The organism is Pseudonocardia oceanicola (assembly GCF_047200735.1).
In the GTDB taxonomy this organism is placed as follows: Bacteria; Actinomycetota; Actinomycetes; order Mycobacteriales; family Pseudonocardiaceae; genus Pseudonocardia.
This window is the reverse complement of the sequence record NZ_JBJZON010000027.1, coordinates 1-57003: the sequence shown is the minus strand read 5'-3', so window position 1 is coordinate 57003 and position 57003 is coordinate 1. Positions and strand designations below refer to the sequence as shown.

General features: G+C 73.7%; 51 protein-coding genes and 1 pseudogene (1 of these 52 only partly in view). 36 read left to right on the top strand and 16 right to left on the bottom strand.

From position 1 onward, the window contains the following. The 4 genes from ACL02T_RS28720 to ACL02T_RS28705 form a co-directional block, all read right to left on the bottom strand. A protein-coding gene (locus ACL02T_RS28720) for a PTS fructose transporter subunit IIC (protein WP_412833915.1) crosses the window boundary here: on the bottom strand, window positions 1-1189 show its 5' portion. Its footprint begins 278 nt before the window's first position; the window shows 1189 of its 1467 coding nt (coding positions 1-1189); its start codon is at window positions 1187-1189; its stop codon lies beyond the left edge, outside the window. Further along, complete coding sequence (locus ACL02T_RS28715; RefSeq protein ID WP_412833914.1) at window positions 1186-1638, bottom strand: PTS sugar transporter subunit IIA; 453 nt, start codon at window positions 1636-1638, stop codon at window positions 1186-1188. The genes ACL02T_RS28720 and ACL02T_RS28715 overlap by 4 nt, the downstream gene beginning before the upstream one ends. Next, entirely contained in the window at window positions 1635-2570 is a 936-nt protein-coding gene (gene pfkB / locus ACL02T_RS28710) for a 1-phosphofructokinase (protein ID WP_412833954.1), read from the bottom strand. Before pfkB ends, ACL02T_RS28715 begins: the two co-directional genes overlap by 4 nt. A gap of 79 nt (window positions 2571-2649) precedes the next feature. Next, a complete protein-coding gene (locus tag ACL02T_RS28705; protein ID WP_412833913.1) occupies window positions 2650-3411 on the bottom strand; it encodes a DeoR/GlpR family DNA-binding transcription regulator in 762 nt (253 codons plus the stop codon). 119 nt (window positions 3412-3530) lie between these two features. On the opposite strand from ACL02T_RS28705, the gene ACL02T_RS28700 reads away from it, so the two are divergent. Then, on the top strand, window positions 3531-5186 hold the full coding sequence (locus ACL02T_RS28700) for a phosphoenolpyruvate--protein phosphotransferase (protein WP_412833912.1): 1656 nt from the start codon (window positions 3531-3533) through the stop codon (window positions 5184-5186). A gap of 72 nt (window positions 5187-5258) precedes the next feature. On the opposite strand, the gene ACL02T_RS28695 is transcribed toward ACL02T_RS28700, so the two are convergent. After that, window positions 5259-5576 (bottom strand): ArsR/SmtB family transcription factor, encoded by a 318-nt coding sequence (locus ACL02T_RS28695; protein WP_412833911.1) that lies wholly within the window; start codon window positions 5574-5576, stop codon window positions 5259-5261. Window positions 5577-5674: 98 nt separating this feature from the next. Between ACL02T_RS28695 and ACL02T_RS28690 the strand changes: the two genes are divergently transcribed. Next, entirely contained in the window at window positions 5675-7663 is a 1989-nt protein-coding gene (locus ACL02T_RS28690) for a heavy metal translocating P-type ATPase (RefSeq protein WP_412833910.1), read from the top strand. Here the strand turns inward: ACL02T_RS28690 and ACL02T_RS28685 are convergent. Beyond that, a complete protein-coding gene (locus ACL02T_RS28685) occupies window positions 7592-8164 on the bottom strand; it encodes an SACE_7040 family transcriptional regulator (RefSeq protein ID WP_412833909.1) in 573 nt (190 codons plus the stop codon). The two genes, ACL02T_RS28690 and ACL02T_RS28685, sit on opposite strands and share 72 nt — an antisense overlap. A 99-nt stretch (window positions 8165-8263) precedes the next feature. On the opposite strand from ACL02T_RS28685, the gene ACL02T_RS28680 reads away from it, so the two are divergent. After that, a complete protein-coding gene (locus ACL02T_RS28680) occupies window positions 8264-10141 on the top strand; it encodes a sensor histidine kinase (protein ID WP_412833908.1) in 1878 nt (625 codons plus the stop codon). A 32-nt stretch (window positions 10142-10173) separates the two neighbouring features. Here the strand turns inward: ACL02T_RS28680 and ACL02T_RS28675 are convergent, their stop codons facing one another. Further along, window positions 10174-10848 (bottom strand): response regulator transcription factor, encoded by a 675-nt coding sequence (locus ACL02T_RS28675; protein ID WP_412833907.1) that lies wholly within the window; start codon window positions 10846-10848, stop codon window positions 10174-10176. Window positions 10849-10982: 134 nt separating this feature from the next. Between ACL02T_RS28675 and ACL02T_RS28670 the strand changes: the two genes are divergently transcribed. From ACL02T_RS28670 to ACL02T_RS28655, 4 genes are all read left to right on the top strand, one after another. Beyond that, complete coding sequence (locus tag ACL02T_RS28670; protein ID WP_412833906.1) at window positions 10983-12608, top strand: carboxyl transferase domain-containing protein; 1626 nt, start codon at window positions 10983-10985, stop codon at window positions 12606-12608. Window positions 12609-12795: 187 nt separating this feature from the next. Continuing rightward, window positions 12796-14832, top strand: coding sequence for an acetyl/propionyl/methylcrotonyl-CoA carboxylase subunit alpha (locus ACL02T_RS28665; protein WP_412833905.1), 2037 nt, complete (start codon window positions 12796-12798; stop codon window positions 14830-14832). Beyond that, complete coding sequence (locus tag ACL02T_RS28660) at window positions 14819-15979, top strand: acyl-CoA dehydrogenase family protein (RefSeq protein ID WP_412833904.1); 1161 nt, start codon at window positions 14819-14821, stop codon at window positions 15977-15979. Before ACL02T_RS28665 ends, ACL02T_RS28660 begins: the two co-directional genes overlap by 14 nt. 93 nt (window positions 15980-16072) lie before the next feature. After that, a complete protein-coding gene (locus ACL02T_RS28655) occupies window positions 16073-16462 on the top strand; it encodes a hypothetical protein (protein ID WP_412833903.1) in 390 nt (129 codons plus the stop codon). A gap of 42 nt (window positions 16463-16504) precedes the next feature. Here ACL02T_RS28655 and ACL02T_RS28650 read toward each other — a convergent pair whose 3' ends face one another. The 4 genes from ACL02T_RS28650 to ACL02T_RS28635 form a co-directional block, all read right to left on the bottom strand. Further along, entirely contained in the window at window positions 16505-16693 is a 189-nt protein-coding gene (locus ACL02T_RS28650) for a hypothetical protein (RefSeq protein ID WP_412833902.1), read from the bottom strand. A gap of 149 nt (window positions 16694-16842) precedes the next feature. Next, on the bottom strand, window positions 16843-17610 hold the full coding sequence (surE, locus tag ACL02T_RS28645) for a 5'/3'-nucleotidase SurE (protein ID WP_412833901.1): 768 nt from the start codon (window positions 17608-17610) through the stop codon (window positions 16843-16845). Window positions 17611-17768: 158 nt separating this feature from the next. Further along, window positions 17769-18533, bottom strand: coding sequence for a transglutaminase family protein (locus tag ACL02T_RS28640; RefSeq protein ID WP_412833900.1), 765 nt, complete (start codon window positions 18531-18533; stop codon window positions 17769-17771). A 21-nt stretch (window positions 18534-18554) separates the two neighbouring features. Next, a complete protein-coding gene (locus ACL02T_RS28635) occupies window positions 18555-19511 on the bottom strand; it encodes an ATP-binding protein (protein WP_412833899.1) in 957 nt (318 codons plus the stop codon). A gap of 410 nt (window positions 19512-19921) precedes the next feature. Here ACL02T_RS28635 and ACL02T_RS28630 point away from each other — a divergent pair, with 410 nt between their 5' ends. The 4 genes from ACL02T_RS28630 (at window position 19922) to ACL02T_RS28615 (ending at window position 23103) form a co-directional block, all read left to right on the top strand. Next, window positions 19922-20509, top strand: a complete 588-nt coding sequence (locus ACL02T_RS28630) for a hypothetical protein (protein WP_412833898.1) — start codon at window positions 19922-19924, stop codon at window positions 20507-20509. Window positions 20510-20668: 159 nt separating this feature from the next. Then, window positions 20669-21124 (top strand): MaoC family dehydratase, encoded by a 456-nt coding sequence (locus ACL02T_RS28625; RefSeq protein ID WP_412833897.1) that lies wholly within the window; start codon window positions 20669-20671, stop codon window positions 21122-21124. A 304-nt stretch (window positions 21125-21428) separates the two neighbouring features. Continuing rightward, a complete protein-coding gene (locus tag ACL02T_RS28620) occupies window positions 21429-22640 on the top strand; it encodes an acetyl-CoA C-acetyltransferase (RefSeq protein ID WP_412833896.1) in 1212 nt (403 codons plus the stop codon). 7 nt (window positions 22641-22647) lie between these two features. Further along, window positions 22648-23103 carry a MarR family winged helix-turn-helix transcriptional regulator gene (locus ACL02T_RS28615; RefSeq protein ID WP_412833895.1) on the top strand — a complete coding sequence of 152 codons (456 nt, stop codon included), beginning with the start codon at window positions 22648-22650 and terminating at the stop codon, window positions 23101-23103. Between the two features lie 60 nt (window positions 23104-23163). On the opposite strand, the gene ACL02T_RS28610 is transcribed toward ACL02T_RS28615, so the two are convergent. Beyond that, window positions 23164-23688 (bottom strand): inorganic diphosphatase, encoded by a 525-nt coding sequence (locus tag ACL02T_RS28610; RefSeq protein ID WP_412833894.1) that lies wholly within the window; start codon window positions 23686-23688, stop codon window positions 23164-23166. Window positions 23689-23865: 177 nt separating this feature from the next. Here ACL02T_RS28610 and dacB point away from each other — a divergent pair, with 177 nt between their 5' ends. From dacB to hpt, 4 genes are all read left to right on the top strand, one after another. Beyond that, window positions 23866-25317, top strand: coding sequence for a D-alanyl-D-alanine carboxypeptidase/D-alanyl-D-alanine endopeptidase (gene dacB / locus ACL02T_RS28605; RefSeq protein WP_412833893.1), 1452 nt, complete (start codon window positions 23866-23868; stop codon window positions 25315-25317). Window positions 25318-25384: 67 nt separating this feature from the next. Continuing rightward, window positions 25385-26410 (top strand): Rv3626c family coenzyme F420 biosynthesis-associated protein, encoded by a 1026-nt coding sequence (locus tag ACL02T_RS28600; protein WP_412833953.1) that lies wholly within the window; start codon window positions 25385-25387, stop codon window positions 26408-26410. Between the two features lie 99 nt (window positions 26411-26509). Further along, window positions 26510-27457, top strand: coding sequence for a tRNA lysidine(34) synthetase TilS (gene tilS / locus ACL02T_RS28595; protein WP_412833892.1), 948 nt, complete (start codon window positions 26510-26512; stop codon window positions 27455-27457). Between the two features lie 44 nt (window positions 27458-27501). Continuing rightward, entirely contained in the window at window positions 27502-28065 is a 564-nt protein-coding gene (hpt, locus tag ACL02T_RS28590) for a hypoxanthine phosphoribosyltransferase (protein WP_412833891.1), read from the top strand. Window positions 28066-28078: 13 nt separating this feature from the next. Here the strand turns inward: hpt and ACL02T_RS28585 are convergent, their stop codons facing one another. Continuing rightward, entirely contained in the window at window positions 28079-29047 is a 969-nt protein-coding gene (locus tag ACL02T_RS28585) for a serine protease (protein WP_412833890.1), read from the bottom strand. A gap of 393 nt (window positions 29048-29440) precedes the next feature. Here ACL02T_RS28585 and ftsH point away from each other — a divergent pair, with 393 nt between their 5' ends. The 16 genes from ftsH to ACL02T_RS28505 all read left to right on the top strand — a co-directional run bounded on the left by ftsH (window position 29441) and on the right by ACL02T_RS28505 (window position 46826). Next, window positions 29441-31912, top strand: a complete 2472-nt coding sequence (ftsH, locus tag ACL02T_RS28580) for an ATP-dependent zinc metalloprotease FtsH (RefSeq protein WP_412833889.1) — start codon at window positions 29441-29443, stop codon at window positions 31910-31912. A gap of 29 nt (window positions 31913-31941) precedes the next feature. Further along, complete coding sequence (gene folE / locus ACL02T_RS28575) at window positions 31942-32541, top strand: GTP cyclohydrolase I FolE (RefSeq protein WP_412833952.1); 600 nt, start codon at window positions 31942-31944, stop codon at window positions 32539-32541. Then, window positions 32541-33431, top strand: a complete 891-nt coding sequence (folP, locus tag ACL02T_RS28570; protein ID WP_412833951.1) for a dihydropteroate synthase — start codon at window positions 32541-32543, stop codon at window positions 33429-33431. The genes folE and folP overlap by 1 nt, the downstream gene beginning before the upstream one ends. After that, complete coding sequence (folB, locus tag ACL02T_RS28565; RefSeq protein ID WP_412833888.1) at window positions 33428-33844, top strand: dihydroneopterin aldolase; 417 nt, start codon at window positions 33428-33430, stop codon at window positions 33842-33844. The genes folP and folB overlap by 4 nt, the downstream gene beginning before the upstream one ends. A gap of 82 nt (window positions 33845-33926) precedes the next feature. Continuing rightward, the gene (gene folK, locus ACL02T_RS28560) at window positions 33927-34421 is read left to right on the top strand and encodes a 2-amino-4-hydroxy-6-hydroxymethyldihydropteridine diphosphokinase (RefSeq protein WP_412833887.1); all 495 of its coding nucleotides are present in this window, start codon (window positions 33927-33929) and stop codon (window positions 34419-34421) included. Beyond that, window positions 34418-34906, top strand: a complete 489-nt coding sequence (locus ACL02T_RS28555) for a DUF3180 domain-containing protein (protein WP_412833886.1) — start codon at window positions 34418-34420, stop codon at window positions 34904-34906. The genes folK and ACL02T_RS28555 overlap by 4 nt, the downstream gene beginning before the upstream one ends. Before the next feature lie 51 nt (window positions 34907-34957). After that, window positions 34958-36424: a PrsW family intramembrane metalloprotease gene (locus ACL02T_RS28550; protein WP_412833885.1), complete on the top strand. Its 1467-nt coding sequence runs from the start codon at window positions 34958-34960 to the stop codon at window positions 36422-36424. A gap of 203 nt (window positions 36425-36627) precedes the next feature. Then, window positions 36628-37554, top strand: a complete 927-nt coding sequence (locus ACL02T_RS28545) for a Rossmann-like and DUF2520 domain-containing protein (protein WP_412833884.1) — start codon at window positions 36628-36630, stop codon at window positions 37552-37554. After that, a complete protein-coding gene (panC, locus tag ACL02T_RS28540; protein ID WP_412833883.1) occupies window positions 37551-38435 on the top strand; it encodes a pantoate--beta-alanine ligase in 885 nt (294 codons plus the stop codon). The genes ACL02T_RS28545 and panC overlap by 4 nt, the downstream gene beginning before the upstream one ends. An 8-nt stretch (window positions 38436-38443) precedes the next feature. Beyond that, complete coding sequence (gene panD / locus ACL02T_RS28535; RefSeq protein ID WP_412833882.1) at window positions 38444-38851, top strand: aspartate 1-decarboxylase; 408 nt, start codon at window positions 38444-38446, stop codon at window positions 38849-38851. A gap of 17 nt (window positions 38852-38868) precedes the next feature. Next, complete coding sequence (locus tag ACL02T_RS28530) at window positions 38869-39714, top strand: type III pantothenate kinase (RefSeq protein ID WP_412833950.1); 846 nt, start codon at window positions 38869-38871, stop codon at window positions 39712-39714. A gap of 56 nt (window positions 39715-39770) precedes the next feature. Beyond that, the gene (lysS, locus tag ACL02T_RS28525) at window positions 39771-41228 is read left to right on the top strand and encodes a lysine--tRNA ligase (RefSeq protein ID WP_412833949.1); all 1458 of its coding nucleotides are present in this window, start codon (window positions 39771-39773) and stop codon (window positions 41226-41228) included. A 146-nt stretch (window positions 41229-41374) separates the two neighbouring features. Then, complete coding sequence (locus ACL02T_RS28520) at window positions 41375-41722, top strand: histone-like nucleoid-structuring protein Lsr2 (protein ID WP_412833948.1); 348 nt, start codon at window positions 41375-41377, stop codon at window positions 41720-41722. A 128-nt stretch (window positions 41723-41850) separates the two neighbouring features. Beyond that, window positions 41851-42714, top strand: a complete 864-nt coding sequence (locus tag ACL02T_RS28515; protein WP_412833881.1) for a siderophore-interacting protein — start codon at window positions 41851-41853, stop codon at window positions 42712-42714. Window positions 42715-42928: 214 nt separating this feature from the next. Further along, entirely contained in the window at window positions 42929-45478 is a 2550-nt protein-coding gene (locus tag ACL02T_RS28510) for an ATP-dependent Clp protease ATP-binding subunit (RefSeq protein ID WP_412833880.1), read from the top strand. A 355-nt stretch (window positions 45479-45833) separates the two neighbouring features. Further along, window positions 45834-46826, top strand: a complete 993-nt coding sequence (locus tag ACL02T_RS28505; RefSeq protein WP_412833879.1) for a YihY/virulence factor BrkB family protein — start codon at window positions 45834-45836, stop codon at window positions 46824-46826. 237 nt (window positions 46827-47063) lie between these two features. Here ACL02T_RS28505 and ACL02T_RS28500 read toward each other — a convergent pair whose 3' ends face one another. After that, window positions 47064-50735: a glycosyltransferase gene (locus ACL02T_RS28500; protein WP_412833878.1), complete on the bottom strand. Its 3672-nt coding sequence runs from the start codon at window positions 50733-50735 to the stop codon at window positions 47064-47066. A gap of 450 nt (window positions 50736-51185) precedes the next feature. Here ACL02T_RS28500 and exaC point away from each other — a divergent pair, with 450 nt between their 5' ends. Beyond that, window positions 51186-52709, top strand: a complete 1524-nt coding sequence (gene exaC / locus ACL02T_RS28495; RefSeq protein WP_412833877.1) for an acetaldehyde dehydrogenase ExaC — start codon at window positions 51186-51188, stop codon at window positions 52707-52709. Then, the gene (locus tag ACL02T_RS28490; protein WP_412833876.1) at window positions 52709-53146 is read left to right on the top strand and encodes a DUF779 domain-containing protein; all 438 of its coding nucleotides are present in this window, start codon (window positions 52709-52711) and stop codon (window positions 53144-53146) included. Before exaC ends, ACL02T_RS28490 begins: the two co-directional genes overlap by 1 nt. Window positions 53147-53237: 91 nt before the next feature. Here ACL02T_RS28490 and ACL02T_RS28485 read toward each other — a convergent pair whose 3' ends face one another. Both ACL02T_RS28485 and ACL02T_RS28480 read right to left on the bottom strand, forming a co-directional pair. Then, window positions 53238-53978 (bottom strand): SIR2 family NAD-dependent protein deacylase, encoded by a 741-nt coding sequence (locus tag ACL02T_RS28485; RefSeq protein WP_412833947.1) that lies wholly within the window; start codon window positions 53976-53978, stop codon window positions 53238-53240. Window positions 53979-54069: 91 nt separating this feature from the next. Then, entirely contained in the window at window positions 54070-54378 is a 309-nt protein-coding gene (locus tag ACL02T_RS28480) for an antibiotic biosynthesis monooxygenase family protein (protein WP_412833875.1), read from the bottom strand. Window positions 54379-54543: 165 nt separating this feature from the next. On the opposite strand from ACL02T_RS28480, the gene ACL02T_RS28475 reads away from it, so the two are divergent. The 3 genes and pseudogenes from ACL02T_RS28475 to ACL02T_RS28465 all read left to right on the top strand — a co-directional run. Then, window positions 54544-54948 (top strand): alpha/beta fold hydrolase, encoded by a 405-nt coding sequence (locus tag ACL02T_RS28475; protein ID WP_412833874.1) that lies wholly within the window; start codon window positions 54544-54546, stop codon window positions 54946-54948. Between the two features lie 398 nt (window positions 54949-55346). Next, window positions 55347-56003 carry a sigma-70 family RNA polymerase sigma factor gene (locus tag ACL02T_RS28470; protein ID WP_412833873.1) on the top strand — a complete coding sequence of 219 codons (657 nt, stop codon included), beginning with the start codon at window positions 55347-55349 and terminating at the stop codon, window positions 56001-56003. Between the two features lie 8 nt (window positions 56004-56011). After that, window positions 56012-57003: pseudogene (locus tag ACL02T_RS28465) on the top strand (hypothetical protein); the annotation flags it as partial.

Below are 57003 nucleotides of genomic sequence, written 5' to 3'. Positions count from 1 at the left end.
AGGGGATGGCACCCTCGGTGATGAAGGACGCCCCGAGCAGCCAGGCGGCCCGGCCGTTCTCGCGCTCGGCCTCGGTGAACAGCTTCTTGCGGACGGTGGTGGCCAGCGCCATGGCCAACGGCGGGGTCATCCCGGCGGCCATCACCGACGCCATGATCAGCAGCGCGGTCTGCGAGTTGGTGGACAGCCCGGCGACGGCGAAGGCGTACGCGGCCTTGTTCACCGGGCCGCCCATGTCGAAGGCCATCATCAGGCCGAGCAGGGCGCCGAGCAGGATCGCGTTGCTGCCGGACAGGCCGTTGAGCCAGTCGGTGAGGCCGGTCGTGACGGCGGCGAGCGGCTGCCCGATCACCACGAACATGATCCCGCCGATGATCGCCGTGCCGACCAGCGGCAGCACCAGCACCGGCATGATCCCGGCGATCGCCCTGGGGGCCTTCCACTTCTTCATCCAGAAGACGAGGCCACCGGCGAGCAGGCCGGAGGCGAGGCCGCCGATGAAGCCGGCCCCGACCTCGACGGCGACCAGGCCGCCGACGAAGCCGGGCACGAGCGCCGGCCGGTCGGCGATCGCGTAGGCGATGAACCCGGACAGCACCGGTACGAGCAGCCCGAAGGCCAGCGAGCCGAGCTGGAACAGCAGGGCCGCCCAGCTGGTGTGCGAGGTCCAGGAGAAGCTCTCGGTGACGGACGGGGCGTCGGTGATCTGGTAACCGCCGAGCGCGAAGCCCAGGGCGATCAGCAGGCCACCGGCTGCGACGAACGGGATGACGTACGAGACGCCGGTCATCAGCCAGCCGCGGACCTTCGACGCGGTCCCGGGGCCGGTCTGCTTGACTGCGGGCTGCGGCTCGGCGGCGGCCGGTGCGGAGCCCTTCGGCGCCGCCTCGGCCGCGGCCACGGCCTGCTCGATCAGGCCCGGCGCCCCGCCGATCGCCTTCTTCACTCCGGCGGTCACCGTGGGCAGGTGGGCGAACCGGTCCTTGTCCCGGACCTCGACGTCGGCGGCGAGGATGATCGCGTCGGCCTCGGCGAGCTGCTCCGGGGTGAACGGGGTGGAGCCGGCCGAACCCTGCGTCTCGACGACGATCTCGTGCCCGGCCTCCTCCGCCGCGACCTCGAGGGCCTCGGCGGCCATGTAGGTGTGCGCGATGCCCGTCGGGCACGCGGTGACGGCCAGGATCTTCACGCCCCGACCTCCTTCGCGATGTAGTCGGCGACGTGCCCGGCGTCGGTCGCGCCGAGGAGCTCGTCCTTGAACGCCTTGCGGACCAGGCGGCGGGCCAGCGCGGCCAGCACCGTCATGTGGTCGGTGTTCCCGCCCTCCGGGGCGGCGATCATGAAGACGAGCCGGGCGGGCCCGTCCTCGGCGCCGAAGTCGACGCCGTCGGTGCTGCGGCCGAACGCGAGGCTCGGCACGGTGACGGCCGCGGACCGGCAGTGCGGGATGCCGATGCCGCCCTCGAGGCCGGTGGGCATCTGCTGCTCGCGGGCTTCGATGTCGGCGAGGAACTGCGCCAGGTCGGTCACCCGGCCGGCCTTCTGCAACCGCTCGGCGAGCGCCTGGACCGCCGCCCGGCGGTCGGTCGAGGGCAGGTCGAGGTCGACGAGATCGGCGGTGATCAGCTGGTCGGTCATGCTGCGTCTCCAGTGAGGACGAGGTCGGCGTGCGGGATCCCGACGCGGACGTCGGCGAGCGGGAGTTCGTGGGGCCCGGGCATCTCGCTGCCCGGCAGGCGACAGGCGGCGGCGCCGTACGCGACGGCGCGCGCCAGGGCGTCCGGCCCGGCACCCCCGGCGGCCAGGAACCCGGCCAGGGTGGCGTCGCCGGCGCCGACCGTGCTGCGCACGGTGACGGGCGGGGTGGCGGCGTGGTACTCGCCGGACTCCTCGACCAGCAGGGCGCCGCCGGCGCCGAGGCTGACCAGGACCGCGCCGACCCCGGCGGCGCGGAGCTCGCGGGCCGCGGCGAGGACGTCGCCGAGGCTGTCGAGAGGTCTGCCGACCAGTTCGGCCAGCTCCTCGTGGTTGGGTTTGACCAGGTCCGGCCGCGCCGCGACGGCGGCGGCGAGCGGGGCCCCGCTGGTGTCCACGGCCGTGCGCGCGCCCGCCCGCCGGACGAGGGTGGCGTGGAAGTCCACCGGCATCCCCTCGGGCAGGGAACCGCAGGTCACCAGCCACTCGGCGCCGTGGGAGCGGGCCACGGCCTGCTCGGTGACCTCCGCGACCTCGTCCGCGGTGAGCACCGGACCGCTCTCGTTGATCTTCGTCGTGGTGCCGTCCGGCTCCACGAGGGTGATGTTGGAGCGGGTGGCGCCGTGGATCGGCACGGTGACGGCGGGGACGCCCAGGGCGTCGAGCAGGCCGTTGAGCCGCCCGCCCGGGGCGCGGCCCGAGGGCAGCACCGCGAGGGCGTCGACGCCGGCGCGGGTGAGGGCACGGGCGACGTTCACGCCCTTGCCGCCCGGGTCCAGCCGTACGGACAGGGCGCGATGCACCTCGCCGCGGACCAGCCCGGCCAGCTCGACGGTCCGGTCGAGGCTGGGGTTGGGGGTGACGGTGACGATCATCATTGCGCCTCCGCGGGACGGAGTACGTCGGCGCGCAAGGCTTCACCTCCTCGTGAAGTCGTGGGATCGAGAGGTCGGGTCAGGCTCGGACGACCCGGGGACCCGCGGCCTCGATGGCGGCGGTGGCGGCGTCGTCGAGCCCGGTGTCGGTGACCAGGGCGTCGACCTGGTCCAGCGGCGCGAAGCGGACGAACTGGTCGGTGCCGTACTTGGCGGCGTCGGCCAGCACCACGGCGCGACGGCCGGCGACGATCATGGCCCGCTTGGCGGCGGCCTCGGCCGGGTCGGGCGTGGTGAGCCCGCGCTCCGGGGAGAAACCGTTGGTGCCGAGGAACGCGACGTCGACGGTGAGGGTGGCCAGCGTGTCCGTCGCCCAGTCGTCGACCGCGGCCATGGTGGTGCCACGGACGCGCCCGCCGAGCAGCCGCAGCACGATGTTCGGCCGCGTGGCGAGCATCGAGGCGATCGGCAGCGAGTTGGTGACGACGGTCAGCTCCCGGTCGGTCGGCAGGACCGAGGCGAGGCGGGCGGTGGTGGTGCCGGCGTCGAGCAGGACGGTCAGGCAGCCCTCGAGCTCGGCGAGGGCGGCCTTGGCGATGCGCTCCTTCTCCGGGCCGGCCACGGCGTCGCGCTGGCCGATGGCGGGCTCGAAGTCGAGGCGGTCGGCGGGGATGGCACCGCCGTGCACCCGGCGGACGAGGCCCTGGCGCTCCAGGGTGCCGAGGTCGCGCCGGATGGTCTCCGGGGTGACCTGCAGCTCCTCGGCCACGGCACCGACGTCGACCCGGCCCGCTTCGCGGGTACGGGTGAGGAGCCACTGCTGACGCTCCGCTGCGTACATCTTCGTTCGCCTCCGGATCGGTGCCCGAATGTGCTTGCTTGTTTCCGAGTATGTGGGTTTTACTGGGGTTCGTCAACGGGTCACGCCGAAGTCATCCGAACGGATCGAGGGAGTTCGCAATGCAGCTGAACGGCATCCCTGCCAGTCCCGGACGTGCGGGAGGGCGCGTCGTGCGGGTCGCCGACGCCCCCGGTGAGCCGCCGGTCGGGCCCGTTCCCACCGATCCGGACACGGAAGCGGGCAGGATCGGACCCGCGATGGGGCTCGTCTCGGCCCGCCTGCAGGCCCGCGCCGACGCCGCGTCGGGCGACGCCAGGGACGTCCTCGAGGCGACGATCACCATGGTCGGCGACCCGGCCCTGCTCGAGAACGCCGAGAACCTCGTGCGCGAGGGCGGCCGTCCCGCGTCCCGCGCGGTGTGGGAGGCCGCCAACACCTTCGCCGACATGCTCGCCGCCATGGGCGGCTACATGGGCGAGCGCGCGACGGACGTCCGCGACGTCCGCGACCGGATCGTCGCCGAGCTGCAGGGTTTGCCCGCGCCGGGCGTGGCCGATCTCGCCACGCCCGCGGTCCTCGTGGCCGCCGACCTCGCACCGGCCGACACCGCCGGCCTGCGCCCCGGGATCGCGCTCGCGCTGGTGACCGAGCAGGGTGGGCCCACCAGCCACACCGCGATCCTGGCCCGGTCACTCGGCATCCCGGCCGTCGTCGGGTGCGCGGGGGCGCGGGAACTGGTCGAGGACGGCTTCGTCGTGGTCGACGGGACCACCGGCACCGTCGAGGAGGTCGGCTCGGCCGAGGAGGCGGCCGTGATCGCCGAGGCGGTCGAGGCCGCGGAGTGGGACGGCGTCGGCCGGACCGCCGACGGGCACCTCGTCCCGCTGCTCGCCAACGTCGGCGACGCCGACGGTGCCGCCGCGGCGGCCGAGCGGCGGGCCCAGGGCGTGGGCCTGTTCCGCACCGAGCTCGCCTTCCTCTCCGCGGCCGAGGAGCCCTCGGAGAAGCGCCAGCGCGAGGTCTACGACGGCGTGCTCGGTGCCTTCGCCGGCAAGCCGGTGACCGCCCGCACGCTCGACGCCGGCGCCGACAAGCCGTTGCCCTTCCTGACCCTGGAGGGCGAGCCCAACCCGGCGCTGGGCGTGCGGGGCCTGCGGATCGCGCGGGTGCCCGGGATCGGCGCCGACGTCCTGGAGCGCCAGCTGGCCGGGCTGGCCGCGGCGGCGAAGGAGACCGGGGCCGAGCTGAAGGTGATGGCGCCGATGGTCGCCACCGCCGAGGAGGCGCGGTTCTTCGTGCAGCGCTGCCGGGCGCACGGGATCACCAGTGCGGGCGTGATGATCGAGATCCCGGCGGCCGTGCTGGTGGCGCCGGAGATCATGACGGAGGTCGACTTCGTGTCCGTCGGCACGAACGACCTGGCCCAGTACCTGTTCGCCGCGGACCGCCAGTCCGGGCCGGTCGCCGCGCTCAACGACCCCTGGCAGCCCGCCCTGCTCCGGCTGATCCGGATGCTCGGCGAGGCGTCCGCGGTGACGGGCGTCCCGGTGGGGGTGTGTGGTGAGGCTGCGGCCGACCCGGCGCTCGCCCCGGTGCTGGTGGGACTGGGCGTCGCGACGCTGTCGATGGGGTCCGGTTCGCTCGCCGCGGTCGGTGCCGCGCTCGCCGGCCTCACCCTCGAGCAGTGCCGGGCCATGGCTGCGGTGGCCTGCGCCGCTCCGGACCCGATCGCTGCGCGTCGCGCGGTGCAGGGAGTCGTCGGGCATGATCGCTAATCTCGTGCGCCGGCGGTGCCACGGAGAGCCGTGAGCGCAGCGCGGCGGTGATCACGGTCTGTGCAGGCGGAGTCAGGTGCTGACCGCCGCCTGCCCCAGGGCCTCCGTGAGCAGCGCGCGGACGTGCGCGCTCTCCGCGGTGTAGTAGATGAACGTCCCCTCGCGTCGCCCCTCGACCAGCCCGGCGAGCCGCAGCTTGGCGAGGTGCTGGCTCACCGCCGTGGGGGCGGCGCCGACCAGCTCGGCGAGGCAGGCGACCGAGGTCTCGCCCTGCAGGAGCGCCCAGAGGATCTTGATGCGGGTGGGGTCGGCGAGCAGGCGCAGGGAATCGGCCGCCCGGCGGACATCCTGCTCGGACGGCATCGCGAAGTCCGGGATGCCCTGGTGCACGCCCGCAGTCTAGCCAACACCTGAGCGCCCGTGCAGGTGTCCGGCTCACTCGTCGGCTGACTGCGTACCTTCGTGCCTACGCAGGTATGTTGACGTGCATGCTGTCCCTGCCCGAGGTGCGGAGCGCCGCGCTGGCCCTGCTCTGCTTCGCCGTCGCGGTCCCCGCCGACCTGCTCGGGGCGCCGTGGCCGCTCGTCGCCCTGCTCTACGCCGCCTGCTACGTCACGGGCGGCCGGGAGCCGGCGTGGTCCGGGCTGCAGGCACTGCGCGAGCGGACCCTCGACGTCGACCTGTTGATGATCGTCGCCGCGCTCGGCGCCGCCGCGATCGGCCAGCACCTGGACGGCGCGCTGCTGATCGTGATCTTCGCGAGCTCGGGTGCGCTGGAGGCGGTGATGACGGCGCGGACCCGCGCGAGCATCACCGGGTTGCTCGACCTGGCCCCGGAGACCGCCCAGCGGGTCGTCGACGAGCGCGAGGAGCGGGTCCGGGCCGCGGATCTGGTGGTCGGGGACGAGGTCGTCGTACGGCCGGGGGAGAAGATCCCCGCCGACGGTACGGTCCGCGACGGCGCCACCGACGTCGACGCCTCCACCCTCACCGGCGAGCCGCTGCCGGTCCGGCGCGGGCCCGGCGACCAGGTCTTCGCAGGCACGCTCAACGGCACCGGGACGGTGCGCGTCCGGGTCGACCGGGACCCGGGGGACACGGTGGTGGCCGGGATCGCCGCGCAGGTGGAGCGGGCGGCCGAGACCAAGTCGAAGCGACAGCTCTTCGTCGAGAAGGTGGAGCAGCGCTACTCGGTGGTGGTCGTGGTGGCCGCGCTGGCGCTGCTGGTGGTGCCGCTGCTCGCCGGCGCCGACTTCCGCGAGACCCTGCTCCGCGCGATGACCTTCATGATCGTCGCGTCGCCCTGCGCCGTGGTGCTCGCCACCATGCCCCCGTTGCTCGCCGCGGTCGCCGTCGCGGGCCGGCGCGGCGTGCTGCTGAAGGACGCCGGTGTGGTCGAGGCGCTGGCCGAGGTCGACGCGGTCGCCCTGGACAAGACCGGCACCGTCACCCGGGGCCGTCCCGAGGTCCGGGCCGTCGAGCCCGTCGACGGTCGCCCGGCCGACGAGCTGCTCGCCCTCGCCGCCGCGGTGGAGGAGGGCTCGGAGCACGTCCTGGGCCGGGCCGTCGTCGGCGAGGCCCGCCGCCGCGGCCTGCTGGTCCCCGAGGTCCGTGACTTCGCTGCGCTGCCCGGCGAGGGTGTGCGGGCGGTGCTGCCCGATGCCGCTGCGCCCGACGGCGACACGGCCACGTCCCGATCGGCCCTCGCACACCGGAACGGCGGGAGGGTCGTCGTCTCGGTCGGACGGCCCGTCGGGGACGAGGCGCCGGAGCAGCTCGCCGTGGTGGCGCGGGAGGGGCACACCGCGGTCGTGGTGCGGGTGGACGAGGCGCCGGTCGGCCTGCTGGTACTGGCCGACGAGCTGCGCCCCGGTGCTGCGGAGGCCGTCGCGGCGGTCCGCGAGGCCGTCGCCCCGCCCGTCCTGCTGACCGGCGACGCCGAGGGCCCGGCCCGGCGGGTGGCCGACCGGATCGGGATCGGCGAGGTGCGCGCCGGGCTGCTGCCCGCCGACAAGGCCGCGACCGTCGAGGAGCTCGAGCGCGGCGGCCGTCGCGTGCTCGCCGCCGGGGACGGCCTCAACGACGCCCCGCTGCTCGCGACCGCGCACGTCGGGCTGGCCGTCGGCGAGGGCGCCGGCACGCTGTCGGTCGAGGCGGCCGACGGCGTGCTCCTGCGGGACCCGCTCGGTGCGCTCGCCCCGCTGGCCGGGCTCGCCCGCCGGGCCCGCCGGGTCGCGCGGGCGAACCTGGCGTTCGCCGCGGCCGTCATCGCAGGCCTGGTGACCTGGGACCTGGTGGGGACGCTGCCCCTGGCCCTGGGGGTGGCCGGGCACGAGCTGTCGACGGTGCTCGTGTGCCTCAACGGGTTGCGGCTGCTGATCCGGCCGGGCTGGCCCGCGGGTGGGTCAGAGCGCCTCGAGCGCCGCGAGCGCCATGCGGCGGAGCAGCCCGGCGACCTCGTCGGGAGCCGCCCGTGAGCCGCTGTGCGGGGTGGAGTTGAGCAGCCCGAAGGTGCCGTGCGCGGCGACCCGGGCGGTGTCGGGGTCGAGCCCCGGGTGCAGCCGGCGCAGGGTGTCGACCCAGATCTCGACGTAGGTGCGCTGCAGCCGGCGGACCCGGCGCCGGTCCGCCTCGGGCAGGTTGTCGAGATCGCGGTCCTGCACGACGATCAGCTCCGGCTCGCGCAGGGCGAACTCGAGCTGGAAGTCCACCAGCGCGGCCAGCACCTCGTCCGGCTCGCCCGTCGCCCGCTCGCGCCCGCCGGCGAGCAGCCGATCGCTGATGTCCACGAGCAGCTCGGCGAGCAGCGCCTCCTTGCCCGGGAAGTGCCGGTAGAGGGCCGGTCCGCTGATGCCGACGGCGGCGCCCAGCTCGGCGATGCTCACCCCGTGGAAGCCGTGCCGGGCGAACAGGACGGCGGCCGTGCGGAGGATCTGCTCCCGCCGGGAGGGTGCGTTGTCGACCCGCGGCGCCGCCATCGGGCCAGCGTAGCGCCTTCGGGTTAACGTCCGCTAACGCGCCCGCGCCGGATGCCCCGGCTCAGCCGCGGCACAGGACGGGGCACCTACCCTGGTCCCATGGCCCGCGACCCGGACCCGGACCCCGCCGCGGGGTCCGTCGCTGTCCCGGACCGCTCGTCGGGTCCGTTCGGTGCCCTGCGGGACCGGCTCCGCGCCCGGCTCGGGGTCCGGACGACGACGGCGCTGGCCGCCGCGCTCACCGTCGGCGTCGTACTCCTCGTGGCCGGGGCCATCCTGGTCCTCGGCCTCGACTGGCTGCTCCGGATGCAGCTGGCCAACGCCGCCACCCAGCAGGCGACCCAGCTCGGCGACCGGGTCGCGGCGAACTTCGCCGACAGCGAGGACGTCAAGCGCAACGCCATCCAGGCCACCGGCAAGCGCTCCGACCTCGTCGAGGTCGTCACCGACTACAACAACGACCCCGACCGCCCGTCGGACGTCCAGAACATCGGCTCCTCCGACCCGCTGCCGAAGTATCCCCTCATGACGGACGTGCGGGCCGAGCCGGACGAGGTCGAGGTCGTCGACTCCACCTGGATCACGCTGAACGACGGCAAGCACGAGGAGGTGCTGGTCGTCGTCAAGGGCTACGAGTTCCCGCCGACCGGCCAGCCCTTCTGGGTCCTCGCCGCCCAGCCGCTGGACTTCCTGCACCGGGCCGTGGAGACGGTGCTGGCGATGGTGCTCGTCGGCATCCCGGTGCTGGTGGTGCTGGTCGGCGGGTTCACCTACTTCTTCGCCGGCCGCGCGCTGCGCCCGGTCGAGGCCATCCGCACCCGGGTGGCGCGCATGTCCGACCGCGATCTCGGCACGCGCGTGCCCGTGCCACCCGCGCGCGACGAGGTGGGCCGGCTCGCCGCGACCATGAACCAGATGCTCGGCCGGCTGGAGAGCGCGCAGTCGAACCAGCGCCGGTTCGTCGCCGACGCCAGCCACGAGCTGCGCAGCCCGCTCGCCACGATCGCGTCGGGGCTGGAGCTGCTGGCCGGGTCGGTCGACCCGGCCGACGCGTCGACGGTCCGGACCCTGCGTGGCGAGACGAGCCGCCTCGACCGGCTCGTCGACGGCCTGCTGCTGCTCGCCCGCTCGGACGAGCGCGGGCTGCAGCCCCGTCGCGAGGACGTCGACCTCGACGAGATCGTGGAGGCCGAGCGCGGCCGCCCCTCCGACGTCGGCGGGGTGGCACCCGAGGTGCGCGCCGAGCCGGTCCGGGTCTCCGGTGACCGTGCGCAGTTGGTCCGCGCGGTCCGGAACCTCGTCGACAACGCGCGCCGGCACGCCACCTCCCGGGTCCTGGTCACGGTGCGGGCCGAGGGCCCCGACGCGGTGGTCGACGTGGCCGACGACGGGCCCGGCGTCCCACCCGAGGCCCGGGACCGCGTCTTCGAGCGGTTCGTCCGACTGGACGAGGCCCGCGCCCGGTCGGACGGCGGCTCCGGGCTCGGGCTCGCGATCGTGCGCGAGATCCTCGCGGTGCACGACGGCGGCGTCGAGGTGCTCGACTCGCCGCTCGGCGGGGCACTGTTCCGGTTGCGGCTGCCCCGTGTCGTGTCCGAGCCGGGGGAACCGGGCCTGCCGGAGGGCACGGAGGCCGCCGAGGGGCCGCCGGGGGACGGCGACCTGCGGGACGATCGCCCGACGGGTCCGCTGCCCCTCCTCACCTCACCCCCGCCGAAGCGGGCGACGGCGCCGATGCCGCGTGAGCAGGACGGGCCGCGCGAGCAGCCGACCGCGCCGGTGGCGCGTGAGCAGGAGACGGCGCCGGTGGCCCAGCCCTCACCGGTGGCCCAGCCCTCACCGGTGCCGCGCGGGACCGGGCGGGACGAGCGGGTGCGGCGGGCCACCTCGGTCCCGATCCGGCTCGGCGACGCCCGCTCGCCGGCGGACGTCAACCCGACGGCGCCGATCCGCGTCGTCCGGCCGCCCTCCCGTTGACCCGGGCCGGGCCGCCGGGCGGCCGGACGCGGTCAGGCCGGGGCGACCATCCGGTACCCGACGCCGCGCAGCGTCTCGATGGACCGGGTTCCGAACGGAGCGTCGATCTTCTTCCGGAGGTAGCCGACGTAGACCTCGACGACGTTGACCTCGCCCTCGTAGTGGGCGTCCCAGACCGCGCGCAGGATGTCCGTCTTGGTCACGACCTCGCCCGCGTGCCGCATGAGGTGCTCGAGCACGCCGAACTCGCGCGGCGTCAGGGTGATCTCGGCGTCGCCGCGGTGCACCCGGTGCCGGGCGGGGTCGAGCCGCAGGTCGCCCACGGAGAGCACGGTCGGCCGGGCGTCGCCTGCGCGCCGCTGCAGGGCGCGGAGCCGGGCCAGCAGCACGACGAACGAGAACGGCTTGGTGAGGTAGTCGTCGGCGCCGAGGTCGAAGGCGTCGGCCTCGTCGTACTCGCCGTCCTTCGCGGTCAGCATGAGCACCGGGGTCCACACCCCGGCGCCCCGGATCTGCTGCAGGATCCGGTAGCCGGACAGGCCGGGGAGCATGATGTCGAGGATGACCACGTCGTAGCCGCCGTGAACGGCGGCGTCGAGACCCGAGGGGCCGTCGTGCCGGACGTCGACCGCGTGGCCCTCGCGGGCCAGCCCGCGGCGGACCATCTCGGCCAGCGGACGCTCGTCCTCCACCAGCAGCAGGCGCACGGGGAGCACCGTAGGCGGCGCGGCTGTGACGTTCCTGAGGGACGGCTCGGCACATCGGCGGCGGGGCTGGCGCTTGTGGTTAACGAGCGCTAACGTTGTTAACGATCGCTAACCGATCCGACGAGGGACGGCAGATGCAGGGAGTGGCGAGGCGGTCCGGAGCGGCGGCTCCGGTGCTGGGCACGAAGGTCGACCCCGGGGACGGGCAGTTCGCGCGGAACGCGGAGTCGCACCGGTCGTTGGTGGCCGACCTGAACGCGCAGCTGGCGGCGGCGCGGCTGGGCGGTCCGGAGCGGTCGCGGGCGCGGCACCTGGAGCGCGGCAAGATGCTGCCGCGGGACCGGGTGGACTCGCTGGTGGATCCGGGGTCGCCCTTCCTGGAGCTCTCGCCGCTGGCGGCGCACGGGCTCTACGGCGGGGACGCGCCGGCCGCGGGGATGATCACCGGGGTCGGGCGGATCGCGGGCCGGGAGTGCGTGATCGTGGCCAACGACGCCACGGTCAAGGGCGGCACCTACTACCCGATGACGGTGAAGAAGCACCTGCGGGCGCAGGAGGTGGCGCTGCACAACCGGCTGCCGTGCGTGTACCTGGTGGACTCGGGCGGTGCGTACCTGCCGGCGCAGGACGAGGTGTTCCCGGACCGGGAGCACTTCGGGCGGATCTTCTACAACCAGGCGCAGATGTCGGGGCGGGGGATCCCGCAGATCGCGGCGGTGCTGGGCTCGTGCACCGCGGGTGGCGCGTACGTGCCGGCGATGAGCGACGAGGCGGTGATCGTCCGCAACCAGGGGACGATCTTCCTGGGTGGGCCGCCGCTGGTGAAGGCGGCGACCGGTGAGGTCGTCACGGCCGAGGAGCTGGGCGGCGGCGACCTGCACTCGAAGATCTCCGGCGTCACGGATCACCTCGCGAACGACGACGCGCACGCGCTGCGGATCGTCCGGTCGATCGTGGGGACGCTCGGGCCGCGCGTGCCGGCTCCGTGGGAGCGGATCGCGACCGAGGAGCCGGTGGTCGACCCGGCCGAGCTGTACGGGGCGGTGCCGACGGACTCCCGGATCCCCTACGACGTGCGCGAGGTGATCGCACGGGTCGTGGACGGGTCGCGCTTCGGAGAGTTCAAGGCCGAGTACGGCACCACGCTGGTCACGGGCTTCGCGCACATCCACGGGCACCCGGTGGGGATCATCGCGAACAACGGGATCCTGTTCTCGGAGTCGGCGATGAAGGGCGCGCACTTCATCGAGCTGTGCGACCAGCGCGGGATCCCGCTGGTGTTCCTGCAGAACATCACCGGGTTCATGGTCGGCCGCGAGTACGAGGCCGGCGGGATCGCCCGCAACGGCGCGAAGCTGGTCACGGCGGTGGCCTCGACCCGGGTGCCGAAGCTGACCGTGGTGATCGGCGGGTCGTTCGGCGCGGGGAACTACGCGATGTGCGGGCGGGCCTACTCGCCGCGGTTGTTGTTCATGTGGCCCAACGCCCGGATCTCGGTCATGGGCGGCGAGCAGGCCGCGACGGTGCTCGGCACCGTCGGCTCCGGCGCCGGCAACGGGGACGCGGCGGCGCAGGAGGATCTCAAGGAGCGGATCCGCGCGCAGTACGAGACCCAGGGGCACCCCTACTACTCCACCGCCCGGATCTGGGACGACGGCGTGATCGACCCCGCCGACACCCGCACGGTCCTGGGCCTGAGCCTGTCGATCGCCGCGAACGCCCCGCTGGGCGACCCGGCCTTCGGCGTCTTCCGGATGTGAGGGACATGCACCGACACCGTCCGCCGCACAACAGTGCCGTTCGTGCGGAGCTAGTGCACGAGAGTGCCGTTCGTGCGGACCTACTGCACAAGAGTGCCGTTCGTGCGGACCTACTGCACAAGAGTGCCGTTCGTGCGGACCTACTGCACGAGAGTGCCGTTCGTGCAATGACCGGGGAGGGGTGTTGATGTTCTCGACCGTGCTCGTGGCGAACCGCGGGGAGATCGCGGTCCGCGTCATCCGCACCCTGCGCGCGCTCGGCGTCCGGTCCGTGGCCGTGTACTCCGACGCCGATGCGGGCGCCCCGCACGTGGCCGCCGCGGACGTCGCCGTGCGGCTCGGGCCCGCGGCCGCGTCGGAGTCCTACCTGGCGATCGACACCGTGATCGAGGCGGCGAAGGCCACCGGGGCGGAGGCGATCCACCCCGGCTACGGCTTCCTTTCCGAGAACACCGCCTTCGCCGCGGCGTGCGAGGCGGCGGGGATCGTGTTCGTCGGCCCGCCGTCCAGCGCGATCGAGGCGATGGGCGACAAGATCCGCGCCAAGCAGACCGTGGCCAAGGCGGGCGTCCCGGTGGTGCCGGGTTCGGACGGGGTCGGGCTCTCCGACGCCGATCTGGCCCTGGCCGTCGAGCAGGTCGAGTTCCCGGTGCTGCTCAAGCCCTCCGCGGGCGGCGGCGGCAAGGGCATGCGCGAGGTCCACCGGGCCGAGGACCTGGCCGATGCCATCGCGTCCGCGCGCCGGGAGGCCCGCAGCTCGTTCGGCGACGACACCCTGCTGGTCGAACGGCTGATCACCACGCCGCGCCACATCGAGATCCAGGTGCTGGCCGACACGCACGGCAACGTGGTGCACCTGGGCGAGCGGGAGTGCTCGCTGCAGCGCCGCCACCAGAAGATCGTCGAGGAGGCCCCGTCCCCGCTGCTGTCCCCCGAGCAGCGGGAGGCGATGGGCCGCGCGGCCTGCGAGGCCGCCCGGGCCTGCGGGTACGTCGGCGCGGGCACCGTGGAGTTCATCGTCGGCGGCGACTCCGGGACGGGCGGGGAGGAACTCGAGTTCTTCTTCATGGAGATGAACACGCGGCTGCAGGTGGAGCACCCGGTGACCGAGGAGGTCTACGGCATCGACCTGGTCGAGGCGCAGCTGCGGGTCGCGGCCGGGGAGCGGGCGCCGTGGCCGGCCGAGCGGGTGCCGCGCGGGCACGCGATCGAGGTCCGGGTCTACGCCGAGGACCCGGCCGCGGGCTTCCTGCCCACCGGCGGGCGGATCCTGGCCCTGCGCGAGCCGGCCGACCTGCCCGGGGTCCGGGTGGACTCCGGGATCGCCGAGGGCGGGGTCGTCGGCTCGGACTACGACCCGATGCTCTCGAAGATCATCGCGCACGGTGCGGACCGGGCCGAGGCGCTGGGCCGGCTCGACGCCGCTCTGGCCGACACCGTGCTGCTCGGGCTCGGCACCAACATCGGATTCCTCCGCGCGCTGCTCGCCGACCCCGACGTCCGGGCCGGGAACCTCGACACCGGGCTGGTCGGGCGCCGGCTCGAGGCGTTGACGGGGCAGGACCTGCCGGCCGACGTCGTCGGGGTGGCCACCGGGCTCGCCCTGCTCGACCTCGAGCCGCCCGACACCGGTACGGGCGAGGTCGTCGACCCGTTCGACATCCCCGGCGGCTGGCGCGTCGGCGAGGCCGCCTGGACCACCCGGCGCCTGGTCGTCGCCGGGCACGAGCCGGTCGAGGTCCGCTCCCGCGGCCGCGTCGCCGACGCGCAGCTGTCCGTCGACGGCGGCGAGCCCTTCGGCACGTCGACCCGGCCCGTGGCGGGTGGCGTCACGCACGTACAGGCTGGGGTGACCAGGGAGTACGCGGTCGCTCGGGACGAGTCCGGGGTGCACTGGATCGGACGCGACGGCCTGGCCTGGGCCGTGCGCGAACAGGAGGCCCTCGAGGCCGCGGCCGAGGAGGCCGCCGCCGGGGCGGGCGGGCCCGTGCTCTCCCCGATGCCCGGCACCGTGACCGTCGTGGAGGTCACCGAGGGTCAGCCGGTCACGGCGGGGCAGACGCTGGTCGTGGTCGAGGCCATGAAGATGGAGCACGTGCTCACCGCGCCCGTCGACGGCACGGTCCGCGAACTGCGGGCCCGCCCCGGCGGGACGGTCGCGAAGGACGCCGTCCTCCTCGTCGTCGAGGGGGACACCGAAGGAGAAACCGATGGCAGCGTTTGATTCTCATGGTGAGCTGTCCGAGGAGCACGCGGCACTGCGGGCGACGGTCGAGGACTTCGCGCAGAAGGAGGTCGCCCCGGTCATCGGGGAGTTCTACGAGCGCGGCGACTTCCCGTACGACCTGGTGCGCAAGATGGGGGCGATGGGCCTGTTCGGCCTGCCGATCGCCGAGGAGTACGGCGGAATGGGCGGCGACTACTTCGCCCTCTGCCTCGCGCTGGAGGAGCTGGCCCGGGTCGACTCCTCCGTCGCGATCACCCTGGAGGCGGGCGTCTCGCTCGGCGCCATGCCGATCAGCCGGTTCGGCACCGATGAGCAGAAGGCGAAGTGGCTGCCGCAGCTCGCCGCGGGCGAGAAGCTCGGCGCCTTCGGGCTCACCGAGCCCGGCGGCGGGTCGGACGCGGGCGCCACCCGCACCACCGCGAAGCTCGACGGCGACGAGTGGGTGATCAACGGTTCGAAGTGCTTCATCACCAACTCCGGCACCGACATCACCGAGCTCGTCACGGTCACCGCGGTCACCGGCGAGCGGGACGGCAAGAAGGAGATCTCCGCGATCGTCGTGCCGTCCGGGACGCCCGGGTTTACGGTGAGCGAGAAGTACTCGAAGGTCGGCTGGTCGGCGTCGGACACCCGCGAGCTGTTCTTCGACGACGTCCGGGTGCCGGCCGGGAACCTGCTCGGCGAGCGCGGCCGGGGCTACGCCCAGTTCCTGTCCATCCTGGACGAGGGGCGCATCGCGATCGCCGCGCTCTCGGTCGGGCTGGCGCAGGGCTGCGTCGACGAGTCGCTGCGCTACGCCCACGAGCGCGAGGCCTTCGGTCACCCGATCGGCCACTACCAGGCGATCCAGTTCAAGATCGCCGACATGGAGGTCCGGGCGCACACCGCGCGGCTGGCCTACTACGCGGCCGCGGCGAAGATGCTCCAGGGCCAGCCGTTCAAGAAGGAGGCGGCCATCGCGAAGCTGGTGTCCTCCAACGCGGCGATGGACAACGCCCGGGACGCCACGCAGATCTTCGGCGGCTACGGCTTCATGAACGAGTACCCCGTCGGCCGCTTCTACCGGGACGCCAAGATCCTGGAGATCGGCGAGGGCACCTCGGAGGTCCAGCGCATGCTCATCGCCCGGCACCTCGGCCTGTAGCGGCGTGGCCTGCAGGCGGTGCTCCGGCACGCGGTAGGTTGCCCTCGCGCCGGGCCCGCAGCAGGCCCGCGCGGGAGCGGGGGAGGAAGCGACGTGGCCAGCTGGAACGACCTGGTGTCCTACGTGCGGGTGCGGTACGAGGTGATGCGCTCGACCGACACCGAGCTGTGGTTCAACCTGCCGACCACGGGGGAGCGCACCCAGCTGGTGGTCGTCCGGAGCGTGACGGGCGAGGACGACCTCCCGTGGGCGCAGATCGCCTCGCCCGTCGGCAAGCTCGGCGATCTCGACCTGTGCACCCTGCTGGCGAAGGCCGGTGAGTCCGTGGTGGGCGGGGTGGCGGCGCAGGACGGCGTGGTCGTGTTCCGGCACTCGATCCCGCTGCACGAGGGGGAGGTCACGGCCTTCGACCGGCCCTTCCGGCTCGTCGTGCAGGTGGCGGACCAGCTCGAGGAGATGCTCACCGGCCGCGACGAGCACTGACCGGGCGAACGCTCGGGCGGGCCCGCGGCCGGAGTCAGACGCTCAGCCGACGGGCAGGGGTTCCAGCGCCTGCTCGACGACCGTGCGCAGCCGGGCCAGGAGCTGATCGGCCTCGGCCCAGGTCAGGACCCCGCTGGCCACGCCGCCCCGGATCTCTTCCGCCACGGCCCGTGAGAAGCGGGTGGACCACTCGTGCCGCTGCCCACCGTCCGGCCTCGCCCCCTGTGTCATCGGGACAGTGTGCTGCGTGTCACTGGTCACCCCTGATTCGGGGGTCACTCGTGCCACAGCGGTGACCACGCTGCTCGCGAGGGATGTCGAGGTGAACGTCCGGCGTCACCGAGGAGTCGTGCGTCGGGCGGGATGGTGACGGAGGGTGGTCACCGACCGTCGAGCAGGCCGGGGACCGAGGACACCGAGCGCAGCTCGCTGAGCGTGGGGTGGCCCTGGGCGAGGAGGGCGACGTCCGTGTCCTCCGGAGCCGGCTCGTCGGGCTCGGAGATCGTGGTGCGCAGCGTGCCCGGCGCGCCCTCGACGCCCGACTCGTGCTCGACCCGCACCTGCACCGCGCCGAAGTCGGCCAGTTCCGCCTCACGCAGGGGCCCGAGCTCGGCGCTCGGCCTGTCCGGGACGTTGAGCGAGAGCACGGTCCCGCGCGGGCGGGCGAGCAGCACCTCGAGCACCTCCGGCAGCAGTGCGACCACGGACTCCCAGTGCGCGCCGTCGCGGCCGTGCAGGCCGCAGTCCAGGGAGGTCGCGAGCCCGGACCAGCCCTTGAGGGCCCCGGTGAGCACCGCCCCGACCGTCCCGGAGTGGATCACCGCGTGCCCGACGTTGGCGCCGACGTTGATCCCCGACAACACGATGTCGGGCCGCGGGTCGAACCAGCCGTCGCCGGCGGCGTGCACGATGAACGCCGGGTGGGCCTCCACCGAGAAGGCCGGCACCCGCTCGAGCCCGGGCAGCACCTGGGGGTGTACCTTCACGCGCCGGTCCTCGGCCACCGCGAAGACCGACGCACCCACACCGGTCGAGTCCACGTGCGGCGCGGCGACCGTGACGTCGAACCCCGCCTCGAGCGCGCCGAGCGCGAGGGCGTGGAGCCCGGGGGACGCGATGCCGTCGTCGTTCGTGATCAGGGCGCGCACCCCGCCGACGATAATTCAGCCGTCCGCGACTCGCGCCGCCGGAACTCGCGACTCGCGGGAAGGCCGGATGATGTTCCGCGGGTCGGGAGATCCGGGTGCGCGAGTCGGGACTTCGTGCAGCGCGGTCCCCCGCGTCCAGGACGCTGCCGCGCAGGGTGTCAGTTGAGGTGGGCCAGCAGGGAGCGTGCGGCGCGCCGCAACCGCTCCTCCTGCTCCGGCGGGCGGGCACCGCCGGCCAGGTAGGCGGTGATGAGCCGGGCGCCCTCGTCCCAGCGGGCCTGTGCGCCCAGCACCTCGCCCAGCTCGACGAGCCGCTCCTCGTCCGCCCGCACCGCCAGGCGCATTCGCAGCACCCATTCGCGGTCCGCGGGCCTGCCGCGCGTCCGATACACCGCCCGCAGGTTCTCCAGCATCCGGACCAGGATGTCCCGGGTCGACGTGCGGGGCAGCAGCTCCGGGCCGAAGGGTGCGGCCGATCCGGTCACGGCCCGGAAGCGCTCCTCGCAGCCCGCCCGGTCCAGCCGGCGACCGCCGTCGAACACGTCCAGGTACTGCTCGGTGTCGGCCACCCGGACGAGGAAGTGACCCGGCATGCCGACGCCCTCCAGCCGGAGCCCGGCCCGCCGTGCCACCTCGATCGCCACCACGGCGAGTGTGATCGGGATGCCGGTGCGGCGGGTCAGCACATGCGGTAGCAGCGAGTTGCGGGGATCGGTGTAGTCGGTGCTGTTGCCGGTGAAGCCCTCGTCCACGAACAGCCGTCGCACGAGGCCGGGGACCGAGTCGACGCCCTCTGCCAGCCGGTCCAGTTCGGCGAGCCAGGGGGCCGGGTCGAGATCCGGATCGGCGCCCGCGGCGAGCGCGAGGGCCGCCTCGTCGAGCGGGGGCTCGGGCCGGGCGACGAGTGCGACGAAGCGGGCCACCGGCCCCTCCGGCTCCACGGCTCAGCCCGCCCCCGTCGGCTCCGCGAGCAGGCGGACGGTGGTGCCGGAGTCGTCGCTCCAGACCTGCAGGACGTCGGTCAGCTCGGAGGCGAGCCACAGGCCGCGCCCGCGTACGCCCGACGTGGGTGGGGCCACCATCCCCGGGAACGGGACGGCCATCCGGCCGACGTCGTACACCTCGGCCACGAGCCCGTCCCGGGCCCACAGCCGCAGCCGCGCGCTGCCCGGGCCGTGCTCGAGGCTGTTCGTGGCGATCTCGTTGACCGCGAGCACGAGGTCGGCGGTGCGCTCGGGGTCCAGCCCGGCCGTCGGAGCGGTCTCGGCGACCAGGTGCCGCACGGCCGGGAGCGCGGCGAGCGTGACCGTCAGCTCGGCGGTCGGGGGGCCGAGGTCCGGCGGGGGCGGCGGCGGGTACTCGGCGACGACCTGCACCGGATTGCGCGGACCACCCGTCGGCCGGCTCTCCCCGTCGACCCGCAGCGAGGGGTGGGTCGCGCGGACCAGTTCCAGGTCACCGTCGGCCGGGCACGGGCACAGCATGGTGACGGGCAGGCCGTCGAGGGCGACGGTCAGGGCCGCGTCCAGCCGGATCCAGTGTGCGCGGTCGAGGCCGGGCAGGTCCAGGTGCTGGGCGATCACGGTCGTGCGCGCCTCGGGACGGGGGTTGCGGCGGGCCAACCGCGCCCAACGGCTGGCCACGGTGAAGGCCGGGACCCGGTGCACCTCGACGGGATCCCGCCAGTCGACGGCCGAGGCGGCCGATCCGAGGACGGTCTCGAGCGCGGCCCGGTTCGGGTCGTCGAGCACGGCGACGACCTGCCCGCCGCCGCGGAGTGCGTCGTCCACCGGGCCGTGCAGCTCGCGGGCGAGGAGGGCGGGCTCGCGGTAGGGCACGCCCTCGTGGACCATCCCGTCGGTCTCCCGCCCGGGTGCGTCCCGAACCGCGCGCTGGTCCATGCCCTTTCCACCCCCGAACGCCGGTCCGCAGCGCAGAGTAGTGCGCGGGCAGCGGGCACGCCGAATGGAGCAGTACCCGTCGCGGAGCGTGTCCGACGGTCGCGGTGCCCGCACGGAGCAGGGCTCGGAGGTGAACTCGAAAGCGGGCGGACACGGCTCGGACGGGTGGACGGTGTGACACGACCGATCGATACGCAGGTGGTGAGCGTGGCGGCCGGCCGCGGCCGCGCTGCACGATCGAGTGCGATCGCGTGGTCGAGCGGTCACGGAATGCAGTTGCCGAGGCTTTTCCGTCGATCCCGGAGAAAATCCCCGCGACGGTGGCGTCGTTGTCCGGCCGGAACGCGATCGACCCGTCGCCCGACGGGTAGGACGATCCGCGCGAGTGACGAGGAGGAGGTGGGCGCCACGTGACGGCCGAGCTCACCGACCCCGCGCGCTCGCCGGATCCCGGCGCCTCCGCGGTGCACCTGCTCGACGTCGCGTCCGCCTCCGCGGTGATCCGCCGCCCGGGCGGGGAGGACCTGCCCGCCGCCGTGGGCTGGGGGGTGCTGGTGCTGCCGGTGTTCGGGGCCGATCCCGAGCTGAGCATCGAGTTCGCCGGGCGCCCGGCCGGACCCGGTGCCACGGCCGCGGCTTCCACGGGGACCGCCGAGGCTGCCGGCGCCGAGGCCACGGACGCCGCAGGGGAAGCGTCCGGGGACGAGTCCCCGCCCGGACCCCGGTGGCTCGCGTGCGCGGACCTGCGCCGGATCCGGCACGACGTGGTGGCGGTCCGGGGGCTGCTGCGCGCCGGCCCGGCGCTGGCCGCGCCGGCCGAGGTGCCACCGCCGCCCGAGGGGGCCGCGCACCGGGTGCAGGGTGTGTTCCGGATGCAGCCGCTGCCCGGCCGGCGGATCGAGATCCGGCTGGTCGCGGCGCTGGCGCCGGCGGGCGGGGTCGAGCCCGGCGCGGGCGCCCCGGCCCGGCTCGAGCTGCGCGGCACCTTCGCCCGCTGACTGCCGTCGACCCCCTCGCCGGCCCTCGCCGCGCGCGTCGGGAACGTGCCGGGTGGTGGCGCCGTGGGGTGGGCCACGGCCCGCCCGCTCGGACCCCGCCGGTGTGGCAGGGTTGCGGGGGAGAACAGGCAGCTACAGCACGCACTCAAGAGGTGGACGATGCGCGTCTTCAACGGCGTGGACGAGATCCGCGAGGCCAAGGGCACCCGGCTCGGGGAGTCCGAGTGGGTCACGGTCGAGCAGAAGCACATCGACCAGTTCGCGGAGGCGACGGGTGACCACCAGTGGATCCACGTGGACGCGGCCAAGGCCGCCGAGGGTCCGTTCGGCAAGACGATCGCGCACGGCTTCCTGAGCCTGTCGCTGCTGCCGGTGCTGGTGAAGGACGTCTACTCGATCGAGGGCGCCCGGATGGGCATCAACTACGGCCTGAACAAGGTGCGGTTCACCGCACCCGTGCCCGTGGACAGCAAGGTCCGCGGGGTCGTCGACCTGGTCGACGTCGAGGACACCAAGGACGGTGCCGTCCAGCTGACCACCAGGGTGACGGTCGAGCTGGAGGGCTCGGAGCGGCCCGCGGTCGTCGCCGAGTGGCTGACCCGCCAGTACGTCTGAGCGGAGCTTGCGGAGCGAGCATCGGTACTGAGCGGAGCTTGCGGAGCGAGCATCGGTACTGAGCGGGGCTTGCGGAGCGAGCATCGGTACTGAGCGGGGCTTGCGGAGCGAGCATCGGTACTGGGCGGGGCTTGCGGAGCGAGCATCGGTACTGGGCGGGGCTTGCGGAGCGAGCATCGGTACTGGGCGGGGCTTGCGGAGCGAGCATCGGTACTGGGCGGGGCTTGCGGAGCGCACATCCGTACTGAGCGGGGTTCGCGGAACGGACACCGGCACCGAGCGGGGCCGGGAGAGGGGAGACATCATGCGCGACGCGGTGATCTGCGAGCCGCTGCGGACCCCGGTGGGGGGCTTCGGCGGGTCGCTGCGGGACGTGCCGGTGAAGACGCTGGCGTCGACCGTGATCGCGGCGCTGATGGAGCGCACCGGCCTGCCGCCGGAGTCCGTCGACGACGTGCTGCTGGGCCACTGCTACCCGACGATGGACTCGCCGGCGTTGGGCCGGGTGGCCGCGCTGGACGCGGGGCTGCCGGTCACGGCGTCGGGTCTGCAGATCGACCGGCGTTGCGGGTCGGGGCTGCAGGCGGTGCTCTACGCCGCGATGCAGGTGCAGACCGGTGCGTCCGAGGTGGTGCTGGCCGGGGGCGCGGAGTCGATGTCCAACGCGTCGTTCTACTCCACCGCGATGCGGTGGGGCGCCAAGGGCGGACCGGGCGTCATGCTGCACGACTCGCTGGCCCGCGGCCGGGTCACCGCCGGCGGGGACCACCACCCGGTGCCGGGCGGGATGATCGAGACCGCGGAGAACCTGCGCAAGGAGTACTCGATCCCGCGCGAGGAGCAGGACGAGTTCGCGGTGCGCAGCCACCGGCGGGCGGCGGCGGCCCAGGCCGAGGGCCGGTTCGCCGAGGAGATCGTGCCGGTCACGGTGAAGGGCCGTAAGGGAGACACCGTGGTCGACGCCGACGAGCACATCCGGCCGGACTCGAGCGTGGAGACGCTGGCGAAGCTGCGTCCGATCATGGGCAAGCAGGACGCCGAGGCCACGGTGACCGCGGGCAACGCCTCGGGGCAGAACGACGGCGCGGCGGTCTGCGTCGTCACCTCCCCGGAGAAGGCCGCCGAGCTGGGGCTGCGCCCGCTGGTCAAGCTGGTCTCCTGGGGTGTCGGTGGGGTGCCGCCGAAGACGATGGGGATCGGGCCGGTCCCGGCCGTGGCCAAGACGCTGGACCAGGCCGAGGTGGCGCTCAAGGACGTCGACCTGATCGAGCTGAACGAGGCGTTCGCCGCGCAGGCGCTGGCCTGCACCCGGGAGTGGGGGTTCACCCCGTCGGACTTCGACCGGATGAACGTCAACGGGTCCGGGATCTCGCTCGGGCACCCGGTGGGCGCGACCGGCGGGCGGATCCTGGCCACCCTGGCCCGGGAGATGGTCCGTCGGGACGCCCGCTACGGGCTCGAGACGATGTGCATCGGCGGCGGGCAGGGCCTCGCCGCGCTGTTCGAGCGCGTCTGACACGCCGGTGGGTCTCGACCCCGATGAGTCGGACGAGCTGGGCACCCAGCTCGTCCGACTCATCCGGCTGGTCGACCGCGCCCAGGCCCAGCACCAGGCGGCCAACCCCGACGCGGTCGACCGCGCGGCCTACCTGCTGCTGGTGCACCTGGTGAAGGGCGGGCCGCGGCGGACGGGCGCGCTCGCGGAGGCGGTGCACTCCGACCCCTCGACGGTGAGCCGGCAGGTCGCGCAGCTCGTGCGGCTGGGCTACGTGGCGCGCACCCCGGACCCGGAGGACGGGCGCGCCTTCCTCGTCGCCGCGACGGACGAGGGCGAGCGGGTCTTCGCGGAGAACCGGCGGCTCCGCAACGATCGGATCGCCGCGATCATGGCCGACTGGTCGCCGGAGGAGCGGGCCACGCTCACCCGGCTGCTCGGCCGCTTCACGACCGGCATGGAGGAGCAGTGGTCGCGGCCCTGAGGCCGCGGCTCCCGGCTCCCGGCGACCGGCCCGGACCGCCGTCCGGGCCGGGATCCCGGCTCAGTGCTCGACGGGCTGGCCCTCGGCCTCGGCCTCGGCCTCGGCGGCCCGACGCGCCCGCTCCCACGAGGCCTTGATCTCGCGCTCGGCGTCGGCACGGCCGACCCAGGACGCGCCCTCGACGCTCTTGCCCGGCTCGAGCGTCTTGTAGATCTCGAAGAAGTGCTGGATCTCCGCCCGGTCGAACTCGGGCAGGTGGTGGATGTCGCGCAGGTGCTCCTGGCGCGGGTCGTCGGCCGGGACGCAGAGGACCTTGTCGTCGCCGCCCTTCTCGTCCTTCATCCGGAACATGCCGATCGCCCGCGACCGGATCAGGCAGCCCGGGAAGGTCGGCTCCTGCACGAGGACCAGCGCGTCGAGCGGGTCCCCGTCCTCGCCGAGGGTGTCCTCGATGAAGCCGTAGTCCGCCGGGTACTGGGTGGCGGTGAAGAGCGTCCGGTCGAGGCGGAGCCGACCGGTCTTGTGGTCCACCTCGTACTTGTTCCGGCCGCCCTTGGGGATCTCGATGAGAACGTCGAAGTCCACGGGATGCTCCTTGTGGTCGGTCGTGCCTGTCGGTCGTGACTGGTGCAGGCCGCGACGGTCGACGGCGCGGCGACTACCTCTAGTGTGGGGGACCGCGTCGGGCCGGTCGTGACCGGCCGGGGCCGTGGACCCCCGCCGGCGCCGCCGGTGTCAGCGGTCGGAGGGAGCGGTGGGCAGGTGGGACTCGGCCGGCGGATCGGCGACACCCTGAGGCTGCCGACGAGGCCCGGACGCATCGTCCTGGTGGTCCTCGTCGTCCTCGCGCTCGCCGCCGGTGTGGGCGGCACGCTGGCCGTCCAGGCCCCGAACGTGCTGGCAGACCTGGGGCTCACCGCGGCCGCGCGGGCCGAGAAGGACCTTCCGGCCCCGGTTCCCGAGCTCACCGCGCTGCCGGCCGACGCCCCCGTGCCGAGTGCCGCCGGGCTCGGCTCGGTGCTCGATCCCCTCGCCGCCTCGAGCGCCCTCGGCGACTTCGCCGGCGTCGTCGTCGACCCGTCGGCGCCGCCCGGCACCGGAGCCTCGCCCGCCCCGCTGTGGCAGCAATCACCGGAGGAGCCTCTCGTTCCGGGCAGTGCCGGCAAGCTCCTGACGGCCGCGGCCACCCTGCTGACCCTCGACCCGACCGACCGGCTCGTCACCCGCGCGGTCGCGGGCGCGGAGCCCGGGCAGGTCGTGCTCGTCGGCGGCGGCGACCCCACGCTCACCGCGCTCCCGGCGGGCCGCACCGGCACCTATCCCGAGCCCGCCCGGCTCGACGACCTCGTCGCCGCGGTGCAGGAGGCGACGGCCGGGCAGGAGATCACCTCGGTCGTCGTCGACACGAGCGCCTTCACCGGACCGGTGCTCGCGCCGGGGTGGGACCCGGCGGACATCCCGGCGGGCAACATCACGCCGATCGTCCCGCTGATGCTCGACGGCGGCCGGCTCGACCCGGCGGAGCAGGACGGGGCCCGCACGACCACCCCGGCCCTCGACGCCGGGGAGGCCTTCGCGCGCAAGCTCGGCCTGTCCGCCTCGGCCGTCGTCGAGGGCACCGCGCCGGCGGACGCGAAGCCGCTCGGCCAGGTCTACTCGGCCCCGGTGTCGACGCTGGTCGAGCACCTGATGACCACGTCGGACAACGTGCTGGCCGAGGCCCTCGCCCGGGACGTCGCGACGGCCCGCGGGGGCGACCCGTCCTTCGCCGGGAGCGCCGAGCAGGTGCTGGCCGCGCTCGCCCAGTCCGGCTTCGACGTCACCGGCGCGCACATGGTCGACGGCAGCGGCCTCTCCACCGCCGACCGCGTCCCGCCGCGGCTGCTCGGCGCGCTGCTGGCCGCGGCCGCGGCACCCACCGGGCCGGGGGAGGGCACCGAGTTCCTGCGCCCGATCGTCTCCGGGCTGCCGGTCGCGGGCGGCGACGGCACGCTCGACGACCGCTTCGCCACCGGCACCGCGTCGGCGGGCCGGGGCGTGGTGCGGGCCAAGACCGGCACCCTCACCGCCGTCAACGCGCTGGCCGGCGTGGTCACGGACGTCGACGGCCGGCTGCTCGTCTTCGCGTTCCTGTCCAACGGGGAGTCGCCGGCGGTCGTGCGGCCGCGGCTGGACACCATCGCGGCCACGCTGAGCCGCTGCGGCTGCCGCTGAGACGCGTAGCGTGGCGCAGGTGAACGCCCCCACCCGCCCCACCGCCACGGACCTCGATCCCGACACCGTGTCCGGTCTGCCCGTGAACTGGGGCCTGGCCCGGCGGACCGCCGCGCGGCTGGTCCCCGCGGGCCCGCCGGTGAGCAGTGCGGTGGCGACCGAGCTGGTCGAGCGGCTGCGCACGGACGCGGCGGTGGCGGAGGGGCACGTCCGGACCGTGACCGGGCTGGGGGAGGGTCTGCCGTTGCTGCCCGCCGACGTCGTCGACCGGCCGGCGTGGGCCGCCGCGGCGGTGGACGGGATGGCCGAGCTCACCGCGGGCGCCCGGCTGCCCCGCACCGCGCGGGCCGCCCGGGCGGTCACCGCCACGACCTCCGGCCTGCAGATCGGCGGGGTGCTCGCGTTCGTCGGGGCCCGGGTGCTGGGCCAGTACGACCCGTTCGGCGGGCCGGCGAAGGACGGCAGGCTGCTGCTCGTCGCGCCCAACGTCTACGCCGCCCAGCAGGCCCTCGACGTCCCCTCCGAGGACTTCGGGCTGTGGGTGTGCCTGCACGAGGCCACCCACCGGCTGCAGTTCACCGCCGTGCCGTGGCTGCGCGAGCACTTCGCCGCCGAGGTCGGCCGGTTCCTGTCGATGAGCACGGCGGGTGGTGCCGCGATGATCGAGCGGCTGCCCGAGGCGGTGCGGGCCTTCAAGGCGGCCAAGGGGGACTCGCTGGCGCTGGTGGAGCTGCTGCAGGGGCCCGAGCAGCGCGCGGTGCTGGACCGGCTGATCGCGCTCACCACGCTGCTGGAGGGGCACGCGGACCACGTGATGGACGCGGCCGGGCCCGAGGTGGTCCCGACGGTCGAGACGATCCGGGCGCGGTTCACCGTGCGCCGCCGGGGCGGCGGGATCGTCGACCGGGTGCTGCGCGCGCTGCTCGGCGTCGAGGCCAAGGTCAAGCAGTACGCGCTGGGCTCGGCGTTCACCACGCACGTGGTCGGCGAGGCGGGCATGGCCGGGTTCAACAAGGTGTGGAACTCGCCGAACACGCTGCCCACGCGGAGCGAGCTCGCCGCTCCCGAGCAGTGGCTCGCCCGCGTGGCCTGACCGACTCGGGAACCATGATGCGCAACACCCGGCCCTCTGACCGCGTTCTGGAACCGTAGTGCGCGATCCTTCGGCCGATCTGTGCACTGTGGAACCCTGATGCAGGCGAGGGCCGAGGTGCAGCGGGCCGTTCGTGGTGCGCTGGGGAGGTTGCCTCCGCAGGTGCGGGAGGCGCCGCTGGTCGTCGGGTGCTCCGGCGGGGCGGACTCGCTGGCCCTGCTGCTCGCCGCGCACGCCGAGCGGCCGGCCGGCGTCGTCGCGGCGATCGTCGACCACCGGCTGCAGGAGGGGTCCACCGGCCGCTCGGAAGCCCTCGCCGCGGATCTGCGCGCGCGGGGGATCGACGCCCGGGTGCACCCCGTGACCGTCGACGGTCCGGGCGGCACGGAGGCCGCCGCGCGCCGAGCCCGCTACTCGGCCCTCGCCGCCGCCCGGCCGCACCCCTGCTCCCCGGTCCTGCTCGGGCACACCCTCGACGACCAGGCCGAGACCGTGCTCCTCGGGCTCGGCCGCGGCTCCGGGGCGCGCTCCCTCGCCGGCATGCGGGAGTGGGACGAGCCCTGGCTGCGCCCGCTGCTCGGCCTGCGCCGGGCCCGGGTCAGGGAGGCCTGCGCGGGTGATCCGGCGCCGTGGGAGGACCCGCACAACAGCGATCCGCGGTTCGTCCGGTCCCGGCTGCGCGCCGAGGTGCTCCCCCTGCTCGACGACGTGCTCGCCGGCGGGGTGGCCGAGGCCCTCGCCCGCACGGCCGCGCAGCTCCGCGAGGACGACGAGGCGCTCGCCGCGTGGGCGGACCGGGTGAGTGCCGAGGCGCGGGACGGGAACGCCCTGCGGGTGGACGTCCTGCACGAGGTGCCCGCCGCGGTCCGGCGACGGGTGCTGCGCGAATGGCTCCTGGAGTCCGGCGCGAGCGCGGTGACCGACGCCCACCTGCGGGCGGCGGACGCCCTCGTCGGCGCCTGGCGCGGGCAGGGCGGGCCGCGGCTCCCCGGCGGGTTGGACGTCGTCCGCGAGCATGACAGGCTCCTACCCGCACGGCCGGGCTGATCCCGCCGCGCGCAGAACGATCGCCGAGCGAGAGGTCCCACCCCGTGTACGACGAGGACATCGCGTCCGTCCTGGTCACCGAGCAGCAGCTCGGCGAGAAGACCGCCGAGCTCGCCGAGCAGATCGGCAAGGACTACGCCGACCGCTGCGCTCCCGGCGGCCGTGAGTCCGATCTCCTGCTCGTCGGCGTCCTGAAGGGCGCCGTGATGTTCATGACCGACTTCGCCCGGGCGTTGCCCCTGCCGGTGCAGCTGGAGTTCATGGCGGTCAGCTCCTACGGCTCGTCGACCTCGTCGTCGGGCGTGGTGCGGATCCTCAAGGACCTCGACCGCGACATCGCCGGCCGGCACGTGCTGATCGTCGAGGACATCATCGACTCCGGGCTCACCCTGTCCTGGCTGCTCAAGAACCTGGAGTCGCGTCAGCCCGCCTCGCTCGAGGTGGTCACGCTGCTCCGCAAGCCCGACGCGGTGAAGGTCGAGGTGCCCGTGCGGTACGTGGGCTTCGACATCCCCAACGAGTTCGTCGTGGGTTACGGGCTGGACTACGGCGAGCGCTACCGCGACCTGCCCTACATCGGCACGCTCGACCCGTCCGTCTACGCCTGACCGGCGCCGCCGCTCACGAGGTGGTGGCGCCCACCGGCGGCCCCGCCGGCGGGGCGAGCTCCTCCGGCGCCACGCCGGGCGGGGTCGGGGTGAACGGCGCGGTGCCGTCGACCAGGGAGAGGTCGCCGAGCTCGCCGTGGGTGTTGGCGTAGGCCAGCACCCGCGCCAGGTCGGACACGCCGTTGCTGACCGGCAGCGGGGCCAGGTTCAGCGTGGACAGCAGCCCGATCCCGCGGCCGGAGGCGTCGAGGAACGCGCTGCCGGAGTCGCCGGGCACCCCCGGGCTGACCGTGTACACGATGTGCCCCCAGCCGTCGCCGACGTCGCCGGCGCTGACCCCCGCCTTCGGGCTGAGCGCGCTCACACCGCCGCGGGCCGGCGAGTTGCCGTAGCTGAACGCCTGGGCGCCGGCCGGCAGCCCCGTCGTCGCGACGCCCGTGGGGCCGCCGAACCACGGCACGCTCGGGTTGGTCACGGCCACGGCCTCGACAGGCAGCCTCACCAGCGCGAAGTCGTTGTAGGCACAGGTGTTCGGGTCGGTCTCGCCGCGGCGCTGCATGGTGACCCAGGAGCTGTAGGCGAGCGTCCCGGTGGTGGTGAAGCCGCCGTCGCCGCGCACCGTCACCGCGGTGCCGACGGGCATGGTGGCCGAGGTGCAGCCGTCCGTCTCGGTGGACTGCCCGGTGCCGGCGCAGTGCGCGGCCTGCCCGAGGTAGACCGTGCCGTCGCCGCCGCGGAAGACGAAGTTGCTGGTGCAGGTGCCACCGCCCTGCGTGGTCGTGCCCACGCCGGGGTGCACCGCGGCGCCCTCCCGGGCCGCCCAGACCGGCGCGGCGGCCGGCGCCGCCAGTGTGGGGCGGGCGGTCGCGGTCGAGGGGAGGAGCAACGCCGCCGCGGCCATCCCCAGCGCCGCCGCGGCGACCGCCGTCCGCCGGGGCCAGGACCCCGGTCCCCGCACGGCACCGCCCGATCCGACACCCATCCGCCACCCCTTGCTGCCCCGACCTGCCATGACGTCCGCCCGCCACGATCCGGCCCCGCGAGTACCCGCCGCCAGGGTCCAACGACACGTCCGGCGCGGGGATACCCCACCATCACGCGACGACCGGCGAGGAGCCGGGTGGCGGTCCGGTGCGGGCCCGCGACCGCGGCGGGGCCTCCGGCGTCGGCCGGGGCCTGCGCGGACGCGCGGGAACCCAGCCCCGGCGTCGATCGTTGACCGGACACGATCGCCCCGCCGGCCCGCGCCCGGCGCAGTGGCGCGGGCCGGCCCGACGGCAGCTATCCTGGCGGATCAGGCCGGTCGGCGCGTCGCCGCCAACGCGGGACCGGAAAGCACACTCGGGAAGGTGAAGGCCACCAGGGCCGAAGCTGCATGGACCGCAAGCGCCTGCTCCGCAACCCCTTGATCTGGATCCTCGTCGTGGTCCTGGTCTACTTCGCGTTCTCGGTGCTGTTCGACGACACCCGCGGTTACACGCAGGTCCCGACCTCGACGGCGCTGCAGCAGATCGACGCGCGCAACGTGGCGGAGGCCACGATCGAGGACAAGGAGCAGCGGCTCCGCCTCGACCTGACCAACCCGGTCGACGGCAGCACCAAGATCATCACGCAGTACCCCGCCGCCGCGGCGGACTCGGTCTTCACGCGCCTGCAGGACGCCGGGGTCGCGAACTTCAACACCGTCGTGCGGCAGGACTCGTTCCTGACCACGATGCTGATCTACCTGATCCCGCTGGGCCTGGTGCTCCTGGTCCTGTTCTGGATGATGAACAACGCCCAGGGCGGCGGGAACCGGGTCATGTCCTTCGGCAAGTCGAAGGCCAAGCAGCTGTCCAAGGACATGCCCAAGACCACCTTCACCGACGTCGCCGGCGCGGACGAGGCGGTCGAGGAGCTCTACGAGATCAAGGACTTCCTGCAGAGCCCGGGTCGCTACCAGGCGCTCGGCGCGAAGATCCCGAAGGGCGTGCTGCTCTACGGCCCGCCCGGCACCGGCAAGACGCTGCTGGCCCGCGCGGTCGCGGGCGAGGCGGGCGTGCCGTTCTACACGATCTCCGGCTCGGACTTCGTCGAGATGTTCGTCGGTGTCGGCGCGTCCCGCGTGCGGGACCTGTTCGAGCAGGCCAAGCAGAACTCGCCCTGCATCATCTTCGTCGACGAGATCGACGCGGTCGGCCGCCAGCGCGGCGCGGGGCTCGGCGGCGGGCACGACGAGCGGGAGCAGACGCTGAACCAGCTCCTCGTCGAGATGGACGGGTTCGACGCGCGCGGCGGGATCATCCTGATCGCCGCCACCAACCGGCCGGACATCCTCGACCCGGCGCTGCTGCGCCCCGGCCGCTTCGACCGGCAGATCCCCGTCGGTGCCCCGGACCTGGCCGGTCGCAAGGCGATCCTGGCGGTGCACGCCAAGGGCAAGCCGTTCGCGAACGACGTCGACTTCGACGGGCTGGCCAAGCGCACCGTCGGGATGTCCGGCGCCGACCTGGCCAACGTCATCAACGAGGCCGCGCTGCTCACCGCCCGCGAGAACGGGTCGTTGATCACCGGCGCCGCCCTGGAGGAGTCGGTCGACCGCGTGGTCGGCGGCCCCAAGCGCAAGAGCAAGATCATCTCCGACCAGGAGAGGAAGATCACCGCCTACCACGAGGGCGGGCACGCGCTGGCCGCGTGGGCGATGCCGGACCTCGAGCCGGTCTACAAGCTCACGATCCTGCCGCGCGGGCGCACCGGCGGGCACGCGCTCGTCGTCCCCGAGGACGACAAGGGCCTGATGACCCGGTCGGAGATGATCGGCCGGCTGGTCTTCGCCATGGGCGGGCGCTCGGCCGAGGAGCTCGTGTTCCACGAGCCGACCACCGGCGCGTCGTCGGACATCGACCAGGCCACCAAGATCGCGCGCGCCATGGTGACCGAGTACGGCATGAGCGCCCGGCTCGGCGCGGTCCGCTACGGCCGCGAGCAGGGCGACCCCTTCCTCGGCCGGTCGATGGGGAACCAGGCGGACTACTCGCTCGAGGTCGCCCACGAGATCGACGAGGAGGTGCGCAAGCTCATCGAGGCGGCGCACACCGAGGCGTGGGAGATCCTCAACACCTACCGGGACGTGCTGGACAACCTCGTCGTCGAGCTGCTGGACAAGGAGACGCTCACCCGCAGGGACCTGGAGCGGATCTTCTCCCACGTCGAGAAGCGGCCGCGGATCACCGCGTTCAACGACTTCGGTGATCGCACGCCCTCGGACAAGCCGCCGATCAAGACGCGGGCGGAGCTGGCCCGCGAGCGCGGCGAGACCTGGCCTCCGGAGACCGAGCGCGAGCCGGCCCCGGTCGGCTCGTACCCGGGCGGCAGCAACGGCGTCCCCTCCCCGGGCCCGAACGGCGGCCCCGGCCCGCTGCCCGGTCCCCACGGCGGGGGCTATCCCGGCGGGTTCCCGTCCGAGGCGCCGACCCGGCCGCACGACACCGGTTACGCCAACGGTGCCCACGCCCAGGGCAACGGCGCGGCCAGCGGCCGCGGCCAGGCCCCGCAGCCCGCCCCCGGGTACCAGGCGCAGCAGCCGCCCTACGCGGTGGCGCCGAACTACGGCGCACCGGCGGACTGGCGTCCCGCCACCACGCCGGCCGGGCAGACCTGGCCGCCGCCGAACTGGGCGGCGCACCAGGACGAGCCGACCGCCCAGGAGCACACCCCGGCGCACGGGCGGGAGCAGGAGCAGGGTCACCGGCAGGCCTCCCCGGAGCAGCCGACGCAGCAGCTCGGGCACGAGCCCGCGCCGCGCCCGGCCCCGGAGGGCCCGGAGGCGCCGGGTCCGCAGGACCCCGACGCAGGGAGCAGGAACTGAGCACCGGAACGACGGACGGCCAGGCCCCGATCTACACGGCGGCGGAGCGCAGGGCCGCGGCGGGCGTCGACCACGCGCGCGCCGAGGCAGCGGTCCGCGAGCTGTTGATGGCGCTCGGGGAGGACCCCGACCGCGAGGGCCTGCGGGACACCCCGGGCCGCGTCGCGCGCGCCTACGAGGAGATCTTCGCCGGGTTGTACGTCGACCCGGCCACGGTCCTCGAGCGGACGTTCGACGAGGGCCACGGCGAGCTCGTGCTCGTCAAGGACATCCCGCTGTACAGCACCTGCGAGCACCACCTCGTGCCGTTCCACGGGGTCGCGCACGTCGGCTACATCCCGTCGGTCGAGGGGCGCGTGACCGGGCTGTCGAAGATCGCCCGCGTGGTCGACCTCTACGCGAAGCGGCCGCAGGTCCAGGAGCGGCTGACCGGGCAGGTCGCCGACGCGCTGGTCCGCAAGCTGGACCCGCGCGGGGTGATCGTGGTGATCGACGCCGAGCACCTGTGCATGGCGATGCGCGGCATCCGCAAGCCGGGCTCGCGCACGACCACCTCCGCCGTCCGGGGGCTCTTCCAGACCTCCCCGTCCTCGCGCGCGGAGGCGCTCTCGCTGATCCGGGGCACGTGATGACGGGCCGGCTGGAGGGGCGCGTCCCGCATCCCGGCCGCTGCGTGGTGATGGGCATCCTCAACGTCACCCCGGACTCCTTCTCCGACGGCGGCCGTTACGTCGACCGGGAGCACGCCGTCGCCCACGGGGTCGCCATGCGCGACGCGGGGGCCGACCTCGTCGACGTCGGGGGCGAGTCCACCCGTCCGGGTGCCGGCCGGGTCGACGCCCCCACCGAGCGCGAGCGCGTGGTCCCGGTGATCCGCGAGCTGGTGGCCGAGGGTGTGCGGGTCAGTGTCGACACCACCCGCGCCGAGGTCGCCGAGGCGGCGGTCGAGGCGGGTGCCGAGGTCGTCAACGACGTCTCGGGCGGGTTGGCCGACCCGCGGATGGCCGTCGCCGTCGCGTCCCTGCGCGTGCCGTGGATCCTCATGCACTGGCGCGGGCACAGCGACCGGATGCAGGAGCTCGCGTCCTACGAGGACGTCATCGGCGAGGTGCGCCAGGAGCTGGTGGCGCGGGCCGACGCCGCGGTCATGGCCGGGGTGGACCCGGACCGGCTGATCCTCGACCCCGGGCTGGGCTTCGCGAAGACGGCCGCGCACAACTGGGCGTTGCTGCGCCGGCTGGACGTGCTGGTCGCGCTGGGCTTCCCGGTGCTGGTGGGGGCCTCGCGCAAGCGCTTCCTCGGTCAGCTGCTCGCCGACGCCGAGGGCAGGGTCCGCCCGCCCGTCGGCCGGGACGGCGCCACCGCCGCGATCAGCGCGCTGGCCGCGCACGTGGGCGCCTGGGGCGTCCGGGTGCACGACGTCGAGTCGACGATGGACGCCGTGGCCGTCAGCACCGCGTACCGGCTGGGGTCCTCGCGGGCCCGCACCGGGCCCTGGTTGGGGGAACCGCCGGCATGAGTCCGGGCGACAGCGTCTTCGACACGGACCGCATCGAGCTGCGCGGCCTGCGCGTGCGCGGGCACCACGGCGTGTTCGACCACGAGAAGCGGGACGGGCAGGACTTCGTCGTCGACGTCGTGCTGTGGCTGGACCTACGGGAGGCGGCCGCCACGGACGACCTCACCAGGACGGTGCACTACGGCGAGCTGGCCGAGCGGGCCGCGGCGATCGTCGCGGGCGAACCACGGAACCTCATCGAGACGGTGTCGGCGGAGATCGCCGACGCGGTCATGACGGACGAACGGGTGCAGGCCGTCGAGGTCACCCTGCACAAGCCGAGCGCGCCGATCCCGCTGGATTTCGCCGACGTCGCCGTGGTCGCCCGCCGCACCCGGCGTGACCGCGGACGGGGCTCGGTGATCCCGGCGTGACCCCGGCTCCGGCCCTGCGCGCCCGGCGCGCGCGTTCGGACCTCGGGAGCGACGGCGCCGCCCGCTCCGCGGGAGGGGCTCCGTGAGCCGCGCGGTCCTGTCGCTGGGCTCGAACCTGGGCGACCGCTTCGGCCACCTGCGGGGGGCCGTCGAGGGGTTCCGCGACGCGCTGGTCGCCGCCTCGCCCGTCTACGAGACCGCGCCGTGGGGCGGGGTCGAGCAGCCGGACTTCCTCAACGCGGTCCTGATCGTCGAGGACCCCGCGGTCGATCACCGGGGCTGGCTGCGGCGCGGGCAGGAGCTGGAGCAGGCCGCCGGGCGGGTCCGCGAGGTCCGGTGGGGCCCGCGCACCCTCGACGTCGACGTCGTCACCGTCGACGGGGTGACCAGCGACGATCCGGAGCTGCTGCTCCCGCACCCCGGCACGCCGGAGCGGGCGACGGTGCTGATCCCGTGGCTCGACGTCGAGCCCGACGCGGTCCTGCCCGGCCACGGGCGGGTCGCCGACCTGCTCGCCGCGCTGCCCGACGGGGAGACGGCAACCGTGCGCCCGCGGCCGGACCTGGTCCTGCGGTGACGCCGATCCGGCCCCGCGACCTGCTCGTCGCCTTCCTCGGCGCCGGGATCGTGGCGCACCTGGTCGTCAGCCTGACCTACGGCACGCTGCCCTCGTTCCCCGTGCCCGCCGGCGTCACGCTCGGCGTGCTCGGCCTGGCCGAGGCCGTCGCCGGGTGGATCCTCAAGGGCCGGGTGGAGCGGCGGCGCGGCAGCAGGCCGGTCGAGCCGCTGGTGGCGGCCCGGGCGGTGCTGGTCGCGCAGGCGTCGGCAGTCGGGGGCGCGCTCGTGGCCGGGCTGTGGACGGGGCTGCTGGCGTACGTGCTGCCGCGCGCGTCGGTGGTCACCGCCGCGGCCTCGGACACCGTCGCCGCGATCGTCGGGCTGGTGTGCGCGCTGGTGCTGGTGGGCGGCGCGCTGTGGCTGGAGCACTGCTGCCGCACGCCCGACGACCCCGACGAGCGGCGCCGCGACGACGGACCCGGGAACGGGACCGCCGCCCGGTAGCGGTGGCGGCGACCGCCGGTGGATGTCGGGGCCTGAAAGTAGGCTCCCGCCATGGCCTACCCCGTCCCCACCGGACACCCGCCCGCGGAGCCGACCACGCGGCTCACCCACGCCGCGCGGCGCAAGGGCGTGCTGCTGCCGGTCGTCGGGCTGGTGGCGCTGGGCGTGTGCGGGCTGGTGGTGCTGGGGCTGGTCGGGACCACGGTCGGCCCCGGCGGGGTGCTGGTCGGGGCGCTCTGCGCGCTGCTCCCGGTCGGCCCGGTCGTGGCGACGTTCCTGTGGATCGACCGGTGGGAGCCCGAGCCGCCGCGCATGCTGCTGATCGCGTTCCTCTGGGGCGCGTGTTTCGCGGCCCTGTCCGCGTTGATCATCAACTCGAGCGCGGCCCTCGCGGTCGACGCCCTGCTCGGCCGCGGCAGCGGCGACGTCCTGGGCTCGGTCGTGATCGCCCCGTTCGTCGAGGAGGCGCTCAAGGGGCTCTTCCTCGTCGGGCTGCTGATCTGGCGGCGCCGGGAGTTCGACGGGATCGTCGACGGGATCGTCTACGCGGGCCTGGTCGCCGCGGGCTTCGCCTTCACCGAGAACATCCTCTACCTCGGCCGGGCGTTCGCCGAGGACGCCGTGGCCGGGCAGAGCGGCGGCGTGCTGGCCGTGCTGCTGTTGCGCGGGGTGTTCTCGCCCTTCGCGCACCCGCTGTTCACGGCGATGACCGGCATCGGTGCGGGCATCGCCGCGGCCAGCCGCAGCACCGCGGTGCGGGTGCTCGCGGTGCTGGCCGGCTACCTGGTCGCGGTCCTGCTGCACGCGATGTGGAACGGTGCCGCCTCGGTGCTCGGCGGGACCGGGTTCGTGCAGGTCTACCTCGTGATCATGGTGCCGCTGTTCCTCGGGCTGACCGTCGTGGTGCTCTGGCAGCGGCGGCGCGAGGCGAGGACCGTCGCGGAGCAGCTGCCCTCGTTCGCGCAGGCGGGCTGGATCGCGTGGAGCGAGGTGCCGCTGCTCGGCAACCTGGCGAAGCGGCGGGGCTGGCGCCGGGCCGTCCGGCAGCGCTCGGGCCCGCACGCCGCTCGCGCCGTGGCCGAGTACCAGTCCGCGGTCACCGAGCTGGCCTTCCTGCGGTCGCGGATCGCCCGCGGTGCGGTGCGCGACAGCGCCGAGGATCTGATGCACGAGCGGCTGCGCGCCCTCGCCAAGGCCCGGGCGCGGGCGCTCGGCATGCCCGACGCGCTCACCGCGGCCTGGGGCAACCAGCACCCGCCCGGCTGGACCCCGCCGCCCGCGCCGGCCCCCGGCTGGGCCCCCCCGCCCCACCCCTTCGCGTCCCCGCCCGCCGGCCCGCCGTCGCAGGGCTACGCCACCCCCGGGTACGGCCCGCCGCCCCCGGGTGCCCCGGTCCACGGCCCGCCCGTCCCCGGCCACGGCCCCCAGCCGACCTACGGCGCCCCCGGCCTGCCCCCGCGTGGCCAGCAGCCCCCACCCGGCCCCCCGCCGGGCTGGGGGCCGCCGCCCCGGCGCTGATCGGTCCTCCCCGCCGTCGGGGCCCGATCACCACCACGTGACGCCCGCGTGAGCGGCGTGTGAGCCGCCCGTGCCGGTGAAGCCCGTCACGCGGCCCTCCCCGGAGGCTGATCGCGCGCCTACCCTCGTGCCGTCGTCGCCGATCGATGTCGACCACAACGTCCGGTACCCCTGGTGGACTGGAACGACTGCAGGAGCGCGTGATGAGTGCTGGCCGGCCCGCCCGGCTGGCCGTCGGAGTGGTGTCCGCCGGCCGTGTCGGAGCCGTTCTGGGTGCCGCGTGGGACGCGGTGGGGCACCGGGTCGTCGCGACCTCCGCGGTCTCCCGGGCGTCCGTGCACCGTGCCGGGACGCTCCTGCCCGACGCCCCGCTCGTCGCCCCCGACGAGGTGATCCGCGCGGCGGACCTCGCCCTCCTCGCCGTCCCGGACGACGTGCTGCCCGGTCTGGTCCGCGGGCTCGCCGCCGCCGGCGCCTTCCGCCCCGGCCAGATCGTGGTCCACACCGCCGGCGCGCACGGCGTCGACCTGCTGGACCCGGCCGTCGAGCACGGGGTCCTGCCGCTCGCCCTGCACCCGGTCATGACCTTCACCGGACGCCCCGAGGACGTCCAGCGCCTCACCGGCTGCTGCATCGCGGTGACCGCCCGGGCGGACGACGAGGCCGCCTGGAACGTGGGCGAGGCGCTGGTCCTGGAACTTGGCGCGGAGCCGGTCCGGGTGCCCGAGCGGGCCCGCCCGCTCTATCACGCGGCCCTCGCCCACGGCGCGAACCACCTGGTCACGTTGGTGCGGGACTGCACGGATCTCCTGGACGAGGCCGTCCTCCGCGGCGAGTCGACCGCCGGTTCCCCGTCCGCCGAGCGCCTGATCGGTCCGCTGCTGTCCGCCGCGCTGGACAACGCGCTGCGGCACGGCGACCGGGCGCTGACCGGACCCGTCGCGCGCGGCGACGTCGGCACCGTCCGCACCCATCTCCGCGAGCTGGACCGGGCCGACCCCGAGCTCGCCGACACCTACCGCACCCTCGCCCGCCGCACCGCGCACCGCGCCGCGGAGGGCGGGCTGTTGCCCGACCACGCGGCGGACGAGGTCCGCGCCGCCCTCGACGACTCGGAGGAGCACCGGTGACCGCACCGGCCCGCACCCGCAACGGCTACGCCCGCGGCCGGCTGACCGTGCACGACGACCCGGCCGGGCTGACCCCCGTCACCCGCGCGCTGCGGGCGTCCGGGCGCAAGGTCGTGCTCGTGCCGACGATGGGCGCGCTGCACGAGGGCCACCGCGAGCTCATCCGGCACGCGCGGTCGGTCCCCGGCGCCGTGGTGCCGGTCGTCAGCATCTTCGTGAACCCGCTGCAGTTCGGCCCGCACGAGGACCTCACGACCTACCCGCGACCGCTCGGGCGCGACCTCGACGTGTGCCGCGAGGAGGGCGTCGAGCTCGTGTTCACGCCCTCCGTCGAGCACATGTACCCGCCGGGCTCGGACACCCGGATCGCCGCCGGCGCGCTCGGGACCGACCTCGAGGGGCTGAGCAGGCCGGGACACTTCGACGGAATGCTCACCGTCGTCTCGAAGCTCTTCCACATCGTCGGCCCCGACGTCGCGTTCTTCGGCGAGAAGGACTACCAGCAGCTCGCGCTGGTGAAGAAGATGGTGCGCGACCTGGACTTCCCGCTGTCGGTGGTCGGTGTCCCGACCGTCCGCGAACCGGACGGGCTGGCGCTGTCCTCGCGCAACGTCTACCTCTCCGCCGACGAGCGGGCCCGCGCCGTCACCCTGTCCCGCGCGCTGCGCGAGGGCGCGGCCGTGTCGGCGTACGGTCCCGCGGCCGTCCTCGAGCGGGCCCGCGCGGTCCTCGACGCCGAGCCGGCGTTGCAGGTCGAGTACCTGGAGCTGCGCGATGCCGAGTCGCTCGGGGAACCGGTCGACGGCGGCCGGGCCCGGCTGCTCGTCGCCGCCAGGATCGGCACCACCCGCCTCATCGACAACCTCCCCGTCCAGCTCTAGGAGTCACAGTGCTGCGCACCATGATGACCTCGAAGATCCACCGCGCCACGGTGACCCAGGCCGACCTGCACTACGTCGGCTCGGTGACCGTCGACCGCGACCTGATGGAGGCCGCCGACCTGCTGGAGGGCGAGCAGGTCGCGATCGTCGACATCACCAACGGCGCCCGGCTGGAGACCTACGTGATCCCCGGTGAACGGGGCAGCGGCGTCATCGGGATCAACGGCGCCGCCGCGCACCTCGTGCACCCCGGCGACCTCGTCATCCTGATCGCGTACGGCCAGCTCGACGAGGCCGAGCTGCTCACCTACTCGCCGAAGGTCGTGTTCGTCGACGACGAGAACGCGATCGTCGAGCTGGGCTCGGACCCGGCCCACGCGCCGGAGGGCTCGGGGCTGCTCTCCGGCTCGCGGTGAGTCCCCCGGCGGTCGACATGCTGCTCTGCGTCGACATCGGCAACACCCAGATCGCCCTGGGCGTGTACGAGGGCGAGCACCTTCTCCGGGACTGGCGGATGCGCACCGACCCGCGGATCACGGCCGACGAGCTGGAGGTCGCGGTCCGCGCCATGCTCGGCGACTACGCGGCCCGGGTCGGCGGCGTCGCCGCGCTCTCCACGGTGCCGTTGCTGCTGCGCGAGCTGCGGCTGATGCTGGAGCGGCGGGCGGCGCGGATGCCCACGGTCGTCGTCGGTCCGGGGGTGCGCACCGGCGTGCCGCTGCTGGTCGACAACCCGCGCGAGGTGGGCGCGGACCGGGTGGTGAACACGCTCGCCGCGCACCACCGCCACGCCACCGCCTGCATCGTCGTCGATTTCGGGACCTCGACGAACATCGACGTGGTGTCGGCGAAGGGGGAGTTCCTCGGGGGCGCCCTCGCACCCGGCATCGAGATCTCGATGGACGCGCTTGCCCGTCGCGCCGCGGCGCTGCGGACGGTGGAGTTCGTGCCGCCGCGCTCGGTGATCGGCAAGAACACCGTGGAGTGTCTGCAGTCCGGCGTGCTCTACGGGTTCGCCGGCCAGGTCGACGGCCTGGTGCGCCGCATCATCAGTGAGCTCGGTCCCGGCGCGGGCCCGGTCATCGTGCTGGGCACCGGCGGTCTCGCACCGTTGATGAGGGGCATCTCGGACACCATCACCGAGTACGCCCCGGATCTGACGCTGGAGGGCCTGCGACTCACCTTCGAGCGCAACGTCCGCAGCCCGGCCGTGAACAGCGTCGACGTGACGGACCTGCGGGCGGACACCGCGCGGGCAGCGCGCGGTACCGCCGTCTAGCCTTACCCGGCGTGACCGACGAGCCGCGCCCCCCCGCCGACGACCTGCCCGAGCAGATGCAGGTCCGCGCGAAGAAGCGCGCGGACATGCTGGAGGCGGGCGTCGACCCGTACCCCGTGCTGGTGCCGCGCACCCACACGCTGCGCGCCGTGCGCGAGGCCCACCCCGATCTGCCGCCGGACACCGCGACCGGCGAGGTCGTGACGGTCGCCGGCCGGGTGCTGTTCCTGCGCAACACGGGCAAGCTCTGCTTCGCGACGCTCGTGGCGGGCGACGGGACCGAGCTGCAGGCCATGCTGAGCCTGGCGAAGGTGGGAGCCGACGAGCTCGCCCGCTGGAAGGCCCAGGTCGACCTCGGTGATCACGTGAGCGTCACGGGCGAGATCATCACCTCCCGACGGGGGGAGCTCTCGGTCCTCGCGGACTCGTGGGCGATGGCCGCCAAGTCCGTCCGTCCGCTGCCCAACACCCACAGCGACCTGTCCGAGGAGACCCGCGTCCGGCAGCGTTACGTCGACCTGATCATGCGCCCGCAGGCGCGCGAGATGGTCCGGGCGCGCTCCACGGTGTTGCGGACCCTGCGCCGGGAGTTCGAGGCCCGGGACTACGTCGAGGTCGAGACGCCGATGCTGCAGCTGCTGCACGGCGGGGCCACCGCGCGCCCGTTCGTCACGCACGCGAACGCCATCGACACGGACCTGTACCTGCGCATCGCCCCCGAGCTGTTCCTCAAGCGGGCGGTGGTCGGCGGGATCGAGCGCGTTTTCGAGCTCAACCGGGTCTTCCGCAACGAGGGGATCGACTCAACCCATTCACCCGAGTTCGCGATGCTCGAGGCGTACCAGGCCTACGCCACCTACGACGACATGGCCGTTCTCACCCGGGAACTCGTCCAGGAATGTGTACGCGCCGTGTTCGGATCCACCGTCGTGCGTCACGCGGACGGGTCGGAGCACGATCTCGGCGGGGAGTGGCGCTCGGTCACGCTGCACGAATCCGTCGCCACCGCGGTCGGGGAATCGGTGACCCCCGACACGTCGGTGGAGGAACTGCGGAAGATCGCGGCGACGCACGACGTGGCACTGCAGGATTCGTGGGGCGCCGGCGAAATCGTGCTGGAGCTGTTCGAGAAGTTGGTCGAGCACACGCTGCAGGAGCCGACGTTCGTCCGGGACTACCCGGTCGAGGTCCGGCCGCTGACCCGCCGGCACCGCGACGACCCGCGCCTGGCGGAGGCCTGGGACCTCATCGTCTTCGGGCACGAGCTGGCGACCGCCTACTCCGAACTGGTCGACCCGGTCGAGCAGCGCGCGCGGCTGCACGCCCAGTCGTTGCTCGCGGCCAAGGGCGACCCCGAGGCCATGCAGCTCGACGAGGACTTCCTGAGGGCCATGGAGTACGGAATGCCCCCGACCGGCGGCATGGGAATGGGCGTCGACCGGCTGCTCATGACCCTGACCGGCGTGGGAATCCGGGAGACCATCCTCTTCCCGCTGGTCCGCTCCGAGGGCTGAGCGCCGCCGTACATCCTCCGGATTTCGCTGAGAGATTCCGGAGTGGATGGACCCTGCTCGACACGCTCTCGGGAATTGCGTTATATTCCCGCGACGGCGTTGCCGTGCATTCAGCGGAGAACTATTTGAACCAGGAGGCTGCGGCGGTGGCGCAGATCCGCGAGATCAAGCTGATCGATGACCTCGACGGCGAGAAGGCCGACGAGACCGTCGAGTTCGGCATCGACGGGAAGAGCTACGAGATCGACCTGTCGACGGCGAACGCGAGCAAGTTGCGGGACGCGTTGGCGTCCTACGTGGGTGCCGCACGGCGAGCCTCCGGGCGGCGCCGCGGCGGGGGCGGGTCGTCGTCGGGCGGGGCCAACCGGCGGCCGTCGATCGACCGCGAGCAGAACCAGGCCATCCGCGACTGGGCCCGCAAGCGTGGGATGAAGGTCTCCGACCGCGGCCGGATCCCGGCCGAGGTGCTGGAGGCCTACCACCAGGAGAACTGAGCGCGGCACATGGAGGGCCGGTCGGGGAGCACCCGGCCGGCCCTTCCGCGCACCGGAAGTAAGGGTTGCCTCACCTCGCTCTCGGCGTAGCGTGGCGCGAAGGACCACACGCTCCCGGAGGTACCCCCGTGGCACGCCGCCTGACCACCCTCGAGGTCGCGCGCACCGAGCGGATCGGCCCGCACATGGTGCGGATCGTCGCCGCCGGGCCCGAGCTCGCGTCGTTCCCCGACACCCCGTTCACCGATCGCTACGTGAAGATCCTGTTTCCGATGCCGGGCGTCGACTACGCCGAGCCGCTCGACATGAAGGCCGTCCGGCGGGACCACCCGCGCGAGGAGTGGCCGCGGCTGCGGACCTACACGGTGCGCGCGTTCGACCCCGCCGCGGGCGAGTTGACGATCGACTTCGTGCACCACGGCGACAGCGGTCTCGCCGGTCCGTGGGCCGCCTCGGCGCGCCCCGGCGACCGGGTGCGCCTGCTCGGGCCGGGCGGGGCCTACGCGCCCGACCCGGGGGCCGACTGGCACCTGCTCGTCGGCGACGAGGCGGCGCTGCCCGCGATCGGCGCCGCGCTGGAGCGCATCCCCGCCGGCGTGCCGGTGCACGCGATCGTCCAGGTGCAGGACGAGGCCGATCACCAGGACCTGCCGTGCAGCGGTGACCTGCGGCTGCGCTGGCTGCACCGGGCCGGGGCGGTGGACGACGGCGCGGGCGCACTGGTCGGGGCGGTCCGGGAGCTGGAGTTCCCGGCCGGGCGGGTGCACGCGTTCGTGCACGGCGAGGCGGCCGAGGTCCGCGAGGTCCGTCGGCACCTCCTGCGCGAGCGCGGCGTCGACCGGGACGCCCTGTCCGTCTCGGGCTACTGGCGGCGCGGTCGGGACGAGGAGGGATTCCGCGTCGACAAGCAGGAGCAGGCCCGGCTGGAGGAGGCCGAACGGGCCCCGTCCGGCACGTCGGCCCGAACGATCGTCGCAGGTGGGGACGCCTGACCGTTCGCGCAGGGCTGAACGGCGCCCGACCGGGAATTGACGGGCCGCCGACGCCGTTGTGTCGGTGTCGGTGCGTACCGTGCGCGTTACGCGGGGCCGCGGCGGAGGCGCCGACCGGTCGGCGACCGATACAGTGGTATGGGGCGTCCGCGGCGCAGTGTCACAGGGATGCTGGACGCGTCGCACGTGTGGGCGCAGCAGGCAAGGAGTGCGAATGTTCGAGAGGTTCACCGACCGAGCAAGGCGTGTTGTCGTCCTGGCGCAGGAAGAGGCCAGGATGCTCAACCACAACTACATCGGCACCGAGCACATCCTCCTTGGCCTGATCCACGAGGGCGAGGGTGTGGCCGCGAAGGCGCTCGAGTCGCTCGGGATCGCCCTGGAGGGCGTGCGGCAGCAGGTCGAGGAGATCATCGGCCAGGGCCAGCAGGCACCGTCGGGTCACATCCCGTTCACGCCTCGGGCGAAGAAGGTGCTGGAGCTGTCGCTGCGCGAGGCGCTGCAGCTCGGCCACAACTACATCGGCACCGAGCACATCCTGCTCGGCCTGATCCGCGAGGGCGAGGGCGTCGCGGCACAGGTCCTGGTCAAGCTGGGAGCCGACCTCAACCGCGTCCGTCAGCAGGTCCTCCAGCTGCTGTCCGGCTACCAGGGCAAGGAACCCGCCGAGGCCTCCACCGGCCGCGGCGAGGGCACCCCGTCGTCCTCCCTCGTCCTCGACCAGTTCGGTCGCAACCTCACCCAGCAGGCCCGCGAGGGCAAGCTGGACCCGGTCATCGGCCGGGAGAAGGAGATCGAGCGGGTCATGCAGGTCCTCTCCCGGAGGACCAAGAACAACCCGGTCCTCATCGGCGAGCCCGGCGTCGGCAAGACGGCCGTCGTCGAGGGGCTGGCCCAGGGCATCGTCAAGGGCGAGGTCCCGGAGACCCTGAAGGACAAGCAGCTCTACACGCTCGACCTGGGCTCCCTGGTCGCCGGCTCCCGGTACCGCGGTGACTTCGAGGAGCGCCTGAAGAAGGTGCTCAAGGAGATCCGCACGCGCGGCGACATCATCTTGTTCATCGACGAGATCCACACCCTGGTGGGTGCGGGTGCCGCCGAGGGCGCGATCGACGCCGCGTCGATCCTCAAGCCGATGCTCGCCCGTGGCGAGCTTCAGACCATCGGCGCCACCACGCTCGACGAGTACCGCAAGTACGTCGAGAAGGACCCGGCCCTGGAGCGCCGCTTCCAGCCGATCCAGGTGGGCGAGCCGAGCGTCACGCACACCATCGAGATCCTCAAGGGCCTCCGGGACCGCTACGAGGCGCACCACCGGGTCACCATCACCGACCCTGCGCTGGTCGCCGCGGCCACGCTGGCCGACCGCTACATCTCCGACCGCTACCTGCCGGACAAGGCGATCGACCTGATCGACGAGGCCGGCGCCCGGATGCGCATCCGCCGGATGACCGCCCCGCCGGATCTGCGGGAGTTCGACGAGAAGATCGCGAACGTCCGCCGGGACAAGGAGTCCGCGATCGACGCGCAGGACTTCGAGCGCGCCGCGCACCTGCGGGACTCGGAGAAGCAGCTGCTCGCACAGAAGTCGGAGCGCGAGAAGCAGTGGAAGTCCGGCGACCTGGACGTCGTGGCGGAGGTCGACGACGAGCAGATCGCCGAGGTCCTCGCGAACTGGACCGGCATCCCCGTCTTCAAGCTGACCGAGGAGGAGACCTCCCGGCTGCTCAAGATGGAGGACGAGCTCCACAAGCGGATCATCGGGCAGGAGGAGGCCGTCAAGTCGGTCGCGCAGGCGATCCGCCGTACGCGTGCCGGTCTGAAGGACCCGAAGCGCCCGTCCGGCTCGTTCATCTTCGCCGGCCCGTCCGGTGTCGGTAAGACCGAGCTGTCCAAGGCGCTGGCGAACTTCCTCTTCGGCGAGGACGACGCGCTCATCCAGATCGACATGGGCGAGTTCCACGACCGCTACACCGCCTCGCGGCTCTTCGGTGCCCCTCCCGGGTACGTGGGCTACGAGGAGGGCGGCCAGCTGACCGAGAAGGTGCGGCGCAAGCCGTTCTCGGTCGTGCTGTTCGACGAGATCGAGAAGGCCCACCAGGAGATCTACAACACGCTCCTGCAGGTCCTCGAGGACGGCCGCCTCACGGACGGTCAGGGTCGCACCGTCGACTTCAAGAACACGGTGCTGATCTTCACCTCGAACCTGGGCACCCAGGACATCTCGAAGGCCGTGGGCCTCGGCTTCGCGTCGGGCAACGACGAGCAGTCGAACTACGAGCGGATGAAGACCAAGGTCAACGACGAGCTGAAGAAGCACTTCCGCCCGGAGTTCTTGAACCGCATCGACGACATCATCGTCTTCCACCAGCTCACCCAGCCGCAGATCATCGAGATGGTCGACCTGATGATCCAGCGGGTGGAGAGCGCGCTCGCCAACAAGGACATGGCGATCGAGCTCACGGACGCCGCCAAGGGCCTGCTGGCCCGCCGCGGGTTCGACCCGGTGCTGGGCGCCCGGCCGCTGCGCCGGACCATCCAGCGGGAGATCGAGGACCAGCTGTCCGAGAAGATCCTGTTCGGCGAGGTCGAGCCGGGGCAGATCGTGATCGTCGACGTCGAGGGCATCGACGAGTCCGTGCCCGAGGGCAACCCGGCGCACGACGACAAGGCGACGTTCACCTTCCGCGGTGAGCCCCGCCCGGCCTCCGGCGTCCCGGACGCTCCGCCGGTCGACATCGCCGCCGGTGGCGGCGAGGAGTAGGACCCACGCAGGACCCGACGGCGGCCCGCCTTCCCCCGGGAAGGCGGGCCGCCGCCGTTCTCCGGTCCCCCTCCCCGCGAGTCGCGCTGTGGCCTCCCGCGAGTCGCGCTGTGGGCTTCTGTGAGTCGCGCTGTGGGCTTCTGTGAGTCGCGCTGTGGGCTTCTGTGAGTCGCGCTGTGAGCTTCTGTGAGTCGCGCTGTGGGCTTCTGTGAGTCGCGCTGTGGCCTCCTGCGAGTCGCGCTGTGGGCTTCCGCGAGTCGCGCTGTGAGCTCCGCCGAGTCGGGTGCCCGGCGACCCGGAGGGACGTGCACCACCGCCGACGGCGCGACCGGCTCACCGTGGATACCGTGGCCCCATGAGCTCGGTTCGCGCGGTCCCGGAGACCGAGCTGATGTCCGGCGAGCTGCTCTCCGCGGACGACGCCTGGCACACCGTCCGCCGCTACGGCCTGCGCCACCTCCTCCTCACCGGGTTCGTGCGGTTCCGCTACGGCGACGGCTTCTCCCACGCCCGTGCCTTCGCGCTGCAGCTCGCCCTGGCGGCGGTGCCACTCGTCATCGCCGGTGCCGGATTGGCGACCGCGCTCGGTGCGGAGTCGTTCTCGGAGGTCGTCGCGCGGGCCGTCGTGGCCATCTCCCCCGGCAGCAGTGATCAGCTCGTCCAGCAGGCCGTCGAGGGCGAGGGCGAAGAACGCGGCGAAATCGTCGTGGCGCTGGCGCTGCTGACGGCGTTCCTGGCAGCCACCTCGGCGTTCGCGCAACTGGAGCGCGGCGCGAACCGGATCTACGGGACCGAGCGCGACCGGCCCGCCCTCCGCAAGTACGGCCGCGCGGCGGTGCTGACGGCCACGGCCGGCGTGGCGATGGCCATCGGTCTGCTGCTCATCGTCGCGGGCGAGCCGTTCGGCGAAGCGATGGAGCAGGTCTACCACTGGGGCGGTCTGGCCGAGGAGATCTGGGACGTCCTCCGCTGGCCCGCCGGCCTCGCCGCGCTGGTCGTGGCGGTCACGGCGTTGCTCCGGTTCGCCCCGCGACGTCGTCAACCGGGGCTGAGCTGGCTCGTGGTGGGCGGCACCGTGACCGTGCTGGCGTGGTTGGCGGGCTCGATGCTCCTCGCCGGCTACGTGGTGCTGGGCGAGAACTTCGACGAGACGTACGGCCCGCTGACGGCGATCATGGCGTTGTTGCTCTGGGCGAACGTCACCGGTATCGCCCTGCTGGCCGGCTTCGCTCTCGCAGCGCAGTTGGAGGCCGTCCGCGCGGGGCAGGACGACCCCCGCCTGCCCGACACGGACGAGGACGGCATCCCCGACCACCTCGACCCGACCCCGGGCTCCTCGGCCCCGTGAGATGGAGCGTCGAGCCACATCGAGGGCTCGGCGCAGCCCCCGGCCTCAGCAGGACTCGCGGCTCCCAGCGCGACTCGCGGGAGCTCACACCCCGACTCGCGGGAGCTCACGGCGCGACTCGCGGGAGCTCACGGCGCGACTCGCGGGAGCCCACACCCCGACTCGCGGGAGCTCACGGCGCGACTCGCGGGTGCTTCGGGTGGAGCGAATACCCGGGGGCTCGTGCCCGGGCCTCGCTCAGCCCTGGCGGGGCAGTGGGGGGCGGGGCGGCCCGGGTCGGGCGTGCGGGTGTTGCTGCAGGCTCGGAGGCCACTCCCGCGCCGCGGTCCACGGCGGCGGCGCGCCGGGGGCAGGGCCTGGGCCGGGAACGGCGCCCATCGGTCCGACGCCGGCCGCCCGCCCCGGGCCGGTCACCCCGCCGGCGTGCACCTCCTGGCGCGGGACCGCGGGCAGCACCTCGGTCGCGGGCATCTCGGCGATCCGCCGGGCGGTGGCTTCGGCGAGCGTGCGCGGCCGCATCACCGGGCCCTGGCGCACGGCCTCCTCGGTCTTCCGCCGTGCCGCCGCGGCGCGCTTCCCGCCGGGCAGGATCTGCAGCGGCCGGCGGGCGGCGAGGTCCTCCACCCAGCCGAAGCCGGCTACGCCGAGCACGATGAGCACCACCGAGCTCAGCAGGAGCATGCCTCCGGAGTCGGGCAGCCCCAGCCGGTCGTTCGCCCACGCGGCGGCGTCGATCGCCGGGTTGTTCACCAGGTAGATCGTGATCGCCCGGGCGTTGACCACGGCGATCAGCCGGCCGAGCCCCGGCACCTTGTCGACCCAGCCCATGCTCGGGTTGATCCGCAACGCGAGCAGCACGAACCCGGCGGAGACCAGCGCCTGCGCCATGGGGATCTCGTTGAGGTCGATCCCGGCCTCCTCCGACGGGTGCCCGACCGCCCAGAACATCCCGGCGGCGATGCCGGCGGCGGCGAGCCCGAGCAGGGCCGGCAGCGGCAGCTTGCGGATCATGCCCTCGCGGTGCGCGAAGCCGAGCATCCAGCAGGCGCCGAAGGTCACGAAGTCGAGCAGGCCGGCACCGAGCCCGCTGGCCCCGGACAGCGGCGAGCCGAGCAGGCCGTCGACGACCACCAGGGCGAGCGGGACCAGCACGCTGATCACCGGGCTCTTCCGGAACGCCTTCAGCATCACCGGCGTGAGCAGCACGAACCACAGGTAGGCGCGCAGATACCAGAGCACCTCGACGGTGTCGACGCCCCACTCGCTACCCGGCGGGTCCATGAGCGGGAAGACCCACCAGAGCAGCTCGGTCCAGGGGATGCCGTTGCCCGGGCTCTCCCCGTCGGCGCCCTCGGCGGCCCAGCCCTGCCACACCATGATCGGCACGACGATCACGGCCATCAGCCACAGCGGCGGCAGGAGGCGACGGATCCGGTGCCCGAGGACGTCGATCGCCGGGGTCTTCCGCATCGACTGCACCATCAGCGATCCGCCCAGCGCGAACATCACGCCCATCGACGGGAAGACGATCGACAGCCAGCCGAGCCCCAGCGCGTGGTAGACGACGACCCGGACCAGGGCGAGCCCGCGCAGCGTGTCGAGCCACCGCTCCCGGCCCCGCGGTCGCGCGGCGGGGGCGGGGAGCGGTGACCCGAGGCCTCCGCCGTCGATCGAGCCGTCGACCGAGCCGCCGGGTCGCGGCGCCGGGACGGCGGCGACCCTGGTCGGCGACGACACGGCCGGCAGCTCGGGGAACGACGGGTGCTTCCCGGCCGTGCCGGGAGTCGGCACCGGGGCGGGGGAGGCCTGTGGGGAGAGCAACGCGTCGACCGCGCCCGTGCGCTTGAGCTTCTGCCAACGCACGCGGACCCCGCTGATCGCGCTGACCACGGACTGTACGAGCACCACGTACATCAGCTGCCGGTAGACGAACTGCTGCACCGGCAGCACCCACAGCGCGCCCTTGGGCTCGCCGTCGACGTGGAAGGCGTAGATGCCGGCCGCGACCTGCAGCCCCATCATCAGGCTCCACAGCAGCAGCGTGGTCGCGGGGTCCTCGAAGAGCAGCCCGTACAGCAGGAAGATGTCCACCAGCGGTGCGGAGAGCGGCAGCATGATCTGGAACAACAGCACGTGCGCCAGGCCCAACCAGCCGAAGGACCCCGGCTCGCGCAGCGCCCGCCGGTGCTTCCAGACGGCCTGCATGGTCCCGTAGCTCCACCGGTAACGCTGTCGCCAGAGCTGGCCGGCGGTGGCGGGCGCCTCGGTCCAGGCGAGCGCCCGGTCCTCGAACACGACCTTCCAGCCCGCCCGGCCCAGGGCGATCGTGAGGTCGGTGTCCTCGGCGAGCGTGTCGTCGGACAGGCCGCCGACCTCGCGCAGCGCCTCCTTGCGGAAGGCGCCGGCGGCGCCGGGGATCGTGGTGATCGACGACGTCGTGTCCTGCACCCGCCGGTCGATGCCGAACCCGACCACGTACTCGACGTGCTGCAGCCGGCCGATCAGGGTCTCGGTGTTGGCGACCTTCACGTTGCCCGCGACCGCGCCCACCCGCGGGTCCGCGAACGGCTGCGCGAGGTGCCGTACGGTGTCGGGCTCGAAGACCGTGTCGCCGTCCATCATCACGACGACCTCGTACCGCGCGTTGGCCGTGCCGGTGTTGAGGGCGGCCGGCTTGCCCGCGTTGAGCTGGCGGACCACCCGCACCCGTGGCAGGTTCAGCGACTCGACGAGCTCGGCCGTGCCGTCGGACGAGCCGTCGTCGACGACGATCACCTCGAGCGGATGGTCGTTCGCGAGGATCGACCGCACGGTCGCCTCGATGTTCTTCGACTCGTTGTAGGCCGGGACGATCACCGACACGGGGTTGCGGTACGTCGGCCCCCACGCCCAGTCCGGGTCGCGGCGCCGCTTGTCGTGCCGGCGGGCGGCCACGACCATCAGCACCAGCCGCAGGACGACCAGCACCGCGACCCCGGCGAGCAGCCAGCGCGCGGCGTCGGAGATCCACCAGGCGGCCCCGACCACGCCGAGCAGGAGCTTCCCGAGGAGGACGTCGGTGGTGTCCGCCGCGGGGGCGGGCGGCAGGTTCATCGCGCCGGCGACCGTGTCGAACGTGTAGCCCGCCGCCTGGAGCTCGGGGATGAGCCGGTCGAGCGCCGCGATGGTCTGGGTGCGGTCGCCGCCGGAGTCGTGCAGGAGGATGGTGCCGCCGGTGCCGTCCGCCGGCGTCGAGTTGCGGACGATCTGGTCGACCCCGGGCCGCTTCCAGTCTTCGCCGTCGACGTCGGTCAGCACCGTCAGGTAGCCCATCGCCCCGACCTGCTTGACGGTCTGGTAGCCGATGTCGTCGAGGGCCGAGGAGCTGGACGAGTACGGCGGCCGCATCAGGTAGGTCGACGTGCCGGTCGCGCCCTGGATGGCGAGCTGGGTCTCGATCATCTCGCGCTCGACCCGCCAGGTCGGCGAGGTGCCGAGGTCCGGGTGCGAGAAGGAGTGGACGCCGAGCTCGGAGCCCGAGTCGTGGATCTCCTTGATCAGCTCCGGGTACCGGGTGGACATCGAGCCGACGACGAAGAAGGTGCCGGGCACGTGGTGTTTGCGCAGGATCGCCAGGACCTGCGGCGTCCAGGTCGGGTCCGGGCCGTCGTCGAAGGTGAGGACGACGGTGCCGTTCGGGATGCGCGTCGAGCGCACCGGGTCGTGCTGGCCGTCGATGATCGGGCCGCCCGAGAGGACCTCGTCGGGGACCTGGTCGGACGCGACCTCCTCGTGCGCACCGGTCGCGTCGTTGCCGATCCTGCCGGCGGTCAGTCCGCAGACGACGAGCACGACGAGGAAGGCGGCGAGGAGCGAGCCGACCAGCAACCACGACGGCGCGGGCCGGACCGTCGCACGGGGGCGGGGCACGGCGAACCTTTCCCGACAGGGGGGAGCGCCGCGCCGGCGGGGTCCGGGCAGCGGCCTGTCACTCGACTTTCGACCTCGTGGCGAGCCCTGTTACACGGCGTGATGCGTATCCCGTCGTCTTTGCGCTGCACGGGTGTACGGGGGAGCCCGAGCGGGGGAGTACCATGGGATGAACAGGACAAAACAGCCACACAGGGTGAAGCCTGTGGCGCAGGACGACCCGGTGCCCCAGGTCGGCTGGGCAGGCGCTCGCCCACCCGATCCAGGTCTCGAGGCGCATCTCGGCCGATCCGAGCTGGAGGGCAGGCGATCCTGAGTCGCCTCCGCCCGTTCGGACTGTCCGTTCGGGTAGGTCCGCATCTGCGTGCAACGCGGCGGCAACCCCCGCCTTCCTATCGTCCGGCCTCACCGAGTGGGACCCCGACGTCGTGGAAGATCGGAAGGACGGACATGGCCAAGTACGCCAACCCCGGTGACGCGGACAGCGTCGTCAGCTTCAAGCCTCGCTACGACCATTTCATCGGCGGCGAGTACGTGCCCCCTGCGAAGGGCCGGTACTTCGAGAACCCGACCCCGATCACGGGACAGACGTTCACCGAGGTCGCGCGCGGGACGTCCGAGGACGTCGAGAAGGCCCTGGACGCGGCGCACGCCGCCGCCCCGGCATGGGGGAAGACCTCCGTCGCCGAGCGCGCGAACATCCTGAACAAGATGGCCGACCGGATCGAGGCGAACCTCGAGAAGATCGCCATCGCCGAGTCCTGGGAGAACGGCAAGGCCTGCCGCGAGACCCTGGCCGCCGACATCCCGCTCGCGATCGACCACCTCCGCTACTTCGCCGGTGCCGTGCGCGGGCAGGAGGGCGGCATCTCGGAGATCGACGACAACACGATCGCCTACCACTTCCACGAGCCGCTCGGCGTCGTCGGCCAGATCATCCCGTGGAACTTCCCGATCCTGATGGCGATCTGGAAGCTGGCGCCCGCCCTCGCGGCCGGCAACGCGGTCGTCCTCAAGCCCGCCGAGCAGACCCCCGCGTCCATCCACGTGCTGATGGAGACCGTCGCCGACCTGCTGCCCCCCGGCGTGGTCAACGTCGTCAACGGGTTCGGTGTCGAGGCGGGCAAGCCGCTGGCGTCGTCGAACCGCATCCGCAAGATCGCCTTCACCGGTGAGACCACGACCGGCCGGCTGATCATGCAGTACGCGTCGGAGAACCTGATCCCGGTCACCCTGGAGCTGGGCGGCAAGAGCCCGAACATCTTCTTCGACGACGTCGCCTCGGCCAACGACGCCTTCTACGACAAGGCGCTCGAGGGCTTCGCGATGTTCGCCCTCAACCAGGGCGAGGTCTGCACCTGCCCGTCCCGCGCGCTGATCCAGGGCGGCATCTACGAGGAGTTCCTGCAGCAGGCCGTCAAGCGGATCGAGCAGATCAAGCAGGGCCACCCGCTCGACACCGAGACGATGATCGGTGCCCAGGCGTCGAACGACCAGTTCGAGAAGATCCTGAGCTACATCGACATCGGCCGCCAGGAGGGCGCGAAGGTCCTCACCGGTGGCGAGAGGGCCGACCTCGGCGGCGAGCTGGCCGGCGGCTACTACATCCAGCCGACGGTCTTCGAGGGCACCAACACCATGCGGATCTTCCAGGAGGAGATCTTCGGCCCGGTCGTGTCGGTGGCCCGGTTCTCGGACTACGACGACGCCATCACCATCGCCAACGACACCCTGTACGGCCTCGGTGCCGGCGTCTGGTCCCGCAACGGCAACACCGCCTACCGCGCGGGCCGCGACATCCAGGCGGGCCGGGTGTGGGTGAACAACTACCACGCCTACCCGGCGCACGCGGCGTTCGGCGGCTACAAGCAGTCCGGCATCGGCCGCGAGAACCACAAGATGATGCTCGACCACTACCAGCAGACCAAGAACATGCTGGTCAGCTACTCCGAGAACGCCCAGGGCTTCTTCTGATGGGCGACTCCGCGGTCGACCGTGCCGAGGCGCCGGTCGCCGAGGTTCCCGGCTCGGGCACCGAGCGGGTGGCGCTGACGCCGGCGGCGGCGGAGCTGCTGGTCAGGCTCACCGAGATCCACGGCCCGCTGATGTTCCACCAGTCCGGCGGGTGCTGCGACGGCAGTGCGCCGATGTGCTACCCGGACGGCGACTTCACGATCGGCGGGCAGGACGTCCACCTGGGCGACCTGGTCGTCGAGGGTCTGGCGAGGCCGATCGGCTTCTGGATGTCGGCGTCGCAGTACGGGCACTGGAAGCACACCCATCTCACCGTCGACGTGGTGAAGGGGCGCGGTAGCGGGTTCTCGGTCGAGGCGCCCGAGGGCGTCCGGTTCCTGATCCGCTCGCGGCTGTTCACCGACGAGGAGTGGGCGAGGCTGAAGGACTCGGTCTGACGGCCCGAGCGCCCGGCCTGATTGCACGAACGGCACTTTTGTGCGGACCTACCGCACGAAAGTGCCGTTCGTGCATGTCAGGGTCGGGCGATCACAGGAGGCTGTCGAGGACCTTCAGGGTCGCGGCGGCGGGGGCGGCGATTCCGGCGCCGCGGCCGTGCCGGACCTGCGGCTCGCGGACGTTGATCCGCACCAGGGCGCCGGTCGCGGCGCTCGCCAGCTCCGCCTCGCGGCGCACCGTGGGCACGGCGGTGCCCGCGCCGATCTCGACGACGGCGAGGCCGCGGCGGTGCGCACGGATCCACTCGTGCAGATCCTGCAGCCTCGGACCCGAGCGCGCCGGGTCCCAGGACCAGTCGCCGAACATCAGGATGTTGGGCCGCGCGAGCCCGCCGCAGCGCGGGCAGGCGGGCAACGGCTCGCGGGCCCGCATCGACACCGGGTCCACGTCGACCTCGACCCCGGCGGCCGGCCAGATCGGCTGCCCGCACCCGCGCAGGCACTGCAGGTGGTGGATCGAGCCGTGCACCTCGGCGACGTCCGGCTCGGCGAACCCCGCCTCCTGGAACTGCCCGTCGACGTTCGAGGTGAACACCCGGGTCGGCCGGCCCCCGGCCCACCGGCGCAGGACCGCGAAGCCCTCGTGCGGCACGGTCGCGCGGTAGAGCGCGAGCCGGTGCCCGTAGAAGCCCCACGCCAGGGCGGGGTCGTCGGCGAAGTGCACCGGGTCGGCGATCTCCTCGAACCGCAGCCCGAGGGCCTCGTAGGGCGGGTAGGCCCGCCAGAAGCCCTCGGTGCCGCGGAAGTCCGGCAGCCCGGAGTCGACGCCCATCCCGGCACCGGCGCACACGAGCAGCGCCTCGGCCCCACGGAGGAGCCCGACGGCCGCGTCGATCGCCGGGTCGAGGTCGGTCAAGCGCGGATCAGAGCTCCACGACCTCGAACTCCAGCAGGTCCGCCCCGCTCGCGACGGGCTTGGGGCCCGCGTTCGGGTCGTGCTGCCCGGAGTGCGCCTCCACGGCCGGGCCCTGACGCCACTTCTGGAAGTCCTCCTCGGTCTCCCAGGTGGTCACCACGAAGTACCGGGTGTCGCCGGCGACCGGACGGAGCAGCTGGAAGCCCAGGAAACCCGGCTGTCCGTCGACGGCGTGCTTGCGGTTGGCGAACCGCTTCTCGAGCTCGGGTCCCGCGCCCTCGGGCACCTGGATTGCGTTGATCTTCACGACGGCCATGTGTCCCACGTTAGCCTCACCGGTGATGGAGGGGCGCCGAGCGGTACGGACGTCCGACGGGACTCGTCTCGCGGTCGTCGAGTTCGGGGGAGAGGGCCTGCCCGTCCTGCTGCTGCACGGGCTCATCGGCCGGGCGTCGACCTGGTGGTCCGCCGTCGGGCGGCGATGGCCGATCTGGCCGCGTGGTTCGGGGCCGTGCCGCAGCCGTTCGCCTGCCTCCGGGTCGTCCGCGAGGCCTTCGGTCACCCCCGCCGCGAGCTCGGCGACCACATGGCCGAGTGCGTGGAGGAACGGGCCGACGGGCTGCGTCTGCTCACCGAGATCCGGGACGCCCTGGAGCTCGCCGCGGGCTGGACGCGGGAGGCCCGGTGGGCCGACCTCGACGCCGTCCGCTGTCCTGCGCTGCTGATCGAGGCGGAGGAATCCGTCGTCCCACCCGGCCAGATGGTGGCGATGGCGGAACGGCTGGGAGCCCGGCACCACGTGCTGCCCGGAACGGGGCATCTGGTGCACGCCGACGAGAAGGCGTTCCTCGGACTGGTGGAGGGCTTTCTCCCCTTGTGCCGGTGACGGCCGGATTTGCGGCTGCGCTGCGTTTCCGGCCGATCTCGTCGAGTGGGTCACCCGAGTCTTGCTCCGAACGGCGGTTCCTGAATTACGTACCTGGGGGATGCGCATTCGTCGATCAGGGTTACCGCAGGTCAACGGCTCGATGGTTGCCGCGCGTGACCCCCGTGTCTCGTATCGTCACCAGCTCGCTGAGAACCCTCAGAAATGGCCTTGTGGCTTCTGTCGACGCTGTGCGAGCCTCTGGCCACTCCATTCGGGAGCCGCGAATCCGCCGGGGCGCAGGCGAATTCCGGGTACAACGTCGAGAGCTGCGCGCCGCCGGCCACCCGCCGACGAGCCGCGGGGTCCCGGTTCGCCCGAGCCGGGACACCGGTGGGGGACGCGCCCGAGGTGTGGGGATGTACCAGGAGCGGAGAAGCGCCCTGGCCGCGGACGGTTCGCCCGCGGCCGTGCCGGACCGGGCGGGGGAGCCCGGGATCCGGATCGACGAGCTGGTCGCGCCGGCTCGCCGGGGGGACGAACGCGCGCTGACCGAGCTGCTCGTGCTGGTGCGGCCGCTGGTCCTGCGCTACTGCGAGAACCGGCTGCACGCATCGGCGGTGTCCGCGGAGGACGTGACGCAGGAGGTGTGCATCGCGCTCCTGCGGGCCCTGCCCTCCTACCAGGATCGCGGGCGGCCCTTCCTCGCCTTCGTGCACGCCGTGGCGAGCCACCGGATCGCCAGCGCCTGCAGCACCGCGGTGCGCACCCACGAACGGGCCGTGGCCGAGCTACCGGAGCCGGGCGACGGGTGCGAGCGCCGCGACCAGCCCGAGCTCAGCGCGCTGGACCGCGTCGCCGCCGCCGAGGTCGACCGGCTGCTGCGCCGGTTGCCCGGGCGGGCGCGGGAGATCCTGCTGCTGCGGGTGGTGTGGGGGCTGTCGGTGCGGGAGACGGCGGAGCATCTCGCGCTGAAACCGGAGTCGGTGCGGCTGAACCAGCATCGCGCCCTCCAGGCGCTGCGCCGGATGCTCGCCGGTGGCGCAGGCTGGCAGCTCCGGCCGGAAGTGGGCTGATCGCCACGATGACCCCCGACGGCGACGGCACCCCCGCCGGCCTCCGGCCCCTGGACGAGGAGCCGGCGGCCGGTGGGTGCTGCCCGCGCGCCCCGGAACCGGTCGATCTCTCCGCGATCCTCGCCGACGACGCGCTGCTCGACGCGCTCGGCCGGCACGCGCTCCCCGAGGACCGGATCCGCGAGTGCTACGGCTCCGACCCGGTCGTGGACCTGCTGCTCGAGTGGCGCCGTCCGCGTGCTGGATCGCTCGAGGAGGAGCCGCCCGAGGAGCTCTCGGATGCGGAGATGCCGGTCGTCGGAGTGTCGGCTGCGGAGGTGTCGCCGGCCGCGGCGGGCCCTGAGAGCGTGGAGACGGGGGGCCGCCGGGAGCCGGTCGCAGGGACGTCCTGCCCGAGGACCGGACCGGTACACGTGGACGATCAGCGCCGGCGGGCTCTGCCCGGCGAGGAGGCGTCGGACGCGCCAGGAGCACCGGACCCGTCGGGGGCATCGGACGCGCCGGGGGGGCCGGACCCGTCGGGGGCGTCGGACGCGCCGGGCGAGGAGGGGGCGCGCGGGGCGACGGCCTCGCTCACGCCGGTGCGGCCGAGTACGGAGGAGAACCGCCGCGCGCGTCGGCTCCCGATGGCGGCCGCGGCGGCGCTGGTCGTCGGGTGCCTGCTCGGTGCCGGGCTGGGGCAGGGGCCCGGGACGCTGGCGGTGGGCTCGGTCGATGCGGCCCGGATGGTCGACGCGCGGCTCGACCGGGCGGCGGCCGAGCTGGCGCTCGGCGACCGCGAGGGCGCAAGGGACCAGCTCGCCGGCGCGCGCCGGATGCTGCTCGGGGTCCGCACCGAAGACGGCCGCGCCGCCCTGACCGCCCGGCACGAGAGCCTGGCACGCGCCGCCATGGGCCCGAACGCGGCCGTCGACCCGCCTCCCCAGCTCGACCGCACCCAGTCCGAGCGGTCCCAGTCCGAGCGGTCCCAGTCCGAGCGGTCCCAGTCCGAGCGGTCCCA

Bases quoted from the DNA above. Each gene is read 5' to 3' on its own strand.
- pfkB (WP_412833954.1), bottom strand. From the start codon at position 2,570: ATGATCGTCACCGTCACCCCCAACCCCAGCCTCGACCGGACCGTCGAG.
- ACL02T_RS28650 (WP_412833902.1), bottom strand. From the start codon at position 16,693: ATGACACAGGGGGCGAGGCCGGACGGTGGGCAGCGGCACGAGTGGTCC.
- tilS (WP_412833892.1), top strand. From the start codon at position 26,510: ATGCAGGCGAGGGCCGAGGTGCAGCGGGCCGTTCGTGGTGCGCTGGGG.
- ACL02T_RS28625 (WP_412833897.1), top strand. From the start codon at position 20,669: ATGCGCGTCTTCAACGGCGTGGACGAGATCCGCGAGGCCAAGGGCACC.
- ACL02T_RS28620 (WP_412833896.1), top strand. From the start codon at position 21,429: ATGCGCGACGCGGTGATCTGCGAGCCGCTGCGGACCCCGGTGGGGGGC.
- ACL02T_RS28485 (WP_412833947.1), bottom strand. From the start codon at position 53,978: ATGGGCGTCGACTCCGGGCTGCCGGACTTCCGCGGCACCGAGGGCTTC.
- ACL02T_RS28480 (WP_412833875.1), bottom strand. From the start codon at position 54,378: ATGGCCGTCGTGAAGATCAACGCAATCCAGGTGCCCGAGGGCGCGGGA.
- folB (WP_412833888.1), top strand. From the start codon at position 33,428: ATGAGTCCGGGCGACAGCGTCTTCGACACGGACCGCATCGAGCTGCGC.
- ACL02T_RS28545 (WP_412833884.1), top strand. From the start codon at position 36,628: ATGAGTGCTGGCCGGCCCGCCCGGCTGGCCGTCGGAGTGGTGTCCGCC.
- exaC (WP_412833877.1), top strand. From the start codon at position 51,186: ATGGCCAAGTACGCCAACCCCGGTGACGCGGACAGCGTCGTCAGCTTC.
- ACL02T_RS28690 (WP_412833910.1), top strand. From the start codon at position 5,675: ATGCTGTCCCTGCCCGAGGTGCGGAGCGCCGCGCTGGCCCTGCTCTGC.
- ACL02T_RS28530 (WP_412833950.1), top strand. From the start codon at position 38,869: ATGCTGCTCTGCGTCGACATCGGCAACACCCAGATCGCCCTGGGCGTG.
- ACL02T_RS28585 (WP_412833890.1), bottom strand. From the start codon at position 29,047: ATGGGTGTCGGATCGGGCGGTGCCGTGCGGGGACCGGGGTCCTGGCCC.
- ACL02T_RS28705 (WP_412833913.1), bottom strand. From the start codon at position 3,411: ATGTACGCAGCGGAGCGTCAGCAGTGGCTCCTCACCCGTACCCGCGAA.
- ACL02T_RS28715 (WP_412833914.1), bottom strand. From the start codon at position 1,638: ATGACCGACCAGCTGATCACCGCCGATCTCGTCGACCTCGACCTGCCC.
- ACL02T_RS28700 (WP_412833912.1), top strand. From the start codon at position 3,531: ATGCAGCTGAACGGCATCCCTGCCAGTCCCGGACGTGCGGGAGGGCGC.
- folP (WP_412833951.1), top strand. From the start codon at position 32,541: ATGACGGGCCGGCTGGAGGGGCGCGTCCCGCATCCCGGCCGCTGCGTG.
- ftsH (WP_412833889.1), top strand. From the start codon at position 29,441: ATGGACCGCAAGCGCCTGCTCCGCAACCCCTTGATCTGGATCCTCGTC.
- ACL02T_RS28635 (WP_412833899.1), bottom strand. From the start codon at position 19,511: ATGGACCAGCGCGCGGTTCGGGACGCACCCGGGCGGGAGACCGACGGG.
- ACL02T_RS28670 (WP_412833906.1), top strand. From the start codon at position 10,983: ATGCAGGGAGTGGCGAGGCGGTCCGGAGCGGCGGCTCCGGTGCTGGGC.
- ACL02T_RS28685 (WP_412833909.1), bottom strand. From the start codon at position 8,164: ATGGCGGCGCCGCGGGTCGACAACGCACCCTCCCGGCGGGAGCAGATC.
- ACL02T_RS28680 (WP_412833908.1), top strand. From the start codon at position 8,264: ATGGCCCGCGACCCGGACCCGGACCCCGCCGCGGGGTCCGTCGCTGTC.
- ACL02T_RS28475 (WP_412833874.1), top strand. From the start codon at position 54,544: ATGGCCGATCTGGCCGCGTGGTTCGGGGCCGTGCCGCAGCCGTTCGCC.
- ACL02T_RS28665 (WP_412833905.1), top strand. From the start codon at position 12,796: ATGTTCTCGACCGTGCTCGTGGCGAACCGCGGGGAGATCGCGGTCCGC.
- ACL02T_RS28550 (WP_412833885.1), top strand. From the start codon at position 34,958: ATGGCCTACCCCGTCCCCACCGGACACCCGCCCGCGGAGCCGACCACG.
- ACL02T_RS28490 (WP_412833876.1), top strand. From the start codon at position 52,709: ATGGGCGACTCCGCGGTCGACCGTGCCGAGGCGCCGGTCGCCGAGGTT.
- ACL02T_RS28510 (WP_412833880.1), top strand. From the start codon at position 42,929: ATGTTCGAGAGGTTCACCGACCGAGCAAGGCGTGTTGTCGTCCTGGCG.
- ACL02T_RS28470 (WP_412833873.1), top strand. From the start codon at position 55,347: ATGTACCAGGAGCGGAGAAGCGCCCTGGCCGCGGACGGTTCGCCCGCG.
- ACL02T_RS28505 (WP_412833879.1), top strand. From the start codon at position 45,834: ATGAGCTCGGTTCGCGCGGTCCCGGAGACCGAGCTGATGTCCGGCGAG.
- lysS (WP_412833949.1), top strand. From the start codon at position 39,771: ATGCAGGTCCGCGCGAAGAAGCGCGCGGACATGCTGGAGGCGGGCGTC.
- ACL02T_RS28660 (WP_412833904.1), top strand. From the start codon at position 14,819: ATGGCAGCGTTTGATTCTCATGGTGAGCTGTCCGAGGAGCACGCGGCA.